Origin of the sequence: Azospirillum brasilense (assembly GCF_008365405.1) — a bacterium.
Taxonomy (GTDB): domain Bacteria; phylum Pseudomonadota; class Alphaproteobacteria; order Azospirillales; family Azospirillaceae; genus Azospirillum; species Azospirillum brasilense_D.
In genome coordinates this window covers 1-55,514 of record NZ_QOKV01000010.1, presented here as the reverse complement: position 1 = coordinate 55,514, position 55,514 = coordinate 1, and the positions used below count along the sequence as shown (strand labels likewise).

Annotated in this window: 54 protein-coding genes and 1 riboswitch (1 of these 55 running past the window's edge); of the genes, 21 read left to right on the top strand and 33 right to left on the bottom strand. The window is 68.5% G+C overall.

Features of this window, described 5'->3' with window-relative positions; all coding sequences use genetic code 11:
• Nucleotides 1-364 carry the 3' portion of a hypothetical protein gene (locus tag DS837_RS16590; RefSeq protein WP_149165783.1) on the top strand. The gene continues 464 nt to the left of window position 1, outside the view, so the window shows 364 of its 828 coding nt (coding positions 465-828); its start codon lies off the left edge, out of view; the stop codon is at nt 362-364.
• A 236-nt stretch (nt 365-600) separates the two neighbouring features.
• The gene (locus DS837_RS16585) at nt 601-825 is read left to right on the top strand and encodes a ChaB family protein (RefSeq protein ID WP_149165782.1); all 225 of its coding nucleotides are present in this window, start codon (nt 601-603) and stop codon (nt 823-825) included.
• Nucleotides 826-877: 52 nt separating this feature from the next.
• Here the strand turns inward: DS837_RS16585 and phoU are convergent, their stop codons facing one another.
• A complete protein-coding gene (gene phoU / locus DS837_RS16580) occupies nt 878-1,588 on the bottom strand; it encodes a phosphate signaling complex protein PhoU (protein ID WP_149165781.1) in 711 nt (236 codons plus the stop codon).
• Nucleotides 1,589-1,770: 182 nt separating this feature from the next.
• Between phoU and DS837_RS16575 the strand changes: the two genes are divergently transcribed.
• On the top strand, nt 1,771-3,081 hold the full coding sequence (locus DS837_RS16575) for a pentapeptide repeat-containing protein (RefSeq protein ID WP_149165780.1): 1,311 nt from the start codon (nt 1,771-1,773) through the stop codon (nt 3,079-3,081).
• Nucleotides 3,082-3,122: 41 nt separating this feature from the next.
• Here DS837_RS16575 and DS837_RS16570 read toward each other — a convergent pair whose 3' ends face one another.
• Nucleotides 3,123-3,566: a MarR family winged helix-turn-helix transcriptional regulator gene (locus DS837_RS16570; RefSeq protein ID WP_247889976.1), complete on the bottom strand. Its 444-nt coding sequence runs from the start codon at nt 3,564-3,566 to the stop codon at nt 3,123-3,125.
• 434 nt (nt 3,567-4,000) lie between these two features.
• Between DS837_RS16570 and aguB the strand changes: the two genes are divergently transcribed.
• Nucleotides 4,001-4,897, top strand: coding sequence for an N-carbamoylputrescine amidase (aguB, locus tag DS837_RS16565; protein ID WP_149165778.1), 897 nt, complete (start codon nt 4,001-4,003; stop codon nt 4,895-4,897).
• Between the two features lie 25 nt (nt 4,898-4,922).
• Here the strand turns inward: aguB and DS837_RS16560 are convergent, their stop codons facing one another.
• Nucleotides 4,923-5,543 (bottom strand): putative metalloprotease CJM1_0395 family protein, encoded by a 621-nt coding sequence (locus DS837_RS16560; protein ID WP_149165777.1) that lies wholly within the window; start codon nt 5,541-5,543, stop codon nt 4,923-4,925.
• Between the two features lie 210 nt (nt 5,544-5,753).
• Here DS837_RS16560 and DS837_RS16555 point away from each other — a divergent pair, with 210 nt between their 5' ends.
• From DS837_RS16555 to DS837_RS16545, 3 genes are all read left to right on the top strand, one after another.
• Nucleotides 5,754-8,807, top strand: coding sequence for an SLBB domain-containing protein (locus tag DS837_RS16555; RefSeq protein ID WP_247889975.1), 3,054 nt, complete (start codon nt 5,754-5,756; stop codon nt 8,805-8,807).
• A 29-nt stretch (nt 8,808-8,836) separates the two neighbouring features.
• Nucleotides 8,837-9,634, top strand: coding sequence for a glycosyltransferase family protein (locus DS837_RS16550; protein WP_247889988.1), 798 nt, complete (start codon nt 8,837-8,839; stop codon nt 9,632-9,634).
• A 120-nt stretch (nt 9,635-9,754) separates the two neighbouring features.
• Nucleotides 9,755-10,222, top strand: a complete 468-nt coding sequence (locus DS837_RS16545) for a helix-turn-helix domain-containing protein (RefSeq protein ID WP_145626568.1) — start codon at nt 9,755-9,757, stop codon at nt 10,220-10,222.
• Between the two features lie 23 nt (nt 10,223-10,245).
• Here DS837_RS16545 and DS837_RS16540 read toward each other — a convergent pair whose 3' ends face one another.
• From DS837_RS16540 to DS837_RS16520, 5 genes are all read right to left on the bottom strand, one after another.
• Nucleotides 10,246-11,073, bottom strand: a complete 828-nt coding sequence (locus DS837_RS16540) for a glycosyltransferase family 2 protein (RefSeq protein WP_247889974.1) — start codon at nt 11,071-11,073, stop codon at nt 10,246-10,248.
• A gap of 20 nt (nt 11,074-11,093) precedes the next feature.
• Nucleotides 11,094-12,065 (bottom strand): hypothetical protein, encoded by a 972-nt coding sequence (locus DS837_RS16535; protein ID WP_247889973.1) that lies wholly within the window; start codon nt 12,063-12,065, stop codon nt 11,094-11,096.
• Entirely contained in the window at nt 12,058-13,236 is a 1,179-nt protein-coding gene (locus DS837_RS16530; protein ID WP_247889972.1) for a glycosyltransferase family 4 protein, read from the bottom strand. The genes DS837_RS16535 and DS837_RS16530 overlap by 8 nt, the downstream gene beginning before the upstream one ends.
• Nucleotides 13,237-13,355: 119 nt before the next feature.
• Complete coding sequence (locus tag DS837_RS16525) at nt 13,356-14,573, bottom strand: hypothetical protein (protein ID WP_149165773.1); 1,218 nt, start codon at nt 14,571-14,573, stop codon at nt 13,356-13,358.
• Nucleotides 14,574-14,660: 87 nt separating this feature from the next.
• Nucleotides 14,661-15,131, bottom strand: a complete 471-nt coding sequence (locus DS837_RS16520; protein WP_149165772.1) for a DUF3299 domain-containing protein — start codon at nt 15,129-15,131, stop codon at nt 14,661-14,663.
• Between the two features lie 304 nt (nt 15,132-15,435).
• Between DS837_RS16520 and DS837_RS16515 the strand changes: the two genes are divergently transcribed.
• Complete coding sequence (locus DS837_RS16515; RefSeq protein WP_014240322.1) at nt 15,436-15,786, top strand: ArsR/SmtB family transcription factor; 351 nt, start codon at nt 15,436-15,438, stop codon at nt 15,784-15,786.
• A 180-nt stretch (nt 15,787-15,966) separates the two neighbouring features.
• Complete coding sequence (hutG, locus tag DS837_RS16510) at nt 15,967-16,788, top strand: N-formylglutamate deformylase (protein ID WP_149165771.1); 822 nt, start codon at nt 15,967-15,969, stop codon at nt 16,786-16,788.
• A 15-nt stretch (nt 16,789-16,803) separates the two neighbouring features.
• On the opposite strand, the gene DS837_RS16505 is transcribed toward hutG, so the two are convergent.
• From DS837_RS16505 to DS837_RS16435, 15 genes are all read right to left on the bottom strand, one after another.
• Entirely contained in the window at nt 16,804-17,214 is a 411-nt protein-coding gene (locus tag DS837_RS16505; protein WP_149165770.1) for a bacteriohemerythrin, read from the bottom strand.
• A 361-nt stretch (nt 17,215-17,575) separates the two neighbouring features.
• The gene (gene fabI / locus DS837_RS16500) at nt 17,576-18,361 is read right to left on the bottom strand and encodes an enoyl-ACP reductase FabI (RefSeq protein ID WP_149165769.1); all 786 of its coding nucleotides are present in this window, start codon (nt 18,359-18,361) and stop codon (nt 17,576-17,578) included.
• A gap of 288 nt (nt 18,362-18,649) precedes the next feature.
• Nucleotides 18,650-19,069, bottom strand: a complete 420-nt coding sequence (locus tag DS837_RS16495) for a YgaP-like transmembrane domain (protein WP_149165768.1) — start codon at nt 19,067-19,069, stop codon at nt 18,650-18,652.
• 43 nt (nt 19,070-19,112) lie between these two features.
• A complete protein-coding gene (locus DS837_RS16490) occupies nt 19,113-19,997 on the bottom strand; it encodes a PRC-barrel domain-containing protein (RefSeq protein ID WP_149165767.1) in 885 nt (294 codons plus the stop codon).
• A gap of 100 nt (nt 19,998-20,097) precedes the next feature.
• The gene (gene ureG, locus DS837_RS16485; protein WP_035673506.1) at nt 20,098-20,736 is read right to left on the bottom strand and encodes an urease accessory protein UreG; all 639 of its coding nucleotides are present in this window, start codon (nt 20,734-20,736) and stop codon (nt 20,098-20,100) included.
• Nucleotides 20,733-21,479: an urease accessory protein UreF gene (locus tag DS837_RS16480; RefSeq protein ID WP_425599255.1), complete on the bottom strand. Its 747-nt coding sequence runs from the start codon at nt 21,477-21,479 to the stop codon at nt 20,733-20,735. Before DS837_RS16480 ends, ureG begins: the two co-directional genes overlap by 4 nt.
• Nucleotides 21,480-21,528: 49 nt before the next feature.
• On the bottom strand, nt 21,529-22,116 hold the full coding sequence (locus DS837_RS16475; protein WP_149165765.1) for an urease accessory protein UreE: 588 nt from the start codon (nt 22,114-22,116) through the stop codon (nt 21,529-21,531).
• Nucleotides 22,113-22,964: a glutamate racemase gene (gene murI / locus DS837_RS16470; RefSeq protein ID WP_149165764.1), complete on the bottom strand. Its 852-nt coding sequence runs from the start codon at nt 22,962-22,964 to the stop codon at nt 22,113-22,115. Before murI ends, DS837_RS16475 begins: the two co-directional genes overlap by 4 nt.
• An 18-nt stretch (nt 22,965-22,982) precedes the next feature.
• Complete coding sequence (ureC, locus tag DS837_RS16465; RefSeq protein ID WP_149165763.1) at nt 22,983-24,692, bottom strand: urease subunit alpha; 1,710 nt, start codon at nt 24,690-24,692, stop codon at nt 22,983-22,985.
• A 26-nt stretch (nt 24,693-24,718) separates the two neighbouring features.
• Nucleotides 24,719-25,024 carry an urease subunit beta gene (locus DS837_RS16460; RefSeq protein ID WP_035673497.1) on the bottom strand — a complete coding sequence of 102 codons (306 nt, stop codon included), beginning with the start codon at nt 25,022-25,024 and terminating at the stop codon, nt 24,719-24,721.
• Nucleotides 25,025-25,035: 11 nt separating this feature from the next.
• Nucleotides 25,036-25,338 (bottom strand): urease subunit gamma, encoded by a 303-nt coding sequence (locus tag DS837_RS16455; protein WP_014240308.1) that lies wholly within the window; start codon nt 25,336-25,338, stop codon nt 25,036-25,038.
• Between the two features lie 100 nt (nt 25,339-25,438).
• Nucleotides 25,439-26,281 (bottom strand): urease accessory protein UreD, encoded by an 843-nt coding sequence (locus DS837_RS16450; RefSeq protein ID WP_247889971.1) that lies wholly within the window; start codon nt 26,279-26,281, stop codon nt 25,439-25,441.
• Entirely contained in the window at nt 26,274-28,628 is a 2,355-nt protein-coding gene (gene xdhB, locus DS837_RS16445; protein ID WP_149165762.1) for a xanthine dehydrogenase molybdopterin binding subunit, read from the bottom strand. Before xdhB ends, DS837_RS16450 begins: the two co-directional genes overlap by 8 nt.
• Nucleotides 28,621-30,087 carry a xanthine dehydrogenase small subunit gene (gene xdhA, locus DS837_RS16440; RefSeq protein WP_149165761.1) on the bottom strand — a complete coding sequence of 489 codons (1,467 nt, stop codon included), beginning with the start codon at nt 30,085-30,087 and terminating at the stop codon, nt 28,621-28,623. The genes xdhB and xdhA overlap by 8 nt, the downstream gene beginning before the upstream one ends.
• 121 nt (nt 30,088-30,208) lie before the next feature.
• Nucleotides 30,209-30,910 carry a LuxR C-terminal-related transcriptional regulator gene (locus DS837_RS16435; protein WP_149165760.1) on the bottom strand — a complete coding sequence of 234 codons (702 nt, stop codon included), beginning with the start codon at nt 30,908-30,910 and terminating at the stop codon, nt 30,209-30,211.
• Between the two features lie 353 nt (nt 30,911-31,263).
• On the opposite strand from DS837_RS16435, the gene DS837_RS16430 reads away from it, so the two are divergent.
• Nucleotides 31,264-31,926 carry a LuxR C-terminal-related transcriptional regulator gene (locus tag DS837_RS16430; RefSeq protein ID WP_149165759.1) on the top strand — a complete coding sequence of 221 codons (663 nt, stop codon included), beginning with the start codon at nt 31,264-31,266 and terminating at the stop codon, nt 31,924-31,926.
• 46 nt (nt 31,927-31,972) lie between these two features.
• Here DS837_RS16430 and DS837_RS16425 read toward each other — a convergent pair whose 3' ends face one another.
• On the bottom strand, nt 31,973-32,545 hold the full coding sequence (locus DS837_RS16425) for a type 1 glutamine amidotransferase domain-containing protein (protein ID WP_149165758.1): 573 nt from the start codon (nt 32,543-32,545) through the stop codon (nt 31,973-31,975).
• A 129-nt stretch (nt 32,546-32,674) separates the two neighbouring features.
• Between DS837_RS16425 and DS837_RS16420 the strand changes: the two genes are divergently transcribed.
• Nucleotides 32,675-33,424, top strand: a complete 750-nt coding sequence (locus tag DS837_RS16420) for a PRC-barrel domain-containing protein (protein WP_149165757.1) — start codon at nt 32,675-32,677, stop codon at nt 33,422-33,424.
• 5 nt (nt 33,425-33,429) lie between these two features.
• Here the strand turns inward: DS837_RS16420 and DS837_RS16415 are convergent, their stop codons facing one another.
• Entirely contained in the window at nt 33,430-34,779 is a 1,350-nt protein-coding gene (locus tag DS837_RS16415) for a D-amino acid dehydrogenase (RefSeq protein WP_345772119.1), read from the bottom strand.
• A gap of 233 nt (nt 34,780-35,012) precedes the next feature.
• Here DS837_RS16415 and DS837_RS16410 point away from each other — a divergent pair, with 233 nt between their 5' ends.
• Nucleotides 35,013-36,554: a sigma 54-interacting transcriptional regulator gene (locus DS837_RS16410; protein ID WP_149165755.1), complete on the top strand. Its 1,542-nt coding sequence runs from the start codon at nt 35,013-35,015 to the stop codon at nt 36,552-36,554.
• A gap of 8 nt (nt 36,555-36,562) precedes the next feature.
• Here the strand turns inward: DS837_RS16410 and DS837_RS16405 are convergent, their stop codons facing one another.
• Complete coding sequence (locus DS837_RS16405; protein WP_149165754.1) at nt 36,563-36,793, bottom strand: FmdB family zinc ribbon protein; 231 nt, start codon at nt 36,791-36,793, stop codon at nt 36,563-36,565.
• Between the two features lie 140 nt (nt 36,794-36,933).
• Between DS837_RS16405 and DS837_RS16400 the strand changes: the two genes are divergently transcribed.
• Nucleotides 36,934-37,470 (top strand): gamma carbonic anhydrase family protein, encoded by a 537-nt coding sequence (locus DS837_RS16400; RefSeq protein WP_247889970.1) that lies wholly within the window; start codon nt 36,934-36,936, stop codon nt 37,468-37,470.
• A 22-nt stretch (nt 37,471-37,492) separates the two neighbouring features.
• On the opposite strand, the gene DS837_RS16395 is transcribed toward DS837_RS16400, so the two are convergent.
• A complete protein-coding gene (locus tag DS837_RS16395; RefSeq protein ID WP_149165752.1) occupies nt 37,493-38,242 on the bottom strand; it encodes a sulfite exporter TauE/SafE family protein in 750 nt (249 codons plus the stop codon).
• 333 nt (nt 38,243-38,575) lie between these two features.
• Here DS837_RS16395 and DS837_RS16390 point away from each other — a divergent pair, with 333 nt between their 5' ends.
• Nucleotides 38,576-39,025 carry a CBS domain-containing protein gene (locus DS837_RS16390; RefSeq protein WP_109068344.1) on the top strand — a complete coding sequence of 150 codons (450 nt, stop codon included), beginning with the start codon at nt 38,576-38,578 and terminating at the stop codon, nt 39,023-39,025.
• Between the two features lie 86 nt (nt 39,026-39,111).
• Here DS837_RS16390 and DS837_RS16385 read toward each other — a convergent pair whose 3' ends face one another.
• Both DS837_RS16385 and DS837_RS16380 read right to left on the bottom strand, forming a co-directional pair.
• Nucleotides 39,112-40,830: a PEP/pyruvate-binding domain-containing protein gene (locus DS837_RS16385; RefSeq protein ID WP_149165751.1), complete on the bottom strand. Its 1,719-nt coding sequence runs from the start codon at nt 40,828-40,830 to the stop codon at nt 39,112-39,114.
• A gap of 235 nt (nt 40,831-41,065) precedes the next feature.
• Nucleotides 41,066-41,818, bottom strand: a complete 753-nt coding sequence (locus tag DS837_RS16380; RefSeq protein WP_149165750.1) for an NUDIX hydrolase — start codon at nt 41,816-41,818, stop codon at nt 41,066-41,068.
• Between the two features lie 193 nt (nt 41,819-42,011).
• Between DS837_RS16380 and pyk the strand changes: the two genes are divergently transcribed.
• Nucleotides 42,012-43,487: a pyruvate kinase gene (gene pyk, locus DS837_RS16375; protein WP_149165749.1), complete on the top strand. Its 1,476-nt coding sequence runs from the start codon at nt 42,012-42,014 to the stop codon at nt 43,485-43,487.
• 44 nt (nt 43,488-43,531) lie between these two features.
• On the opposite strand, the gene DS837_RS16370 is transcribed toward pyk, so the two are convergent.
• Complete coding sequence (locus tag DS837_RS16370; protein WP_149165748.1) at nt 43,532-44,221, bottom strand: GntR family transcriptional regulator; 690 nt, start codon at nt 44,219-44,221, stop codon at nt 43,532-43,534.
• A gap of 170 nt (nt 44,222-44,391) precedes the next feature.
• Nucleotides 44,392-44,988 carry a thiamine phosphate synthase gene (locus tag DS837_RS16365; protein WP_247889969.1) on the bottom strand — a complete coding sequence of 199 codons (597 nt, stop codon included), beginning with the start codon at nt 44,986-44,988 and terminating at the stop codon, nt 44,392-44,394.
• A gap of 222 nt (nt 44,989-45,210) precedes the next feature.
• Here DS837_RS16365 and gcl point away from each other — a divergent pair, with 222 nt between their 5' ends.
• From gcl to oxlT (DS837_RS16340), 5 genes are all read left to right on the top strand, one after another.
• The gene (gene gcl, locus DS837_RS16360) at nt 45,211-46,980 is read left to right on the top strand and encodes a glyoxylate carboligase (RefSeq protein ID WP_149165746.1); all 1,770 of its coding nucleotides are present in this window, start codon (nt 45,211-45,213) and stop codon (nt 46,978-46,980) included.
• Nucleotides 46,981-47,187: 207 nt separating this feature from the next.
• A complete protein-coding gene (gene hyi, locus DS837_RS16355) occupies nt 47,188-47,985 on the top strand; it encodes a hydroxypyruvate isomerase (RefSeq protein ID WP_149165745.1) in 798 nt (265 codons plus the stop codon).
• A gap of 63 nt (nt 47,986-48,048) precedes the next feature.
• Nucleotides 48,049-48,957, top strand: a complete 909-nt coding sequence (glxR, locus tag DS837_RS16350) for a 2-hydroxy-3-oxopropionate reductase (protein ID WP_149165744.1) — start codon at nt 48,049-48,051, stop codon at nt 48,955-48,957.
• 260 nt (nt 48,958-49,217) lie between these two features.
• Nucleotides 49,218-50,480, top strand: a complete 1,263-nt coding sequence (locus tag DS837_RS16345; RefSeq protein ID WP_149165743.1) for a glycerate kinase type-2 family protein — start codon at nt 49,218-49,220, stop codon at nt 50,478-50,480.
• A gap of 254 nt (nt 50,481-50,734) precedes the next feature.
• Entirely contained in the window at nt 50,735-52,033 is a 1,299-nt protein-coding gene (gene oxlT / locus DS837_RS16340) for an oxalate/formate MFS antiporter (protein ID WP_149165742.1), read from the top strand.
• Between the two features lie 81 nt (nt 52,034-52,114).
• Here oxlT (DS837_RS16340) and thiC read toward each other — a convergent pair whose 3' ends face one another.
• The gene (gene thiC, locus DS837_RS16335) at nt 52,115-53,956 is read right to left on the bottom strand and encodes a phosphomethylpyrimidine synthase ThiC (RefSeq protein WP_149165741.1); all 1,842 of its coding nucleotides are present in this window, start codon (nt 53,954-53,956) and stop codon (nt 52,115-52,117) included.
• A gap of 116 nt (nt 53,957-54,072) precedes the next feature.
• Nucleotides 54,073-54,185: riboswitch (TPP riboswitch) on the bottom strand.
• Nucleotides 54,186-54,390: 205 nt separating this feature from the next.
• On the opposite strand from thiC, the gene DS837_RS16330 reads away from it, so the two are divergent.
• On the top strand, nt 54,391-54,579 hold the full coding sequence (locus DS837_RS16330) for a hypothetical protein (RefSeq protein ID WP_038528112.1): 189 nt from the start codon (nt 54,391-54,393) through the stop codon (nt 54,577-54,579).
• 71 nt (nt 54,580-54,650) lie between these two features.
• On the opposite strand, the gene oxlT (DS837_RS16325) is transcribed toward DS837_RS16330, so the two are convergent.
• A partial coding sequence (oxlT, locus tag DS837_RS16325) for an oxalate/formate MFS antiporter (RefSeq protein ID WP_149165740.1) occupies nt 54,651-55,514 on the bottom strand: 864 nt, incomplete at its 5' end.

Genomic DNA, 55,514 nt, shown 5'->3' with positions numbered 1-55,514 from the left:
GCCGCAGCCGGCTCCCCAGCCGGCCCCGGCTCAACCGGCAGCGGGCCAACCGACAGCAACGCCCGCCCAGCCCGCATCCCAGCCCGCCGTCGCGGATGGAAGCCGCCCCGCCGGCACCAACCCTCCGCCGATCGATGCCGTCGAGGCGCGTCTGCGCGACACGGCACGCGGCTGCCTGAACGCATACCGCGGTTGGCGCCAACAGCCGGGCGAAGCGTCGATCCAGACGCTGTCGGAAGCGGTGCACGAGCTGCGCAAGGCCTTGGCCCGCATCGAGATCGACATGTCGGCCAGCCGCCGCGAAGAGCAGGCGCTCCGGCCCATTCCGATCCCGGCGCACCGCACCGCACGCCGCACGCCGTAAGACCGGGCCATCAGAACGGGTCCTTCGCAACGCTGCTTGGGTTACCGAAAAGCCCCTCCCCATCGCCTGGGGAGGGGCTTTTTTCATATCCCCGATCATTCATTACAGGTCGTTCGACCTAGGACGTCCGGAGGGGTCGCCTACCTCCAACGCCACCGGAAAAAGCCCTACGGCCTTCATTGGAATAGCGGCTATAATGGTGGGAACAAGGCAATCATAAGCCGGAGGAACGCCCCATGACCTTCCGCAAGAACACCGAACTGCCCGAATCGGTGAAGCGATGCCTGCCGCCGCCCGCGCAGGATATCTACCGGTCGGCCTTCAATCACACCTGGCAGGGCTGCCGGTCACCGGAGGCTCGCCACGCCATGCAGCGCGAGTTGTTGGCCCATAAGGTCGCCTGGGCCGCGGTGCGGCGGCGTTACGAACCGGACGGCAGCGGGTGGCGCCCCAAACATTGAGGCGTCACGGTTCCGTTTGGGCTCGTCACCCCTGGGCGCGCCGCATGCGCCGTCACTCCTTCTCGACCACGGTGAAGCTGCTGAGGTCGCCCTTGGTCCGTTCCTCGGACGGCAGTCGCCCTTGAACGATGTAACAAATGTTTTCGGCCACGTTCGTGGCGTGGTCCCCGGCCCGCTCGATGGCCTTCGCCACGAACAGCAGGTGGGTGCAGCCGGTGATCTGCGCCGGCGACTCCATCATATAGGTCAGAAACTCGCGGAACAGGCTGGTGTAGGCCGCATCCACCTGCCCATCCCGGTTGCGGACGGCCATCGCGCGCTCGGCATCCTGACCGTCATAGGCCGCAATCACGTCGCGGATCATGCCGAGCACCGTCTCGCCCATCCATGACAGCGACGCGACGGGCGGTTCCACCGGCAGATCCGCCAGGGTGACCGCGCGCTTGGCGACCGAACTCGCGAAATCGCCCATGCGCTCCAGATTCGAGGCGATCTTGAGCGCCGACACGACGTCGCGCAGATCCTTCGCCATCGGCTGACGCAGGGCCAGCAACCGCACGCACAACGCTTCCAGTTCAAGTTCCAGCCGGTCGATCTCGGCGTCGGCCTCGATCACCCGTGCAGCCTTGCCGGCGTCCCGCTCCGCGATGGCCTCAAGCGCGACGGCGAACTGCTCCTCCACCAGCCGTCCCATGGTCACGATGATCTGGTGCAGGCGCGCCAGTTCCGCGTCGAACGCCGCCACCGTATGTCCGCCGGTCATTCCGAACCCCCTCCCTTTGTCGCTTCGCCACACAGCACCGGTCCATCGTTGCATCGCGCCCGGCAGCGGAACAGCATGTTAACAAATAAACCAGATTATCCTATGACACTGCTAACGCGCTGGAGTAACCGCGCCCATCCCCCTGCGCCGTGCCGGGAACGGGCCGATTGTCGGACGGGGTCATGACGCCACATGAGTTGGTCGCCGTGCTGGAAAAGCACGAGCGTTGGCTGAAGAACCGGTCGGGCGGCAATCGCGCCAACCTGACCATGACCAACCTGGAGGGATCGAATCTCGCCGGGGTGGAACTGACGCAGGGCAAACTGTCCGGGGCCAACATGGCCCATTGCGACCTGTCCAACGCGAATCTCAGCCACGCCGACCTGTTCGCCGCCCATCTGACCAAGGCCGACCTGACCGGCTGCAACCTTTACCGGGCGGATCTGCGCGGCGCCCACATGCGCGGCGCCAAGTTGAAGCGGGCGATCCTGAAGGAAGCCGACCTGCGCGGCGGCGCGCTGCTGTATGGCGGGAACGGCGCCAACGGCAGCAAGGGCCTGGACTTCGTTCGCTCGGACCTGTCCGGCAGCGACATGGACGACGCGATGATGTCGAACGCCAACCTGTCCGGCGCCGACCTGACCGACGTGTCGATGAACGGGGCGGATTGCGAAGGCGCGCTGATGGCGGGAGCGACGCTGATGCGCTCCACCATGAAGAACTGCAACCTTGCCCGCGCCGACCTGCGCGGCTGCAACCTGTCCGGCGTCAACCTGCAGGGCGCCATCCTGCGCGACGCCAACCTGAACGGCGCGGTGCTGGCCGGCGCCAACCTGCGCAACGCCGACCTCCAGGGCGCGAAGATGGAGGGGGCGGACCTTGCCGGGGCGGACACCACCGGCGCCAACATGGCGCGCTCCGCCGAGAATTTCTCGATTCAGATCCAGGAAGCGCTTCACAATCACTACACCTGGATCAACACCAACGGCGCCATGGGATCGCGCGCCGACCTCAGCGGAGCGGACCTGTCGCACATCGACCTTCACGGCGTGAATCTGTCCGGCGCGAACCTGCGCGGTGTGCGGCTGGTCGGCGCCAAGATGCGCGATTCGCTGCTCATCATGTGCGACATCTCCGCCGCCGACCTGACCGACAGCGACTTCAGCGGCGCCATCCTCGACGGGGCGACGCTTCGCGGCACCAACCTGTCCGGCGCCCGCTTCGATGGGGCGGGCATTGGCTGGGTCGACATAAAGGGTCCGGACGGCCGACCGACCGGGCGGCTCTGGGCGGCCAATCTGACCGGCAGCAACTTCACCGGAGCGTCCTGCATCCGCACCAACATGCGCGGGGCTAATCTGGCGGGCTGCGACTTCTCCAGCGCCGACCTGACCGGGGCTATACTCAGCGACGCGAACATCCGCGACGCACGCTTCACCGGCGCCAACCTGACCGGGGCCAGCCTGCCGCCCCCTCCCGATCCGGACGACTGACCGGAACGATCGGCGCGGGATTCGTTTGGTTGCCGCGCCCCCTACCCCAGATCGTCGTCCCCGCCGACGGGCGGCAATCCGCCAAGATTGGCGGCCACCCGGCGCAGCACGCTGACGGTCAGTTCCAGTTCGCTCGGCGAGATGTCCTGGGTGGCGGCTTCCTCGATTTCCTCCGCTCCCGGCAGGATGTCGGCCCGCAACGCCTTGCCCTTCGGCGTCAGGTAGATGTTCACCTTGCGGCGATCGTGGGGGTTGCGCACCCGCTGGACGAGATCGCAGCGTTCCAGATTGTTCAGCGCCGTTACCGTGGTGGGTTCCATCATGCCGACGCGCTGGCTCAATTCGCGCTGGGTCAGCCCGTCCTCCTCCCATAGGGCACGAAGAAAATACCATTGCCCCATGCTGACGCCGTGGTCGGCGATGCGGATCTGCAGCGCACGCGCGATGGCGCGATGCACCTCCCGCACGGCGCGCGGCAAGGTCATGACAAACGGGGGGAGCGCGTCGGCATCCTCCCCTTGCGGCTCAGCGACGATGGGTTCCTGTCTCTTGAAACGCCCAACCATGACGACGATCTCTCGGCAGGCGTCCGTCAGGCCGTGGTGCGGTGCAGCGGACGAAATCAACTTGCCCGATCATACCGTCTCTCGGAAAAATCGCAAAGCGTTTGCGGATTAAAATTTCTTGTACCTGAAATAATATATCACATAACCATCCCGAGATCTCTCGGGGAGATTTTCATATTTATGCGTATGACTTTCAAGTTCTGCACCGACATCGGACAAGGGCGGGGAATTGCCCGGCCTGGAAACGTGGACGAATCTGAAACGTTTGTGACAGGGCGGCGATGGGGTTGCGCGCCCAGCCGTCCGCCCATTAACACGGCACAGCACACGCAAGAGCACAGGAGCACCAGCTTATGCGCCCCACCACCGAACGCACCGTCACCGTTGCGGCGACCCAGATGGCCTGCGGTTGGGACCGCGACGCCAATGTGAACGGCGTCGAGCGCCTCGTGCGCGAAGCGGCGGCGCGCGGCGCTCAGATCATCCTGCCGCAGGAACTGTTCGAAACGCCCTATTTCTGCAAGGACCAGAAGCAGGACCTGTTCGCCCTCGCCCACCCGGTCCAGGATCACCCGGTGATCGCTCGGATGAGCGCGCTCGCCCGCGAACTCTCCGTGGTCATTCCCACCAGCTTCTTCGAGCGGGCGCGGAACGCCTATTACAATTCCCTGGCGATGATCGACGCGGACGGCACGGTCCTTGGCGTCTACCGCAAGTCCCACATCCCGGATGGCCCCGGCTACCAGGAAAAATACTATTTCAACCCTGGCGACACCGGCTTTCAGGTCTACGAGACCCGCTACGCCGCCATCGGCTGCGCGATCTGCTGGGACCAGTGGTTCCCGGAATCGGCCCGCGCCATGGCACTGAAGGGGGCGGAGATCCTGTTCTACCCCACTGCCATCGGGTCCGAGCCGCAGGACGGTTCGCTGGACAGCCAAGCCCACTGGACGCGGGTCATGCAGGGCCATGCCGGAGCCAACCTGATGCCGCTGGTCGCCTCCAACCGCATCGGGCGGGAAGAGGGAGACACCTGCGGGATCACCTTCTATGGCTCCTCCTTCATCGCCGGGCCGACCGGAGAATTGGTCGCGCAGGCCGACCGCGACAGCGAGACGGTCCTGACCGCCAGCTTCGACCTCGACCGCATCGCCGCCCAGCGCGCGTCCTGGGGCATTTTCCGCGACCGCCGGCCGGAACTTTACGGCCCGCTGCTGACCCTCGACGGCGAGTCCCCCGTCCGCCGCTGAAGCCCCGGAACCGGACCGTCCGGCATCAGACCATGATGCCGGCGGTGCCGGTCCGCCGGCCGATGCCGAAGGCCGACGCATAAGCCGCCGCGCCGCGCGCCGCGAGCGCCGGCGCGGCGGAATCGCTTGGCGACGCGCCGTCCTCTCCAGCGTCCTTCCCATCGGATGAACCGCCGCTCCGTGCGCCCGGCTCTGAACCCTTCCTCTGCAACTCCTGCTGCGCCTGCATCTTGGCGGCATCGGCCTGCTGGGCGACGCGAAGGTCCTGGGCCGAGGGGTCGGACGGCGCCAAGGCCGCCGCCTTGACCGTGTCCATCTTGCGGACGGTGGCTTCGGGGTCGCTCTCCGCGCCGACGTCCACCTGCACTTCGCCGGCGGTTGCGTAGTTTTTGCCGTCCGGGCCACGGGTGAAGGTGAAGGAAGCTCCACCCGCGTGAGGGCCGCCCGCCGCCTGATGCGCCGCCTCGTGCTGGCGGACACTGGCATCGATGCGTCTGAGTTCCTGAACCTGCCGCTGCTGATCGTCGGTCAGCGTTCCCGGCTGTTCGGCGGCCTGAGCGCTGTCCGGGGCCCGGTCACGCGCCGCCTGGCCGTACCGCCGAAGCGGCACACCATAAACGCCACGGGTCGATACACCGGCAACCATGGCCGCGGCTCCTGCGCGTTCCACGCGATGACCGTCAGTCTACACGCAGCATGGCGGCGCGGCAACGCAGCTTGGCCGTTGCCTTTTCCGGGTTATGCACGCATTAGTATTCATTGCATCAGACTTTGACGGCCAATACGGAACCTGACCACGGTGCCAGCACCATCGATGTGTGACTCCGCGCGCAGAATTCTCGCCCTTTTGGTGCCGATGGCGGCACTGATGGCCTGGGCGCTCGCCGTGTCCGCCGCGGAGCCGGCATCTCCGGTGCTGCACGCGCGCAATACGGCGCCATCCTCCCAGGCGATCCCGCCGCCTCGCGGCGGCACCACCCGTCCCGCTCCCGCCTCGGACTCCCCGTCACCGATCGAGGCCGCCTACAGCGAGCGGGCGGGCTCCGTCCTCCTTCAGTTCGGCTACGACCAGTTCGGCCAGGACCCGCCACGGCGCGACGGATCGGGCGGCGTGCAGGCGGACTATACGCTGGGTCCGGGCGACGAGCTTCTGGTGTCCCTGCGCGGCCAGAAATCCATCAGCAAGCGCCACCTCATCGACGGGGCGGGGCTGCTGACCGTCGACGACGTGCGGCCCGTCGTGGCCCAGGGACTGACCCTGGCGGAACTGCGCGCCCAGTTGGCCGACGCCGTGACGGCCTCCTTTCCGAACACTGAGGTGTATGTCTCAGTGACGGAAATCCGGCGGATCGGCGTCCTGGTGACCGGCGCCGTGGCGCGTCCAGGCCGTCAGGAGATCGGTGCCTTCGCCACGCTGATCGACGCGTTGACCGCCGCCGGCGGTGTCACCCGCGGCGGCTCGCTCCGCCGCATCCGCCTGTTTCATGCGCACGCGGCGGCAAACGCCCCGGCGACCGGGTTGCCCATCGACCTTTACGACCTGTTCATGACCGGGGACGGCGCGAACGCGGGCATTCGGTTGCGCGACGGCGACCGCGTCTTCGTGCCGCCGCTCGGCCCCACGGTGGCGCTGGCCGGGTCGCTGAAACGTCCCGGCGTCTATGAGCTTCCACCCGGCGAGGACCGTCTGCCGATCGCCGTGGCGCGGGAGATGGCCGGGGGTCTTCTGCGGCCCGGTGCGCATCGGGTGCTTCGCTACGCCATCGGTCCGAACGGCGAGGAGCGGGCGGAGGAGCTGTCCGACGCGGACACCGCCCAACTGGGCGACGGCGACCTGCTGCTGCTGGCGCCCCGCCGGGAGGACCGGCGCGGCGATCTGCGGCTGGACGGCCATGTCCTGCGCCCCGGCGCCCGGGCGCTGGAGCGGACCCCGACCATCGGGGCTCTGGTTTCAACGGCCGATCTGGGGGCGGCGCCCTATCTTCCCTTCGCGGTGCTCGCCTCCATTCATCCGGACAACCGCTCACGCATCCTGCAACCGATCGACTTGGGGGCCGTGCTCGCCGGCCGTGACCGCCGCCCCCTTGCCGAAAACGACGTTCTTTACGTGCTGGGCGCCGACGATGTGGACTTCCTGACCTCCGAACCGGTGCTGGAGCTTCTGCGCGGGGCGCGCGAGCCGGCACAGGACGCGTGCCGCGGCCTGATGGTCCTTGCCCGCGCCCTGACGGCCCAGCCGGACGGACCGCTCGCCCACGGCCCCCAGGCACAGGCGGCGGCGCGGCTGACCGGCGGACGCACCCCCTGCCCGCCCCTGTTCGAAGCCGTTCCCGACCTGCTCGTCTTTGCGCTGGAGCATTCCACCCTGCTGATGGGCGGTGTCCCCCGCCCCGGTTTCTACCCCTCCACCGGGCGGGGCAGCGCTGCGGAGCTGGCGCTTGCCGCGGGCGGGCCGGAGTCCGGCGCTCACGCGCCCGCCTTCGGCGGAGCATCGCAACACCGTCCGGCGGCGGCAGGGACCATCGTGGAACCCGACGATCCCGTCTACGAGCTGACCGGCCACGCCCGCCGCCCCGGCGTCCGTCCGCTGGCCGGGGGTTCCACGCTGCGCGACGCGCTGACCGGCGGCGATGCGCTGAAACGGGACGTCTATCCCCTATTGGGCGTGATCGAGCGCTTCGACCGCCGCACCCTCGCCCATCGTCTGATTCCCTTCTCGCCGCAGGAGGTGGCGTCCGGACAGGCCAACCGCGCGCTCTCCGACGGCGATCGGGTGCGCCTGCTCTCCACCGCCGAGGTCCGTTCGCTGGCGAGGTCCCCGGACAAGGAACGCAAGTCTGGGACGCCACCGACCGACACCGGACCGCCGGACGCCGAACCATCCGACACCGAACCGCCGCTCCCCGGCGACATCGCGGAACTGGTGAGGGAACGCGGGGTGCAGGTGCGGGGCGCCGTGCGAACCCCCGGCACCTATCCCGTGGCGGAGATGGCGACCGTCGAGGCCCTTTTGGCAACCGCCGGCGGCCTCGCCGCGACCGCCGATCTCGCCAGCCTGGAGGTCACCACCGCCACCGGCCAGCGCCGCCGCCTGGACCTCAACGACGGCGCGTCGGCCCGGACGGCGTTGCGTCCGGGCGACAGCCTGCGCGTCAACCCCAAACCCCAGGCGTTGGAGGCGCGGGCCGTCACCATTTCCGGCGCGGTGCGCCGTCCCGGCGCTTACGATGTCGCACGCGGCGAGACGCTGTCGTCGCTGATCGACCGGGCTGGCGGCCTGACGGAGGAAGCCTATCCCGCCGGGACCAGCTTCCTGCGCGACAGCGAGCGCAAGCGCGAGCGCGCCTGGTTCGACCAGCAGGCCCGCGACCTGGAGCGCTGGATGGTGCAGGAGGTCGAGAAGGGCGAGGCCGCGCGCTCGGACGTGGTCGGGCTGGCCCGGCAGCTCGCGACCCAGCTGCGCGGCGTGGAACCGCTGGGCCGCATCGTCGTCGAGGCCGATCCCCTGGTTCTGCGCCAGCGACCGGAACTGGACGTGCTGCTGGAGCCGGACGACCGCATCCTGATTCCGAAACGTCCCCTCACCGTGACCGTGACCGGCGAGGTGCTTCATCCGACCGCCGCGCAGTTCGTCAGCGGCAAGACCGCCGAAGCCTATCTCCGGGAGGCGGGCGGTGCGAGCCGCAACGCCGACGACGCCCGCATCTTCCTGGTTCTGCCGGACGGGCGGGCGCAGCCGCTGTCCCTCTCCTCTTGGAACCACACCGTCACGGCGATCCCGCCGGGCTCGTCCATCGTGGTGCCGCGCGACCCGAAGCCGTTCGATCTGATGGAGTTTTCCAAGAACATGGGCACCATCCTCGGCCAACTCGCCATCTCGGCGGCGGCCATCGCGGTGATCTCCGAGTGACGGGTAAAGCGGGACAGGTCCGGTTGGCCGTGGTCACCGTGGTCCGCGACGACCTGCCCGGCCTGCTCGCCACCCGCGCCAGTCTGCGTGCCCAGACCGTGGCGGCCTACGACTGGTTCGTGGCGGATGGTGCTTCCACCGACGGGACAGCCGCATGGTTGGCCCGCCAGGGGGACGAGGCGGCTTGGTGGCGCTCGTCGCCCGACCGCGGCCTGTACGACGCCATGAACGTCGCGCTGGATGCCGTTGCCGAACGGTCATTCTCCTGCGGCCCTCCGTGCAGCCACGTCCTGTTCCTCAACGCCGGCGACCGGCTGGCCGATGACCGGGTTCTGGAGCGGCTTCTTCCCATCCTGGCCGCGCGTCCGGACGCCGGCCTGTTCTACGGGGATGCGCTGGAAGAGCTTCCCGGCGGGCGGCTGATTTTGAAGCCGGCGCGCTCGCACCGCCGCGCCCTGCTGGGCATGTTCACGCATCACCAAGCCATGGTCTACCGGCTGGCGGTCTTGTCCAACGTCCGATTCGATCTGCGCCACGCGCTGGCCGCCGACTATGCGTTCACCTTGACCGTCCTCAAGCAAGGGGACCCGGCCCACCGATTGCCACTTGCGGTATGCATTTTCGCCCCTGGCGGGCGGTCCCAGCAGGACCCGGCGCGCGGCCGGCGGGAGCAGGCGATCATCCGCCGCGAGCTGCTTGGGCTGGGCCGGACGGCCAACGCAACATTATGGGGATTACAATGGCTTGCTCTTACCCTGCGCCAGACAATTCCATGGCTTTATGCGAAATATCGTTTCTCAGCAAATGAACGATCGTTTCTTTCATAAGCTTTGTCGACTGTTCCACGCATCTAGCTATTGATGCGCACGAAAAGTTGCATAGAATTTACTTTCTGACCTAACCAATTTCCCTGGTGGCGCGAACCACCTCCATACTGAGGGTCTATTATGAGTGCCACGAAATCCAAGCTATCACCCGCCCACACGCTGTCACGCCGTGGCGAGGGGCCAAACCCGATCGACATTCATGTCGGCGCCCGGCTGCGCCTGCGCCGGACCCTGCTCGGCCTGAGCCAGGAGAAGCTGGGCGAGGCGGTCGGCATCACCTTCCAGCAGCTCCAGAAGTACGAGCGCGGGTCCAACCGCATCAGCGCCAGCCGCCTCTTCAACCTGTCGCAGGTCCTGGGCGTCCCGGTCAGCTACTTCTTCGAGGACATGCCGTCGCCGGAGCACATCGCCACCCCGTCGCCCGACCTTCCGCCGTCCGAAACGGAGGAGTTCGAGTCGATGGCCCGCCGCGAGACCCTGGAACTGGTTCGCGCCTACTACCGGATCGAAGATTCCTCCGTGCGCAAGCGCACCTTCGACCTCCTCAAGGCGCTGGGCGGCGAGCGCGCTCTGGACGAGGCGGTGTAAGGCACGGCACCATCGACCGACCCTCAGTCATCGGTGGACGCGGGAGGTTTGGCACGCCGCCTCGCGTCCGCGATCTTCACGCCGATCTGCCAGTAGTAGAAGGCCCGCGCCAGAGCGTGTTGGAACCCCGGACCACCGTCCAGGAAGCCCAGGCGCCAAACATACCCATACAGAAAGACCAGGAGCGGACGGGCCGGCACCACGCCGAACCACGTCTTGAGCCATCGGCGCGCTCTGGATTCCCGAGCGATCAGATCCTTCATCCTCCCATCAGACCGCAGTGCCGCCTCCCAGTCGGCGTAACGGGCGTGTCGGTCGAACCACGTCGCGACCGGCTTGTCGTCCGCATGGTCCAGGCTGTGGCGCAGCCGTCCGACGGTGCCGGCGATCATCGGCTGGTAATGGCCTTCGACCTCCCACATGGTGGCAACGTCGAGGTCGGGCACGGTCGGGAAGTGCGCCTTCCTGCGGTCGAACAGGGCGAGTTTCCGGTTGCGCGCGCCGAAGCGCAGGCGCCGGCCCAGAAACACCGGATGACCATCGATGAAATACCCGGCATGCCGCGGCCCCGCGGTCATCAGCGCGGCGATCTCCTCCACCAGCGCGCCGCCGAGTCGCTCGTCCGCATCGACGAACAGAACCCAATCCTGACGAAACGGCAGTCGGTCCAGGCACCATTGCTTCTTCTTCGGGTACCGCCCGTCCCACCGGAAGGGCACGACCCGCGCCCCCGCCGCCTCGGCGATGGCCGGCGTTCCATCGGTGCTGCCGCTGTCCACCACGAAGCGTTCGGCGAAACGCTCCAACGCGGGCAGACAGCGGGGAAGGTTGGCCGCCTCGTTGCGGGTCATCACCACGACCGACACGGGGATCACGGAGCCGCCTCCCCACCCGCCCGCCACAGGCGCCGCAGACTGACGACGAGCGCCCCGGCCACCAGACCAAGCAGCGCCGCCATGGGAACGACCGTCAGAGGATTCGGCCAATCCGGGCGCTGCGCCGCGGCCGGTGGTTCGATGGCGTCCGCCGCCAGCGGCAGATCGACCTCAATCATCATGGCGATCCGCTCCTGCTCCGACAGCAGGTCGGCAAGGGCGCGGCGGTGCTCCGCCACGGTGATCCCGGCCAGACGGGCGCGGGCATGGGCGATCTGCGCGGCGCTGCGCCGGGACGCCTCCGCCCGCAGATGGGCGTCGGTCGCCTGGGCGGCGGCGGAGAGGATCCGCAACGCCATGGCGCGGTCGGGATGGCGCAGCCGCAGCCGCCGCATCGGCCCGCTGCCGACCATGTCGACGGTCAGCCGGTCCCGGAGCGCGCTCGCCACCCGCTCCGCGTCGGGTTCCACCCAATCCGACCGGCCGACGAGCGCGAGGAACAGCCGCTTGGCGGACGCCATGGGTCCGGGCGCAGGGCGCCAGCCCCCCGCCTCGTCATCCCAGCGACCGGGAAACAGGCCGCGCAGCAGCACCGGATCGGCCATCATCCGCTCCGCCACCGGGATGGAGGTGAAGAGCTGGAGGTAGCGCGCGAAATCCGAGAGGATCTCATCCCCCGGACCGGGTTCCGACGCGGCGGCAGCGGCTTCCCGGCCGATCAGAACGGGCAACCGCGCCCCCATCGCCGCCGCCCCGACGCGGGCGGTCGGCCCGATCACCATCACCGCGGTGTATTGTGGAACCACCAGCCGCAAGGCGGTCACGGATCCTGCCACGCCCAATGCCGCACCGATGAACAGGATCGGCCACCCCTCCCGCATCATCCGCAGGAACCGGCGCAACCGCAGGCCCGACTCCGCCGCCTCGGCCTCCAACGGAGAGCGGCGCAGCGGCATTCCATCAGGCATGCGGCAGGCTCCGCCCGGGCAGGACGGATGCGCCGCGCAGCCCCGTCTGGCGCAACGCGCCCGCCAACGCCGCGAATCGACGGGCCGCTGCCGTGGCGTCCCAGGCCGATGCGACGGCCAGCGCCCGCGCCCCGTGCTCCGCGCACAAGGCCGGGTCGAGGGCATAGCGACGGATCGCGCCGGCCAGTCCGGCCGCGTCGTCCGGTGCCAGCCTTTGCCCACAGCCGTCCAACATGGCCGCCGCGTCGCTGCCCGCCGGTCCCAGGAACAGGCAAGGCCGGCCAGCCGCCAACGCGCCGGCCACCTTGCTGGGCACCAGCAGCCCTTCGGCCCGCGGGTCCATGGTCGCGAGATGCAGATCCGCAGCGGACAGGCTCTCGGCCAGCCGGTCCGGCGGCTGGAGCGGCAGCAGCCGGACGTTCGGCAGCCCACGCCGCTCCACCGCCTCCGCCACGGCGGCCCGCCGCCGCCCCTCCCCGATCAGCACAATTTCGACGGTGGAATCGCTGCGGGCCAGCAGCGTCGCCGCGTCGAGCACGGCGTCCATTGGATGGGCCAGCCCCATGTTTCCCGAATAGGCCACGGTGAACCGGTTGCCCAGACCATGCTCCAGCCGGAACGGATTGTCCGCGCGCGGCACGGGCCGGATGCGCGGATCGGGCCAGTTCGGCAGGACGGTGATCCGTTCCGCCGGCACCCCCGCCGCCGCCAGCCGCCCGGCCATGCAGCGCCCGATGGCGACCACCGCGTCATGGCGGCGAAGCGCCCGGGCGCTCGCCACCTCCGTCATCCGCATCAGCGGTTCCGGCAGGCGGATGCCGAGCACCGGCAACAGCGCCGGAAACACATCCTGGCTCCAATGAATGGACGCCGCGCCATGACGGGCGGCGATCAGCGGCCCTGCGCAAGCCAGCAGCGGCGGATCGGTCATGGTGACCACAACGTCGTGCCGCGGCAGGCGCAACGCCCGTTGAATCAGACGCACCGCGGCCGCGAGATAGCCGCGGGCGGTCAACCGCGCGTCTCTGCCTCCCGCCCCCACATCCGGTGGGCGCCCTCCGCCCGTGCGGCGGACGGTGACGCCGGGCGGCGCATCGCTGGGGCCGCACCCGTCCGCGACGACGGTAACCCGCCAGCCGATCGCCGCCATCCGCTCCGCCAGATCGGACACGCAACGCCCGGTCGCCCCCCTTCTCCGGAGGAAACACTCGGTTGACGAACAGGATGGATGGAGAATCCACGAGAGAATGATCACTGCGGTGGTTTGACACGCATAAGTATGCATTTCCCTCAGCGTGTCGGCAACCGCTTCCCGCGCTCCACCGCCAGCGCGGCGAGGGTGAGCAGAAGGCCGGTGTCCAGATACTTGAAACTGGTGTGCACGCCGAGCGCCATCACCAGCGGCGCCGACACCGCCCATCCGAGCGCCGGATCGGACCGCAGGAGCGCCAGCACACGCGGAGCAAGAGCGCCCAGATAGACGATCAGCGCGCACAACCCCACCACACCGGTCTTGGCAAGTGCGTAGGTCACGAGCGTGTGGGTGTAGGACACGCGCCAGCCGCCCACCGCCGGGTTGACGAGGAGCGCCCCCCAGCCCTGCCCGAACAGGAAGGCAGCCGGGGAGGACAGGGCCTGCCCGAGCGCGGCCTCCGCCTCCTCCCACCGGGCGTTCGCCCCGGCCAGCCGGGTTTTCTCGGCCACCTGTCCCAGGGCGCCCAACAGCGCTTCGGGGAAAAGCGTCACAATCAGCAGCGCCGTTCCCGCCGCCCCCAGCACGGCCAGCGGCGCCCGGCGCAGCCACCACAGCGCCAAGGCGGCGAAGGCTGTCGCGGCAAGCCCGAGCGCCATCCGATGCACCGCCCCGGCCAGCGCCACCAGACACAGCAAGCCACTCAAAACAGCGGCCACACCGGCGACGCGCCGCAGCCACCCGCCGCGCCTCAGCATCCCGACACCGAAGGCCGGCAGCGCGATGGCGGCGAACAGGACCGACGGCGCGTTCAGCAGATAGACGCCGCCATCCGCCATCGCCCGGACGCCGACGGCGCCGAAGCCCCAGTCCACCTGCTTCCACCAACGCAACGCGAACCCCACACCGGCCACCGCCAGACCACCGGCCAGCAACCCCACCGCCCAGTCGGGGGCGGCACGCAGCAACGGCACCAGAAGCACGGGAAGGAACAGGTAAAGAAGGGGCACCACGTCGCGCACCATGTCGCCCAGCGCCCAATCCAGCCACACACCGCGCATCAGCGGGCACCACAACAACACCGCCAGAGCCAGCACCGCGGGCGTCTCCCACGGTGGCGAATCGCCTTCCAGCAACGTCTGGCCCGTCGCCACCGACAGGGGGCGCCACAGCCCTATGCCCAGAACCAACAGCGCGCCGATCATCGCCTCCGCCGGACGGACCTCCGCAGGGGCCGGCGCGCTCAGCAGACCATAGAAGACGAGCGCCAGGAACAACCCGGCGGCCCGCCACTGCGCCCCTTCCCCTTCGCCCACGCGCTCTCCGCCATCGGTCCGACTCGAACAGGCGGCAGCATTCCATGACACAGCGAAAAAGGGAACGACCGATCAGATCCGCAACGGTCAGGCGTAACGCAGCTCGGCACGGTCGAGCCGGTAGAACAATCCCTCCAAAGGATTCAGCCGCAACGTGCCGGTTATCAGCATTGGGGCCTGCGATTCACGGACCGGGATCTGGCTGTGGACGTGCAGCATCGTCGAGGGGCTGGGCCGATGACAGGCCGGACAGGAAATGGGATTGGCGGCAAGGATGAAGCGGTTGTGGGCGGGTGCGTCGCTCAGCGGCACCATGAAGCCGCGCACCGTCACCAGTTTTCCCTCCAACGCCTTGATGCGGGTCGGAAAGACCGGGTTGGCAGCCGGCCCTTCCATACGAACCTGCACCAGATCCCGCCACAGCGCCGTCGTGTCGTCCAATGGCAGATGAAACGGCCCGGCGGGGTGCGTGGGCTCGCTGGCGTTGGTGGCCCAGATCGCCCAGCCGGCCACCGGGGCCAGCGCGAGCGGCAGCAGAACCTGTCGGCGCGACGTCATGGCTGTCCTCCCCCTCGATCCTGCCCGTTTCGGTCGTTCATTCGACCGTTCATTCGATCGTTGAAGGCGCCCTTGCGGCCTTATCTCAGACCGTCGTGCTTATGGTCGAATTGTTCCCGAGCCTTCGCCCAAGGTCAACAGGCGAGCGATAGGCCATACGTAAGAGGTCGCTGTGCAGCGACTTCGGGCCTCGCTTCGCCGACCTATGGGATTGACGCGGCTTCCGGCCTATACTTTGTAAGAGCGGCAACCACCGATAAAAACCTCAACCGATAAAAACCTTACAAGCGGGAACCAACGCGGCATGCAAAAAGGGTCAGCACCGAAGGACAAGCCGGCGCATCTCCGCCTGTCCGAAGACCAGACCACCGAACTGGCCGACATGTTCCGCCTGATGAGCGACCCCAGCCGGCTGCGCATCATCCTGGCCTGCCTGGACACCTCGACCTCGGTCGGCGACATGGCGGCGGCGCTGGGCCTGTCGCCGTCCCTGGTCAGCCATCATCTCCGCCTGCTGCGGGCGGGACGGCTGATCCAGGCGGAACGGCGCGGCAACCGCGTCTTCTACCTGATCACCGACGAGCACATCCGGCGCGTCCTGTCGGACATGGTCGACCATGTGGCGGAGGAAAGCGAAGGCGACCTGGAAGCCTGAGGCGGTTCCGGTTGCGGCGGCTTCGGCCGCCACAACCCGTTGAAGCCTTTATAACAAATCCGCAATAGGATTTGACCGCCATGCCGGTTGCGCCGCATAGTTCCGTTTATGCTGCGGCGCATCAAACCGTTGTTGCACGAATGGTCTGTCGAGTGAGGCCAGGAAACCAAGGGTGTTGGCATGGAGACGTTCCGCTTCCAGCCGGGGGAAACCCCCGTCCTGCTCAGCATCCCACATGTCGGCACCGTCGTGCCGCCGGACATTGCGGCGACCATGACCGACGCCGCCCTGGCGGTGCCGGACACCGACTGGCATCTTGACCGCCTGTATCACTTCGCCCCGGCGCTGGGGGTCGGCTTCCTGAGGCCCATCGTTTCGCGCTATGTGATCGACCTGAACCGCGCTCCCGACGACGCCCCCCACTCCGGTGCCAGCAACACCGAACTCTGCCCCCTCACCACGTTCGATCACCAGCCGGTGTACAAGCGGGGGCGGGAGCCGGACGCAGCGGAGGTGCGGCGGCGCATCGACGACTATTGGCGCCCCTATCACGAACAGCTCAATGGCGAGCTTCAGGCGCTGAAGGACCGCTTCGGCGTCGCGGTGCTGTTCGACGCCCATTCCATCCGGTCGCGCGTGCCGCGTTTCTTCGATGGGCAGATCGAGGACTTCAACCTGGGCACGGTGGACGGGGCCAGCGCCTCGCCGGCGTTGGTCGGCCGGGTGATGAACGTGCTCACCGCCACCGGGCGCTTTTCCTCCGTGCAGAATGGGCGCTTCAAGGGCGGCTTCATCACCCGCCGCTACGGCAACCCCGCCGACAACATTCACTCGATCCAGCTCGAGCTGTCGCAGGTCACTTATATGGACGAGGAGGCTCCCTTCGGCTTCCGCGAGGAGGCGGCGCGTCAGGTGCGCCCGACCCTGGAGCGGCTGCTGAGCCTCGTCGTCGAATGGGCGTGGGAGAACGCCGCCGGCCGCCGGCGCAGCGCCTTCCTGTAACGGCCGGTCCGGCCCTCAGACCCAAACGCCCCGCACGTAGGGCGTCAGTTGCGTGTCCTGCATGATGATGTGGTGGACCAGCCAATCCGCCGTAAAGGTGTAGATTCGCTCGGCATTGTGGTGGGTCGGGTCCCGCGTGAAGACCGCGGACAATTCGCTCAAGGTCCGCACCGCCTCGTGATGCTGGCGGACATGCTCCTCGAACTTTGGATAATGCACGGCCTGCATAATCTTCTCTTCGCGGGCGAAGTGCTGCTGGGTGTATTCCAGCAGCTTCATGAGGATCTTTGCGACACGCACCGGCATGAAACCGCGCGCGTTCAGCGCAGCATCCAATTCGTTCAGATACTCGATCAGGTGCTTGTGATCTTCATCGATGGACGGCTGGCCGACGCTGAGCTGCCGCCTCCACGTAATGACACCCATGAACCCTCCGCACCCTGTCTTCCGCGGCCACCGGGCAGTCCCGCCGAAAGCCACCGCATTGAAGGGAAGCGCGCCGTACCTGCGCAACTGAAGATGAAGGTGCGCAATCCGTCAAAAAACCGTAAATACCAGACGCCGCGACCCTTGTTACCGCCGACTCCGCGACCGGCGGCCTTTGCCTGCATTATGGGCGCATTTTCTACAAAACGAACGCATACGATGGTCACATGGCATTTTGCCGCACCAAGACGAAGACGCGGAAAGGCAGGGGAAACTTCATGTTTCCGCCTGCCTTCACACCGGTTTTATGAAGAAGAGGCGATGATCGGCCGCCCCAACTTATCTGTGAACGGCTGCTCGGTCAGCCGACGATCGAATAGCCGCAATCCACATAGGTGGTGCTGCCGGTGATTCCCTTGGCGCCGTCCGTCGCCAGGAAGGCGGTGGTGTAGCCGACCTCTTCGATGGTGACGAGGCGCTGCTCCGGCGCGCGCTCCGCGGCCTTCTCCATCAGCTCGTCGAAATGGGCGATGCCGGAGGCGGCGCGGGTCTTGATCGGACCGGGGGAGATCGCGTGCACGCGGATGCCCTTCGGCCCCAGTTCCGCCGCCAGATAGCGCACGCTGGCTTCCAGGGCGGCCTTCACCGGACCCATGACGCCGTAATTGTCGATCACGCGGTTGGCGCCGAAATAGGACATGGTGAACAGCGAACCGCCGTCCTTCATCAGCGGCTCGGCATAGCGGGCCATGCGGATGAAGGAGTGGCAGGACACGTCCATCGCCATCTGGAAGCCCTCGCGCGAGCAATCGACGACGCGGCCGTGCAGATCGTCCTTCGGGGCGAAGGCGATGGAATGCAACGCGAAGTCCAGCTTGCCCCACTTCTGCTCGATCTTCTCGAAGATGGCCTTCAGCTCACCCTCGCCGGTGACGTCCACCGGCTCGAAGATTTCGGCCTCCAGCTGTTCAGCCAGCGGCTCGACGAAGCGCTTCGCCTTGTCGTTGAGGTAGCTGACCGCGAGATCCGCGCCCAGCGCGCGGAAGGCGCGGGCGCAGCCCCACGCGATCGACTGATCGTTGGCGATGCCGAGCACGAGGCCCTTTTTGCCTTCAAGGGTGGCGGCGGCGGGGATGATCGTGGTCATAGGCTGGCTTTCCCGGATTGCAAGGTGGCCGGATTCAGAGTGCGCCAGATCGGATCACTCGAATTGTGCAACGCACCATAATGCAATCGAAGGTCATAGGCAACTTGTTAAAGTCGCAATATATCCGACATTATCGCTTTGTTTATCCGTAACACAGCCTTCACACAGCGAAGACGCGAAGTCCGCAACGGCACTCCATGCCCCTTTCTTGCGTGTTCATGGAGAAGACCGCAACAAAGACAAAGGCCCCACCTTTCGGAGGGGCCTTTGTCACAGGACCAGAAACGATCAAACGGCGCCGGGCGTGAAGGACGGCGGATCGCTGGCCGGAAAGGACTCCATAGACGCCTCGTCCACCTTCTCTTTCTCGTCGGCATCGTCGTAGATGTCACCGGGATGTCGGGAATACCGATGGACGCCCTGTTCCACATCCTCGGCGGGGGTGCTCGCCCCGTGATGGCCGCCCCGCTCCTCCATCATCGCCTTTGCCGGGCAATAGCCCGTCAGTCCGCGAGCGACCAGAGCGCCGCCGGCCAGCGCCAGCGCCGCCCCGGCAACGGTCGGACGGCGAAGCCCGAGCACGGCGAGAAGCCCGCCCCCGACCAGCGACACCAGACGTTCGGTGTGCCCGACGTTGATCATGCGTTCGAGATCGTCCGGCAGGGCCGCGTTGCGGCTGCCCATGCCCTGTTGGCTCGTCATCGCCATCGCTGCTCTCCTCGATCTTTTTCTATAGTCACTGCTTCGGGGGTCACTGCTGCGGAGCGGGCGGCGTGGACCCGCCCTGGTGTCCGCCCTGGTCCGGCGCCGGCGCGGCGCCGGTCGAACCGGACGAGCCCGGCTGCGCCGTCCCATCGGGCTTGCGGGCCGTATCGGCCAGTGTGCGGGCCTGCGACAGCTCGCGGTTCAGCCGGTCCACCTCCTGCGAGAGACGTTGCACCTCCGACTGGAGCTGCGGCGTCCCCGCTGCACCGCCCTCCGGCATACCAACCGCAGCGAGGGCCGCACCGTCGCGCATCCAATAGGGCTGGACCCCGTAATAGGTGTGCAGCGCCATCGCCCATTGCCGGTCCGACATGTCCGGACGGTTGGAGCGGGTGAACTGGGGCGCCGCGGTCAGCCGGTCCTTGGTCACGTTCAGGACATAACCGTCGCCGGCCTGCGCCGGCTGGACCAATGCCCATGGAACAGGGAAGTTGCGCTCGCCCAGACCGAGGAAGCCGCCGGCCTCGACCACGGCGTAGGCGACGCGCCCGGTGTTCGGATCGACCACCAGTTCGGAAATGGAGCCCATTTCCTCGCCGCTGGCGTTGTGCAGCTTGGCCTTCGACAGGTCGTCGGCGGCGACCACGCGCGGATGCTCGACCGCGCGCAGCAGCGCGTCGGCCTCACCCAGGATGGTCTGGCAGGCCGGCTCGCCGCCCCGCTGCCCGGCGCGCTCGGCGGTCTGGCGCAGGGCGCGGAGTTGGCCGATCTCCTGCGGGCTGATGGAGGCGGGAGTCTGGTTGCCGGCGGCCTCCAGCGCGCCGATGCGCTGGCCCAGCCGGTTCACCCCCTCCGGGCAGGTCTCGGCGAAAGCCGGCCAAGGCCCGAGCGCCCCCGCGATCATGGCGGCGCTGAGGAGCAGGCGTTTCATCGTGGGTGCCTCCGGCTTGGTTTCCGTGCGTGTGCGTCTCACGCGGGGAAAACAGCACGGCCAAGACGGAGGTTCCGCGCCTGCTTCTTCTGCGAAGCGGTCAGCCCGGAAGCGGCAACCCGCCCCGCTGAACGATGAAGGACTGGACGGCGTCCACCCCCTGCCCCGTCTTGATGTTGGTGAAGACGAAGGGCCGGTCGCCGCGCATCTTCCTGGCGTCGCGGTCCATCACCTCCAGGCTGGCGCCGACCAGCGGGGCGAGGTCGATCTTGTTGATGACCAGCAGGTCCGACCGGGTGATGCCCGGCCCGCCCTTGCGCGGGATCTTGTCGCCCGCCGACACGTCGATGACGTAGATGGTCAGGTCGGCCAGTTCCGGCGAGAAGGTGGCCGCCAGATTGTCGCCGCCCGATTCCACGAAGATCAGGTCGAGGTTCGGGAACTTGCGGTTCATCTCGTCGACGGCGGCGAGGTTGATCGAGGCATCCTCGCGGATCGCCGTGTGCGGACAGCCGCCGGTTTCCACCCCCATGATCCGGTCCGGCTTCAGCGCGCCAGAGCGGGTGAGGAATTCGGCGTCCTCCTTGGTGTAGATGTCGTTGGTGATCGCCGCGACCTCCCAATCGTCGCGCATGCGCTTGCACAGCGCGTCGGTCAGCGCCGTCTTGCCGGAGCCGACCGGCCCGCCGATGCCCACGCGCAGGGGGCCACCATGGCTCTTGGAAATCGGGGCGGTCATGAGCGGAACAACCTCGTGTATTGGGTTTCGTGGATCATGGAGGTCCAATCGACGGCCATGGCGCGGCTGCCCAGATCGTCGAGCGGGGTGGCCAGCGCGGCCTCCGCCGCAGAGTGCACCACGGAATCGAGCGCCGCCAGGGCCTTCTGCCCGTCCGTCTGCCCCAGCGGCACCAGCCGCACCCCGGCGGAGACGAGGTTGGCGGCAAAGGCGTGCAGATAGGCCGACAGGGCGGGTCCCTCCGGCACGCCGATCAGCGCGGCCGCCAGTGCCACGGCGACGGCGTAAGCGACCGGGCGGCCGCCGTCGGCGATCACCCGGTCCCAGCGCTCCATCCCTTCCAGCGGCCAAGCAGCCCGCACGGCGATGAGGAAGGCCTGCCCCTGCGCGCGGCTCTCCAGCGCGGTTTCGGAGGAGGCGCGCATGGCGTCGGCGCGCTCGACCGTCCAGGCGAAGCCCGCCTCGTCGTCCGCCAGCATCGCGCGATGGGCGGCAACGAAGAGCATGCCGTCGGTCCGCCCGGCGCCGTGGCGCAGGATGCCGTCCATCCAGCGCGCCAGCGTGTCGCGGTCGCGGACGAGGCCCTGCTCCACCGCCGCCTCGATGCCGTGGCTGTAGGAGAAGCCGCCGACCGGGAAGGACGGCGACAGCCAGGCGAGGAGCTTGGTGAGGTGGGTGGCCGAGACGGGCCCCCACCCCGACCCTCCCCCGCTGCGCGGGAGAGGGTGCCTATCCTTGTCCAAGTCCCCTCCCTCGCGAAGCGGGGGAGGGTTAGGGAGGGGGCAAGCGCCCTCAGTCATGCGAATGCCCGTGGGAATGCCCATGGGAATGGGAGTGCCCATGCGCGTGGGAATGGGAGTGGCTGTGTGAATGCGAATGACCATGATCGTGGTCATGCCCATGATCATGGACGTGCGAGTGGCCGTGCCCCTGCCCCGAGTAGGCCCCGCCCTCCGGCGCGAAGGGCGCGTGGATGGCGGCGACGCTGGCCCCCAGCCCCTTCAGCATGTCCTCGATCACATGGTCGCGGCGCAGGCGGATGGTCTCGCCGACGATCTGCACCGGCAGATGGCGGTTGCCGAGATGCCACGCGATGCGGGCGAAGCCCTCCGTCCCGCCACCGCAGCGCACCTCCATCAGCTCCTCGTCGGCGGCGACCACGCGCAGGAAGGCGCCGTCGCCCAACTCCAGCCCGTCGCCATGGTCGAGCGCGACCGCGCGCGGCAGGTCGAGCAGGAAATCGGACCCTCCGTCGTCCGTCATCACCATGCGCCGCCGGTGGCGGTCGTCGAAGGCGAGGGTCACCGTGCCGGCCTCGCGCTCGGCGGGCCAATGGCCGCGGGCGTGGACTCGGGTGGCGCGGCGGAGCGTGTCGGTCATGGAGAAAGCCGTTCGAAGGGTGTGGGCCGGCCGAAGAAACGTCCCGCGAGGGCGCCGACCGGTTCCGCCGCTCCCGTGGTGAAGAAACGAAGGACGCCCGCCGCCTCGCTCGGCGCGGGGGCGTATTCGGGGTGGCGCTCCAGGTAATTGTCCAGCGAGCGGGCGACCAAGCTGGGCTGGCACAGCACCTCCACCCCCGGCGGCAGCGCCTCCGCGAAGAGATGCGCCACCAGCGGGTAGTGGGTGCAGCCGAGCACCGCCGCGTCGAGCGGGCGTCCATCCAACTGCGCCAGCAGCGCCCGCACATAGCCGCGCACCGCCGGGGCCAGTTCCGCGTCCCCCGCCCCGCGCTCGATCAGCGGGACGAGGTCCGGGCAGGCCTGCTGCACCACCCGGACGTCAGGCGCCCGCTTGCCGATCTCGCGCGGGAAGGAGCCCGACGCGACGGTGGCCGGGGTGGCGAAGACGCCGACCGTCCGCGGCTCCGGACGCCAGTCGGCGGCGGGGCCGTCCTGCATCCAGGGCACGCGGGTGATGGCCTCGACCATCGGCACCAGGACGCCCAGCACGTTGCGGCCCGGATGGGCCACGGGCAGCCACGTCCGCTGCATCCGCCGCAGGGCCACTGCCGCCGCCGTGTTGCAGGCCAGGACGACCAGCCCGCAGCCCTGGGCGAACAGCCGCTCCACCCCCTGGACCGTCAGGCGGTAGATGTCCTCCTCGCTGCGCGGGCCATAGGGAGCGGCGGCATGGTCGCCGAGATACACGAAGGGACGCCCGGGAGCGGCGGCCACCAGCGCGCGCAGCACCGTCAGACCGCCATGCCCGGAATCGAAGACACCAATCACGAACCCGTCACCCCACACTCAGAACAGGAAGTACCGCTGCGCCATGGGCAGCACGTCCGCCGGCTCGCAGGTCAGGAGCTGGCCATCGGCGCGCACCTCGTAGGTTTCCGGATCGACCTCGATGTGGGGTGTGGAATCGTTGTGGATCATCTGCTTCTTGCCGATGGCCCGCACCCCCGTCACCGCGACCAGCTCGCGCCGCAGGCCGAGCGAGCGCAGCGCCTCGTTCTCCAGCGACAGCTTGCTGACGAAGGTCAGGGAGCTGGCCTGCATCGCGCGGCCAAAGGCGCCGAACATCGGGCGGTAATGCACCGGCTGCGGCGTCGGGATGGAGGCGTTGGGGTCGCCCATCAGCGCCGCCGCGATGGTTCCGGCCTTCAGCACCATGTCCGGCTTCACGCCGAAGAAGGCCGGCGACCAGACCACCAGATCGGCCAGCTTGCCGACCTCGATCGAACCGACGACATGGGCGATGCCGTGCGACAGCGCGGGGTTGATCGTGTATTTCGCGATGTAGCGCTTGACGCGGAAGTTGTCGTTCTCGCCCCTCTCCTCGGCCAGACGCCCGCGCTGGACCTTCATCTTATGGGCGGTCTGCCAGGTGCGGATGATCACCTCGCCGACCCGGCCCATGGCCTGGCTGTCCGAACTCAGCATCGAGAAGACGCCGAGGTCGTGCAGGATGTCCTCCGCCGCGATGGTCTCGCGCCGGATGCGGCTCTCGGCGAAGGCCACGTCCTCCGGGATGCGGGGCGACAGGTGGTGGCAGACCATGAGCATGTCGAGATGCTCGTCCACCGTGTTCACCGTGAAGGGCCGCGTCGGGTTGGTGGAGCTGGGCAGCACGTTGGGCAGGCCCGCCACCTTGATGATGTCCGGCGCGTGGCCGCCGCCCGCCCCCTCGGTGTGGAAGGCGTGGATGTTGCGGCCTTTGAAGGCGGCGATGGTGTTCTCCACGAAGCCCGACTCGTTCAGCGTGTCGGTGTGGATCGCCACCTGGATGTCCGTCTCCTCCGCCACCGTCAGGCAGGTGTCGATGGCGGCGGGGGTGGTGCCCCAGTCCTCGTGCAGCTTCATGCCGCAGGCGCCGGCGGCGATCTGCTCCAGCAGCGCGTCGGGACGGCTGGCGTTGCCCTTGCCGAAGAAGCCGAGGTTGATCGGCAGCCCCTCCGCCGCCTGGAGCATCCGGGCCATGTGCCACGGCCCCGGCGTGCAGGTGGTGGCCGACGTGCCGGCCGCCGGGCCGGTGCCGCCGCCCAGCATGGTGGTGACGCCGCTGTTCAGCGCCTCGTCAACCTGCTGCGGGCAGATGAAGTGGATGTGGGCGTCGATGCCGCCGGCGGTGACGATCTTGCCCTCGCCCGCGATGACCTCGGTCCCCGGCCCGACGACGATGGTCACGCCCGGCTGGACGTCCGGGTTGCCGGCCTTGCCGATGCCGGCGATGCGCCCGCCGGTGATGCCGATGTCGGCCTTGACGATGCCCCAGTGGTCGATGATCAGCGCGTTGGTGATGACGGTGTCCACGGCGCCGCCCTGGCGCGAGGTCTGGGCCTGCCCCATGCCGTCGCGGATCACCTTGCCGCCGCCGAACTTGACCTCCTCGCCATAGACGGTGTGGTCCTTCTCGACCTCCACGATCAGGTCGGTGTCGGCCAGCCGGACACGGTCGCCCACGGTGGGGCCGTAGAGAGCCGCGTATTCGGCCCGGTCGATGCGATGCGCCATTGTCTGATGCCCTCCGCTGGCGCCCTTTACAGGCTGCCGTTGACCTTGCCGTTGAAGCCGATGACCACGCGGTTGCCGGCGTAGGCGACCAGCCGCACGCGCCGCGTCTGCCCCGGCTCGAAGCGCACCGCCGTCCCGGCCGGGATGTCCAGACGGAAGCCGCGCGCCTTTTCACGGTCGAAGGTCAGCGCCCCGTTCGTCTCGGCGAAGTGATAGTGCGAGCCGACCTGGATCGGGCGGTCACCGGCGTTGGCGACGTCCAGCTCCACCGTGTCGCGGCCGGCGTTGAGTTCGATCTCGCCCGCGGCGGGGATGATTTCACCGGGTTTCATCGGGGCTCCCCTTAGCGAATCGGCTGGTGGACGGTGACGAGCTTGGTGCCGTCGGGAAAGGTGGCCTCGACCTGGATTTCGTGGATCATCTCCGGGATGCCGTCCATCACCTGATCGCGGGTGATCACCGTCGCGCCGTCGCGCATCAGCTCGGCCACGGTGCGCCCGTCACGGGCACCTTCCACCACATAGTCGGTGATGAGGGCCACCGCCTCGGGATGGTTCAGCTTCACGCCACGCTCCAGCCGGCGGCGCGCCACCATGGCGGCCATGGCCACGAGAAGCTTGTCCTTCTCGCGCGGTGTCAGGTTCATGGGGCTGTCTCTCCGCCTACCCGATGGTTTGGCGGGATTATGCCACGTTGCTGCGATGCGCCAATCCCGTTTCGACAGGCGCTGTACGCTTTCGATTGGGTCAGACTTCCCACAGTCTTGGCAACCGCACCGGCAGCCCAGCCGCCGCCGAGCGCAGATGCGACCACAGCGCCGCGTAGGCGCCGCGCACCGACCGCGCCTCGCCGCCCAGGATGCGGACGACCAGCAGCCCGTCGAAGGCGGTGGCGCCGACCCGCACGCCCTCCAGCCCCTCCGCCGCCGCGCGCAGCGCCTCCAGCCGGCTCGCGGCGTCGGGAGCGGCGAACAGCAGCGTGGCACAGGCCCCGGCTCCGCCGAAGCCAGCCGGGTGGGCCAGCGTCTCGGCGAGGTCGCCGTCCATGTGCAGGGCGTCAGCCCAGGCGAGGCGGCCGTCGCGCACCACCTCCCAGGCGTCGCGGACGAGGCCGCGGGTGACCGTCTCGCCGAAAGCGGCGCGCCCGAAGACCAGCATCTCCCCGGCGATCAGGCGGGCGTCGCTCTCCAGTTCCAGCCGGGTCAGGCGGCGCAGGCGGGAGCCCTCGAAGACGATGGCCTCCTGCGGCATCCATTCCAGCCAAGCGCCGGCCTCCACCGTCACGCGGGTGTCGATGCGGCAGTCCGCCCCGGCGGAGCGGTAGACCTTCTCCGCCGCCTGGGTCGTCACCAGCGCCGCCGCCCCCGGCCCCGCCGACAGGGCGACGTCCAGCCGGTCGCCGCCAACCAGCCCGCCGGAGGTGGTGACCAGAACCGCGATGGGCAGGTCACCCGCCCGCGGGTCGGGCAGCAGCACCCGCAGCGGGTCGTGGTGGTAGAGCGTGGCGAGCCGCGTGGCCCCATGGCGATGCTCGAACCGCACCGTCGCCGCGCCGTGGACGGCGACCTTCTTCATCAACGCATCAGCCACCAGCGGAACCCATCCCTGCTTTCAACTTCTGGGCCTTTACATCCTCGACGGCCAACAGCACGCGTTCCGGCGTCGCGGGCGCGTCGAGGCGCACGGGCAGCCGGTGGCCGCCCACCGCCGCGACGGCGTCCTTCAGCGCCAGCCATGCCGAGATGCCGAGCATCAGCGGCGGCTCCCCGATCGCCTTGGAGCGGAACACCGTGTCCTCCCGGTTGGGGCGGTCGGTGTAGAGCGCGACCCGGAAATCCTCCGGCAGCGAGCGCGAGGTCGGGATCTTGTAAGTGCTGGGCGCGTGGGTGCGCAAGCGTCCCTCGCCGTCCCACCACAGCTCTTCCGACGTGACCCAGCCGAGCCCCTGGACGAAGGCGCCCTCCACCTGCCCGAGGTCGATGGCCGGGTTGATGCTGCCGGAGCAGTCGTGCAGCACATCGGCGCGGGGGAAGCTATACTCGCCGGTCAGCGTGTCGATCAGCGCCTCGGTCACCGCGACGCCGCAGGAGAAGTAGAAGAAGGGCCGCCCCTCGCATTTCTCGCGGTCCCACCAGATCTTCGGCGTGGCGTAATGGCCGGTGGAGGACAGCGATACCCGGTTCAGATAGGCGAGCTTCGCGACCTCCGAGAAGGTCATGGCGTGGTTGCCGGCGAAGACGGCGTTGTCGCGGAACTCCACCTTGTCCGGCGTGGTGTGGCAATGCTGGGCGAGGAATGCCACCAGCCGGTCGCGGATGGTCCCCACGGCGATGCGCACCGCCATGCCGTTCAGGTCGGTGCCGGCCGACGCGGCGGTGGGCGGGGCGTTCGGCACCTTGTCGGTGGCGCTGGCGGTGACGCGCACCCGCTCGACGTCGATCTGGAACTCCTGGGCGGCGATCTGGGCCATCTTGGTGTGGATGCCCTGCCCCATCTCGGTCCCGCCGTGGTTCACCTGGATGGAGCCGTCGGTGTAGACATGCACCAGCGCCGCCGCCTGGTTCAGGTGCTTGACGGTGAAGGAGATGCCGAACTTCACGGGGGTCACCGCCAGCCCCTTCTTCAGCACCGGGCTGCGGGCGTTGAAGGCGTGGATCTCCTCCCGTCGACGACGGTAGTCGCCGTCGCGTTCGATCCGGTCCATCAGCTCGGCCAGGATCTCCGGCTCCTCCACCGGCATCCCGTAATGGGTGGTGTCGCGGCCCGGTCCGCCATAGAGGTTGGCGCGGCGCACGTCGAGCGGGTCCTTGCCGAGGGAGCGGGCAATCTCGTCCACCACATGCTCGATGGCGATGACGCCCTGCGGCCCGCCGAAACCGCGGAAGGCGGTGTTGGACACCGTGTTCGTCTTGCAGCGGTGCCCGGTTATCCGCGCCGCCGGCAGGTAATAGGCGTTGTCGGCGTGGAACATGGCGCGGTCGACCACGCCGTTGGACAGGTCCAGCGATACGCCGCAGCGCCCGGCGAGGTCCATCTCCAGACCCTGGATGCGCCCCTCCGCGTCGAAGCCGACGTCGTAGCGCACGAAGAAGTCGTGGCGCTTGCCGGTCATCAGCATGTCGTCGTCGCGGTCCAGGCGGAACTTCACGGGCCGCTTCGTCGCGTTCGCCAGGAGGCCGGCGATGGCGGCGATTTGCGCCGGCTGGCTCTCCTTGCCGCCGAAGCCGCCGCCCATGCGCCGGCATTCCACGGCGATGCCGTGCATCGGACGCCCCAGCACCTGGGCGACGGCGTGCTGGACCTCCGCCGGGTGCTGGGTCGAGGAATGGACCAGCAGGTCGCCGTCCTCCTTCGGGATGGCGTAGGCGATGTGGCCTTCCAGATAGAAATGATCCTGCCCGCCGACCTCCAGCGTGCCGGTCAGCCGGTGCGGTGCCCCGGCAACCTCCGCCGCCGCGTCGCCACGCCGGAAGGTCAGCGGCGGGGAGACGAAGCTGCCCTTTTCCAGCGCCGCCTCGGCGGTCAGCACCGCCGGCAGGTCCTCGTAATAGATCTCCACCAGCCGGGCCGCCGCGCGGGCCTGCAACAGCGTCTCCGCCGCCACGGCGACCACCGCCTGCCCGGCGTAGGTTACCAACTCGTCGGCCAGGATGGGATCGCCGCGCTGGATGGTGCCGATGTCGCCGTCCCCCGGAACGTCGGCGTAGGTCAGGACAGCGTACACCCCCGGCGCCTGCTTCGCCCGCGACAGGTCAATGCCCAGAATGCGCGCGTGCGCCCGCTCGGACAGCCGCACCGCGACATGCAGCGTGCCGGGGAGTTCCGGTATGTCGTCGGTATAGGCCGCGGCGCCCATCACATGCTTGCGGGCGCTTTCATGCTCGATGCCCCGGTGGACACCGCCGCGGATCGGTTGGATGGTGCCGCCGTCAGCCATGCACGGCCTCCAGGGAGGGCAACTCGGCCCCGGTCGTGTGAAGAAGAAAGCGCATCAGCAGGTTCTTCGCCACCAGCGCCCGGTAGCGGTCGCTGGCCCGCATGTCGGTCATGGGTCGGAAGTCGCGGTCGAGCGCCGGCAGGGCCGCCGCCACGGCGTCCGCCGTCCAGGGCTGACCGGCCATCACCGCCTCCAGCGCCGGGGCGCGGGCCGGGGTCGCCGCCATGCCGCCGTAGCCGGCGCGCAGCTCCTCCACCCGCCCCTCCCCGTCCAGCGTCAGCAGGAAGGCGGCGCAGACGGCGGAAATGTCCTGGTCCCGCCGCTTGGACACCTTCCAGGTGGCGAAGCGCTGGCCGTCGTGCGGCAGGGGGATTCGGATGCGTTCGACGAACTCGCCCGGCTTCAGGTCGTTCTTGCGGTAGCCGTGGTAGAAGCGGTCCAGCGGCAGCTCCCGCCGCACGCCGCCCCGGTTCAGCACCAGCGCGGCGCCCAGCGCCAGCAGGGCCGGCATGCTGTCGCCGATGGGCGAACCGTTGGCAACGTTGCCGCCCAGCGTTCCCGAGTTGCGCACCTGCGCCGCGCCGATGCGGGTGACCAGGGCGGCCAGTTCGGGCAGGCGGCGCTCCAGGACCGGCAGCAGGTCGGTGTAGGTCACCGCCGCGCCGATCGCCAGCGCATCAGCCCCCTCTTCGATGCGGTGAAGCTCCCGCACCTGGGCGAGGTGGATCAGCGTGGGCAGGCTGCGCCCCTGCTTGGTTACCCACAGCCCGACATCGGTCGCCCCGGCGACCAGCGTGGCGTTCGGGTGCGCGGCAAACAGGGCGGCCAGCTCATCGACGCTCCGCGGCGCGTGGAAGCAGGCGGCGCCGTGGGTCAGGGTCAGGGACCCGTCGCGCTGGATGGAGCGCAGCAGGGTGGCGATGCCCTCCTCCGCCCGGTCGAAGCGGTCGTCGGTCCGCTCCGCCGCCATGGTCCGGGCGGCGTCGAGGATCGGGCGGTAGCCGGTGCACCGGCACAGATTGCCGGCCAGCGCGTCGTGGATCGCCCCATCGCTCAGACGCCCATCGGCAGCGCACCGATCGTGATGAAGCGCGAAGAGCGCCATCACGAACCCCGGGGTGCAGAAGCCGCATTGCGAGGCGTGCTTGTCCACCATCGCCGCCTGGACAGGGTGCAGGTCTCCGTCTTCACCCGCCAGATCCTCGACGGTCAGCAGCAGCTTGCCGTCGATCATCGGCAGGAAGAGGATGCAGGCGTTGACGGCGCGGTAACGCACGCGCCCGTCCGCGGCAAGGTCACCCAGCACCACCGTGCAGGCGCCGCAATCCCCTTCGGCGCAGCCTTCCTTGGAACCGGGTCGCCCGTTGGCGCGCAGCCAGTTCAGCACCGTGGTGGTGGGATCGGCGTCCCGCACCTCCACCACCCGTCCGCCGAGCACGAAACGCACAGAGCCCGTCATTGTCCCTCCTGTCGGGCGTTTCCGTCATAGTGCCGGAAAGTCTCCGCAGGCCGCAATGGCGGGCCGGCCGTCTAGCCATAAAGGCATGGTTCGGATGGATAAACGGCTTCTTCGGAAGGCGTCAGGTGTCCTCGGGGAAGCAGCCGCTGCGGGCGGCCACGACGGCGACCTGGGTGCGGTTGCGCACGCCCAGCTTCTGCATGATGGCCCGCACATGAACCTTCACGGTGCCTTCCAGCACGCCCAGTTCCCGCGCGATCTCCTTGTTCGAATGGCCGGCCAGCAGAAGCTGGAAAACGTCGCGTTGCCGGTCGGTCAGCCGGTCGAGGATCTGGCCCGAAGGACGCGCGACCTCCGCCGCGACGTTGCCGGACAGGACGGCGCGCGGCAACGGCAGGAAGGTCTCCCCGGTCAGCGCCAAGGAGATCGCGTGTTCCAGCACCGCGGTGGAGCTGGTCTTCAGGATGTAACCCCTAGCCCCCAGCCGCACGCTGTCCACGATGTCCGCCACCTCGTCAGACCCGGAGATGACCAGCAGCGGACGGCGTCCCAGGACCTCGACCATGCGGCGCACCCCGTCGCGCCCGCTGCGGTCGCCCAGATTGAGGTCGAACAGGACCAGCGTCAGATCCGGCGTACGGTCGGCGATGGCCATCGCCTCGTCCAGCGAGCCAGCCTCCAGCACCTGCGCGTCCGGGTGGATCTCCCCCACCGAAAGGGCGAAGCCGTGCCGCACCAGGGGGTGGTCATCCACCACTAGAAACGTTTGCGCTCTGCCGGCCACCGACCGCTCCTTGCCGCGCGTCTGCAGCTGAACTTCCATTGCTTTGCTACCCCATCAAGCCGCCGGAAACCGGATTAGAAAACAAAGATGCCCTAAACCGGCCCGGCTTTCTGTCCAGCGGAAAAGTATAAAGGTACCTCTTTTGGACTTTGCAGAAGCAGCGCCATGCTAATTTCTATCGTTTCGAAGCCATTTATGATTCATTCGTATCGAGCTTCTTCCAAGCATCTTGCGCCGCTCCCTGACCATCCGTATAAATCATCGGGACAACCAGCGTAAAGCACGCTTTTTCGATACAATAAAGACGGTTTTTTTCCCTTTTCCCAGGCGAAAACGGACAACGATTGGCGTTGTGCGCTGCTCGTCACGGGTGGCGTCACGGAGGAGTCTCGATGAAAACCTGGAACGTCATGCTCGTGGACCATGATCGGCTGTTTTCGGCGGCGCTGGGAACGCTCATCAGCGGCGGCCCCTTCCGCGTCTGCCACCACGCCGCGACGGTGGAGGATGCCGAGGCGGCCATCGCCCAGGGTGTGCAGCCCGACCTGATCGTGGTGGCCCTGGGGGAAGCGACGAACGATGAAGCCGGCGGGGTGAAGCGCCTGCGCGCCGCCACCAGCGCCCGCATCGCGGTGCTGGCCGACGCCATCGCCGACCGCACGCTGTCGCTGTCGCTGAAGGCGGGCGCCGACGCCTATCTGAACAAGTCGATGTCGAGCGAGTCCCTGCTGCGCGCCCTGCAGCTGGTCATGCTGGGCGAGGTGGTCTATCCGACCCATGTCGCCAGTCTGCTGATCGCCAACGCCAACAGCGAGCGCCCGCAGCCGGAGCGCGCCCAGCCCGCCAGCAACGAACTGTCGAAGCGCGAGGTTCAGATCCTGCGCTGCCTTCTCGCCGGGCAGTCGAACAAAGCCATCGCGCGCAACCTGCACATCACGGAATCGACCGTGAAGATGCATTTCAAGAACGTGATGCGGAAGATCAACGCCCAGAACCGCACGCAAGCCGCGGTGTGGGCGATCCAGAACGGCCTGTCGCCGCTGGCGTCCGTTTAGAGAGTTTGTCCCCTCTCCCAGCGCAGGGGGAGGGGACGGTGCATTTTCACTCCGCCGCGCTGCGGTGGGAGCCGTGGCGGCCTTCGGCGAACTCCTCCACCATCTTGCGGCAGAAGGCCGGCAGATCGTCCGGCTTGCGCGAGGTCACCAGACCCTGGTCGGTGACGACCTCGCTGTCTTCCCAGTTCGCCCCGGCGTTGCCGAGATCGGCCTTCAACGATGGCCATGAGGTCATGCGCTTGCCCTTGGCGCCGCCCGCGTCGATCAGCGTCCAGGGGCCGTGACAAATCGCGGCGATGGGCTTACCCGATTGGACGAAGCTGCGCACGAAATCGATGGCCTTGGGCTCCAGCCGCAGCGCGTCGGGGTTGATGACGCCGCCCGGCAGCACCAGAGCGTCGAAGGTGCCGGGGTCCGCCTGATCGAGCGTGACGTCCACGTCCACCCGGTCGGCCTTGTCGTGGTGGTTCCAGCCCTGAATCTGGCCGCCCTGGGGCGCCACGATCCGCACCTCGGCGCCTTCGTTGCGCAGCGCCTTCACCGGCTCGGTCAGTTCGACCTGTTCGAAGCCGTCGGTCGCCAGAACGGCGACGGTCTTCTTCTCCAGTTTTCCTGCCATGGGATCACCTCCTCGGTTGGCCTGTCCGGTCAGCAACCGGCGTACCTCTGGGGAGTTCCCTCCGGAACCGCCGCGCCCCCCCCATGTTCCCTTTGACGGACCGCGCGTCACAATCGGGAGCACAGACCCATGCGTTACAGCGGCACTTCGGCGGGCATCCTCGCCGCGTTCGCCATCGCCACATCCCTGACTCTGGGCGTTCCTCAACCTGTCCAGGCACAACCTTCCCAGTCCGCCGAAACGGTGCGGACCGCGGAGGCATCCTATCCCCGGCTCTACCAGGGCTGGCGGGCCGGCGTGATCGTCGGGACGGACGTCGAGGGGCTGCTCGGCGAGGAGCTTGGGCAGGTGGTGGATCTCGTCGTCGGCCCGGACGGGCGGCTGGAAAGCGCGGTGATCGAGGCGAGCGGCATGCTCGACGTCGGCGAGGCGCGCTTCACCGTGCCCTGGCACCAGCTCATGCCCGGATCGGTGGACGGAGTCCTGGCCTATCCGGTCACCGGCCCCGACACGCTGGACCTGATCCGCCGCCAGCAGCAGGCGGCCAGCCGGCCCGGCGACTGGCGCGTCTCCGCCCTGCTCGGCCAACCGGCCAACACGGAGGGCGGGGCGACGGAAGCCGGCTTCTTCGGCACGGTGGAGGATCTGGTGTTCGACCGCAACGGCGCGCTCAAGGCCGTCGTGGTGACGCCCGAACCGGAGGGCGAAGGCCCCTACGCCATCGCCTGGAAAGCGGCGGCGCTGGAGCCGGGCCTGACCTCCGTCACATTGCAGGCGACGCCGGATCAGGTGAAGGCGCTCGGCTCGTTCGACGCGGCACGCATGAAGGAATTCAACACCGCGCGCCTGAACCAGGGGGCCCAGGCGCGTCGGGAATAGGCCCGTCAGGCCGTAGGGCGGGCCACGCCGCCGACCGTCGGGCGGCTGGCCGCAGCAGCAGAACGGCCGTAGCGGGCCACCGTCAGCCCGTCCATGTCGATCTCCGTCCGACGCCCGCCGACCACGTCGGCGACCACCCGGCCCGAGCCGGCGGCCATCGTCCAGCCGAGCGTGCCGTGGCCGGTGTTGAGGAACAGGTTGCGCACAGGGGTCGGACCGACAATGGGCGTGCCGTCCGGCGTGTTCGGGCGCAGTCCGGTCCAGAACTCCGCCTTCGACAGGTCACCGCCCGTCGGGAAGAGGTCGCCGACCACATGGTCGAGCGGACCGCGGCGGCCCGGACGCAGCGTCAGGTCGAAGCCGGTCAGCTCCGCCGTGCCGCCGACGCGGATGCGGTCGCCGAGGCGGGTCACCGCGATCTTGTGCGTTTCGTCCATCACCGTGGATTCCGGGGCGCCCGCCGGATCGACGATGGGCAGGGTCAGCGAATAGCCCTTCACCGGATAGACCGGTAGGTCCAGACCGAACGGCTTCACCAGCGTCGGGGAGTAGCTGCCCATGGCGACGACGTAAGCATCGGCGGTCAGCGTGCCGGCGTCGGTGACCACGCCGGTGACGCGGCGCCCGTCGCTCTCCAGCTTGCGGATGCCGGTGTTGTAGCGGAACTCCACCCCAAGCTCCGTCGCCAGCGCGGCCAGCGCGTTGGTGAAGCGGAAGCAGTCGCCCGTCTCGTCGCCGGGCAGCAGCAGGCCACCGACGATCTTCTCCTTGACCAGCCGCAGCGCCGGCTCGACGGCCGCGCAGCCCTCGACGTCCAGCAGGCTGTAGGGGACCTTGAAGCGATCGAGGACGGCCATGTCGGTGGCGGCGGCGTCCACCTGCTTTTGGGTACGGAAGAGCTGGAGCGTGCCCTTGGCGCGCTCGTCGTAGCGGATGCCGGTCTCGTCGCGCAGAACGCGCAGGCAGTCGCGGCTGTATTCGGCCAGCCGGACCATGCGGCCCTTGTTGATCTCGTAGGAACGCTCGTTGGCGTTGGCCAGCAGCTTCAGGCACCAGGACCACATCGCCGGGTCGAGCTTCGGCCGGATCACCAGCGGGGAGTGCTTCATCAGCATCCACTTCACCGCCTTCGCCATCAGGCCCGGCGCCGCCCAGGGCGCGGAGTAGCCCGGCGACACCTCGCCCGCGTTGGCGTAGCTGGTCTCCAGCGCCGGACCGGGCTGCCGATCCACCACCGTGACCTCGTGCCCGGCCTTCGCCAGGAAATAGGCGGTGGAAACGCCGATGACGCCGCTGCCGAGGACGATGACGCGCATGTGAAGACTCCCGAGATCACGGATTTGTTCGCATCCCATTCGCAAACGCGATGCCAAGTGCCGGAAGCCGCGGAAACGCTGGAGCGGACGGTCGGGTGCCGGACAACGCTGTACATGAATCGTTACACTGCGGTCGGAAAGCGCTTCCTGCTCCCCTGATAAATTGATGTAAAACAGCAGTTTGCCATCACCGTACAAAAAACGTTACGGTGTATACAGATGTTTACGGACGCGCCCATCGTGGTACAATTCCTCCTCCACCGGGGAAAGCCATGCGCATCGACGTCCTGTTCGCCGACCGGGTCGGCATCGCCCATGAGATCCTCGCCGTGCTCGCCAAGCGGCGCCTGAACGTCGTGGCGGTGGAGGTGGACCCGCCGCACATCCACATCGACGCGCCGGAATTGGACGTGCCGGGCTTCGGCGCGCTCGATTCCGCGCTGCGCGCCGTGCTGGGGGTGCAGTCCGTCACCCCCATCGACATCCTTCCGGGCACCCGGCGGCGGCTGCATCTGGACGCGCTGCTGGCTGCCCTGCCCGATCCGGTTCTGGCGGTGGACCGCGCGGGCCGCATCGTGGTGGCGAACGCCGCCGCGGCGACGGTCGCCGGACGCAGCGAGGCCGCCCTGACCGGCGCCGATTTCGGACGGCTGTTCGGCGATGCCGAGCTGTCCGACCTGCTGGTGGACAGTGGTTTCCGCCTCGCCGCCGGGCAGGAGGTCACGTTGAACGGCCAGCCCTTCCTGCTCGACGCCACCCCCATCGTGGAGGACGGGCGTTCCGCCGGCGGCGTGGTCACCCTCTTCGCGCCGAGCCGGCTGGGGGAAAGGCTGAACGCGCTGCAAAATTTCGATGAGGGCGGCTTCGACCGCATCCTCGGCGAGTCCGCCCCGGTCCGCGCGCTGAAGGCGCGGGCAGCGCGGGTCGCGGCGGTGGACGCGCCGCTGCTGATCCTGGGCGAGACGGGCACCGGCAAGGAACTGATCGCCCACGCCTGCCACCGCGCCAGCCCGCGCCGCGACAAGCCCTTCCTGGCGCTGAATTGCGCCGCCGTGCCGGAGAATCTGGCGGAGAGCGAGCTGTTCGGCTACGCCCCCGGCTCTTTCACCGGGGCGCAGCGCGGCGGCAAGCCCGGCCTGCTGGAGCTTGCCCACGGCGGCACCGTCTTCCTCGACGAGATCGGGGAGATGTCGCCCTATCTCCAGGCCAAGCTGTTGCGCTTCCTCAACGACGGGCGCTTCCGCCGCGTCGGCGGCGACCGCGAGCAGACGGTGGATGTGCGGGTGGTCAGCGCCACTCACCGCGACCTCGACGCCATGGTCGCCGAGCACAGCTTCCGCGAGGACCTGTTCTACAGGCTGAACGTGCTGTCGCTCCAGGTCCCGGCGCTGCGCGAGCGCGGCGACGACATCCTTCTGCTCGCCCGGCACTTCATCGCCCGCGCCTGCGCCCAGGCCCGCCGCCCGCCCTGCCGGCTGACCGTGGCGGCCAGCGCCGCCCTGCTCGCCAACCCCTGGCCGGGCAACGTCCGCCAGTTGGAAAACGTCATCTTCCGCGCCGTGACGATGAGCGACGGCGCCTATCTCGACGCCGCCGACCTGGAACTGGCCGGCGCGCGCATGGACGCCGAAACCGGCGGCGAGACCGCCGAGCCGTCGAGCTGGAACGAGGCCGCGGCGGCGTTCGAGCGCGGCCTGCTCCGCCGCCTCTACCCGCGCTACCCGTCCAGCCGCAAGCTGGCCGCCCGCCTCCACACCTCGCACACGATGATCGCGAACAAGCTGCGGAAGTACGGGATACCGGACGGGACGTGAACGCCGCTCTAAAGGCGCGAGCGTTCCGCCTTGCTGTAGTTGCTGAAATGGCCCTCCGCGGCGGCGGCGCCGCGGGCGGTCTTGAGGAATTTGTCGGCCTTGGTGTCCGGCGCGATGCGCGCCACCTTCCGCTCCAGCGCCGCCGACCCGCAGGAGGCGCAGACGGGGGTGTCCGACGAGCGCACCAGCGCTTCGAAGTCGTGGTCGCAGGCGGTGCAGTGGTAGGAGTAGAGCGGCATGGGAGTCCTCACACGGGTCGGGAACCAGGCGCACCCATCATATCACGCAATTTTCTTATGGGTATAGCGCAGTGCAGCATTCTCACGCCGCCGATCCGTTCCGCGCTAGGATGCCGATACGAAGAATGAAGGAGGAACGGGTGATTTACGCCTTCAACGACAAGGTCCCGCAACTGTCGCCCAACTGCTGGGTGGCCCCCAGCGCCACCGTGGTCGGCGACATCCTGCTGGAGGAGGACGTGTCCGTCTGGTGGGGCGCGGTCATGCGCGCCGAGGAGGAGCGCATCCACATCGGCGCCGGCAGCAACGTCCAGGACAACGCCGTCCTCCACGTCGATCCGGGATTCCCGCTGCTCATCGGGAAGAACGTGACCATCGGCCATCTGGCGATGGTGCATGGCTGCACCGTCGGCGACGGCAGCCTGATCGGCATCGGCGCCACCGTCCTCAACGGCGCCCGCATCGGCCGCGACTGCCTGATCGGCGCCCACGCCTTCATCGCCGAGGGCAAGGAGATCCCCGACCGCTCGCTGGTGCTTGGCGCGCCGGGCAAGGTGGTGCGCACGCTGTCGGACGAGGATGTGGAGCGCATGCGCGCCCCCGCCGCGGTCTACCAGGAGCGATGGAAGAGCTACGCCAAGGGCCTGCGCCCGATCACCGTTCCCGGCCAGTCCTGATGCGCCACGGCGTGGGGTGCCCTCAGGCTCCGGCCCCCTTGATGAAGAAGTACAGGGTCAGCCCCACGCCGATCGACACCACCACCCACTTCATCACGTCGCGGCTGACCCGCTTCGCCGCGTGGGCACCGACGTAGCCGCCGACGATGGCCGACACCGCCATGACGGCAGTTTCCGGCCAGGACACCGCGTCGGACAGGCAGAAGGCCGCCACCGCCGCGCCGTTCATCAACGCGGCCAGCAGGATGCGCAGCCCGTTCATGGCGTGGATGTCGCGCAGGCCGAACAGGGTCAGCGCCGCCAACATGAGGAAGCCGATCCCGCCGCCGAAATAGCCGCCATAGATGGCGATGACGAACTGGACGACCAGAACGGAGCGCCCTCCGAGCCGCAGCCGGGCGGCCAGCGCCGGCATGAAGCTGCCCACCGCGAAGACCGCCGTCGCGAACAGCAGCAGCCAGGGCACCAGCCCGGCAAAGGCGCGGTCCGGCGTGGTCAGCAGCAGGACGGCCCCGACCACCCCGCCGACGAGGCTGACCACGGAGAAGGCGGTGACGCTGACCTCCGTCACACCGCGGATCTCGTTGCGGTAGGCCCAGGCGCTGGCCATCTGGCCGGGGAACAGGGCGACGGTGCTCGACACGTTGGCGCTGACCGGCGGCACCCCGGCGAACAGCAGCGCCGGGAACGTGATGAAGGCCCCGCCCCCGGCGACGGCGTTGAGAACGCCCGAAGCGAACGCCGCGACCATCAGCAGCACCATGGCAAGCATCGCACCCCCACCGTCAGCTTCTCTATGTATTTGGCATGCCAGCTATCGTTGTGGGCACCCTGACAAACGCCATAGGAATAGGGTGACCCATGGGAACGAGGGCAAAGCACTGTCGTAAAAATGCGATTTCACTGATTGTTTGCTATATTAGCCATTGACGAGCCTTGGCATCTGGTATACCAAATATCCATCGCCTGCCACTGCCCGATGCCCAGGTGCCGCCGACGGCCTTCGACCGGCCCAATGCGGCTCCACCGGTCAAGCTCCGGTCCCCCGCGGGGGTCTCCGTGCAGGGCGCGCTTACGCAACCCGCTGTCTGGTGGAGGGCTCGCCATGAAAGTCGCCGACATTCTTCGGACCAAGGAATCCCGCGTCGTCACCGTCCGTTCCGGCGAAACCATCGAGGAGGCGATCCGGCTGATGCGGTCGGAGAACATCAGCGCCCTGGTGGTCAAGGACGTCTGCCGGACGGAGGGCAACGCCGTTGCCGGCATGCTGTCGGAACGCGACGTCGTCTACGCGCTGCTGGAGCGCGGCGCCTCCGTCCTGAAGACGCCGGTCTTCATGCTGATGTCGCGCGCGCCGCAGACCTGCTCACCCGACGACAGCCTCGTCCACGCGCTGGAATTGATGGACCGTCACCACATCCGCCATCTGCCGGTGCTCGACGGCTCCACGCTGGTCGGCGTCGTCAGCGCCCGTGACTTCACCAAGCTCCAACTCACCGAAATGGTCGCCCATACCCAGCCGCCGGCGCAGGAAACCCCGGTCTACGCCCACTGACCGCGGCCCAGCGGAAGCGAAAAGGCCCCAGCCGAAAGGCCCGTCGTCTCCTTTGACGGCGGGCCTTTCTCATGGCCTCTCAACCATCAGTCACCGGCGCTCTCGGCCCAGCGCAGCAGCAGCGCCACGGCTTCCGGCGGCTCGGGGCGGATCATCGGCACGCTGCCCAGAATCACATGGCCCGCCCCGCCGTCCACAGTGATGATCTCGCCCGCCCGGACGGTCAGGTCGCCCATGGTCATCACGCCGGCCGCCGGATCGACACGCAGCATGCGCGCTCCGGTGACGCAGGGCAGCCCCATGGCGCGGGCGACGGTGGCGGCGTGGCTGGTCGCGCCGCCGCGGGCGGTCACCACCGCGCAGGCCACCTGCATGCCGTGCACGTCGTGGGGAGAGGTTTCCGGACGGCACAGCACCACCGCCACGCCCTCCGCCGCCAGCCGGACCGCCTCGTCCGACGTGAAGACCGCCGCACCCGTGGCTGCGCCGGAGGAGGCCGGAAGGCCGCGGGCGATCACCTCGCGGGGGGCGTCCGGATCGGGGATGGGACGCAGGCTGTCCGCCAGCGCCGGCAGATCGGCGCGCCGCACCGCCTCGGCCCGCGTGATGATGCCGGCTTGCGCCATCTCCGTGGCGATGCGCACCCCGGCCTCCGGCGTCCGCTTGCCGGCGCGCGACTGGAGGATGAACAGGCGCCCCTGCTGGACGGTGAACTCGATCTCCTGCATGTCGCCGAAATGGCGCTCCAGCCGGTCGGCGATGCGGCCCAACTCGGCAAAGGCCTCGGGGGCGACCGCCTCCAGAGAGGCCTTGGCGCCGGCCAGCGGCCCCGGCGTGCGCAGGCCTGAGACGATGTCCTCGCCCTGGGCGTCGGCCAGGAACTCGCCGCACAGCACGGCCTCGCCGGTGGACGGGTCGCGGCTGTGGGCGACGCCGGTGCCGGACGCGCCGCCGCGGTTGCCGAACACCATCGCCTGCACGGTCGCCGCGGTGCCCCAATCGTCGGGAATGCCGTGAACCGCCCGGAAGGCCACCGCGCGGGCGTTGCTCCAGGAACGGAAGATGGCCGCAATGGCGGCGAAGAGCTGGGTCCGAGCGTCCTGGGGGAAGGGCTCTCCCGCCTCGCGCTCGATCACCGCGCGGTAGGCGGCCGCCACGGCGCGCCAATCGGCGGCGCCCAGGTCGGCGTCGCGGGTCAGCCCGCGCCCTTCCTTGTAGGCCTCCAGCGCCGCGTCGAAGAGGTGGGCGCCCACCCCCTGCACCACCGTGCCGTAGGTCTGGATCAGCCGGCGATAGCAGTCGTAGGCGAAGCGGGTGTCGCCGCTGCGCGCCGCCAGCCCCTTCACCGTCGCGTCTGTCAGACCGAGATTCAGGATCGTGTCCATCATGCCGGGCATCGACGCCCGCGCGCCCGACCGCACGGACACCAGCAGCGGGTTCTCCGACCCGCCGAAGCGCGCGCCCGCAACACTTTCCAGCCGGTTCAGCGCCTCCTCCACCTGGGCCGTCAACCCGGCGGGAAAGCCGCCCTGCCCGGCGCGGTGCCGGCGGCTGGCCTCCGCCACGATGGTGAAGCCCGGCGGCACCGGCACGCCCAGCCGCGCCATCTCGGCCAGCCCGGCGCCCTTGCCGCCCAGCTCCGCCAGCATGCCGCCGTGCCCTTCCGCACCGCCGCCGCCGAAAGCGTAGACCCACCGCTGTCCACCGGCCGGCGGCAGCGCCGCGTGCCCGGCGACCACGGCGGCACCAACGGCGATGGCGCCGCTGGTGTCGGTGGCGCCTTGGATGATGGACTGGTGGAGCATGGACCTATCCTCGCGTCGGCGTGGTGTTCAGGCGCCCTGCGGACATGAACGGAAATTTTCTCCGATCAAACCGATATCTTATTTCCTCATAATGCCACTTTGCGCACTGAGTGCAATGCACAAATAGTCGCATTTGCGACGATAACGCTTCGGCGGCGCAAAAAGGCACGGAAAATTCCGCATGGCGGAATTTTAGGCGAGTTGGTGACCAGAAATTCGGAATAGCCCGACGCGCTTAACCCAACCGTGCCTGCTCCAGCGGAACTTGGGTCAGGGGATAGCCCAGCCCGTCCGGGATGCTCAGCACCGGACCCTCCGGGGTGTCGGCGGGACGGGGCAGGATGGGGGTGAGGGGGTGGAAGCGCGCGGCCTCCTCCATCGCGTGACGGACCGTGCGGCAACCGGCCAGACGCAGCAGGGTCATGCGGGTGGCGAAGACCAGAGACAGCCGTTCCGCCTCCGCCTCGGCCAGGATGGCCCGCGGTGTGCCCCAGAATCCGGCGACCGCCTCCACCCCGTCGACCACGGCGGTCTGGCGCGGCGGCGCCTTGGCGAGGAAGAACAGGGTGTCGTAGCGCCGCCACACGCTCTCCGGCGTGACCCAGCGGGCGAAGGGCACCAGCGCCGCCACGTCCGGCTCCAGCCCCGCCGCCAGCAGCCGGTCCAGGAAGGTCCCACCCGACGCGCTGCGCAGCCCGTCGAGAAGGGCGACATCCACGGTGCCGCCGGCCAGCAACAGCCCGCATTCCTCGAAGGCCTCGCGGATCGCGGCCATCCGTTGCGGCATGTCGTCGGTCAGCGGCAGGGACAGCTCCCGCCAGGGCAGTTCCCTGTCCTCCGCGTCCAGCCGCCCGCCGGGAAACACCGTGGCGCCGGGCGCAAAGCGAAGGTCGCGGTGGCGCTGGATCATGAAAACCTCCAGCCCGTCCACGCTGTCGCGCAGAAGGATCAGGCTGGCGGCGGAAAGCGGTTCGACAGGCGTGTTCATGGCATCGTCCTGGCTGATCGCGGGCGTGCAGTGTCCGCCCGCGGGTCGCCCGCGGTCAAACCAACCGTGTGACTTCCCGCTATGTGGAAAAGCCATAGCGGCGGTTTGACCCCCACCCCACCCCGGTCGCAGCATCGCCCCACCACCACACAGTCACCGCCTAAAGTCATCGCCCTCTCAGGAGGCCCGCGCCATGCAGCGCAACCGCAGCACCAAGATCGTCGCCACTCTGGGGCCGGCCAGTTCGACCTACAGCCAGATTTTCGCCCTCGCCGAGGCCGGCGTGGATGTCTTCCGCCTGAACGCCAGTCATGGCACGCAGCGCGACCACGCCGAACGCTACCGCCAGATCCGCGCGGTCGAGGAGACGGTCGGGCGCCCCATCGGTGTGCTTCTCGATCTTCAGGGTCCGAAGCTGCGCGTCGGCACCTTCAAGGAGGTGGCGGTGATCCTGGCCGGCGGCGATCGCTTCCGCCTCGACCTCGACCCGACCCCCGGCGACCGCAGCCGCGTCTGCGTTCCCCATCCGGAGATCTTCGCCAGCCTGGAGCCGGGCCACGAGCTTCTGCTGAACGACGGGCGCATGCGCCTGCGCGTGCTGAGCTGCGGCCCGGACCACGCCGAGACCGAGGTCATGGTCGGCGGCACCCTGTCCGACCGCAAGGGCATGAACGTCCCCGGCACCACGCTGGCCCTCAGCGCCCTGTCGGAGAAGGACCGCAGCGACCTGCAGTTCGGCCTGACGCTGGGCGTGGACTGGATCGGCCTCAGCTTCGTGCAGCGGCCCGAGGACATCCTGGAGGCGCGCGCCCTGATCGGCGACCGCGCCCACATCATGACCAAGGTGGAGAAGCCCGCCGCCCTGCCCCGGCTGGAGGAGATCATCGCCCTGTCGGACGCGGTGATGGTGGCCCGCGGCGACCTCGGCGTAGAACTGCCGCCTGAGGATGTGCCCGGCCTGCAGAAGCGGATGATCCGGATGAGCCGCGCCGCCGGCAAGCCGGTGATCGTCGCCACGCAGATGCTGGAATCCATGATCACCGAGCCGACGCCGACGCGCGCCGAGGCGTCGGACGTGGCGACCGCCGTCTATGACGGGTCGGACGCCGTGATGCTTTCGGCGGAATCCGCGTCGGGCAAGCACCCGGTCGAGGCCGTGGCGATGATGGACCGCATCATCCGCCGGGTGGAGCGCGATCCGCTCTACCGCCGCATCATGGACTCCGAGCACCCGAGCCCGGAGGCGACCACCCCGGACGCGCTGTCCGCCGCGGCGCGCCAGATCGCCGAGACCATTTCGGCCGCCGGCATCGCCACCTTCACCAGCACCGGCTCCACCGCGCGGCGCGCCTCGCGCGAACGGCCGACCGTGCCGATCCTCGGCCTCAGCGCCGAACGCGGAACCGCCCGCCTGCTGTCGCTGGCCTGGGGCGTGCACCCGGTCTGGACCGCCGACGTGCAGAACTTCGCGGAAATGGTCGAGCGGGCGAGCCTCGTCGCCGCCCAGGAGGGCATCGGCGTGCCCGGCCAGTCGCTGATCGTGACGGCGGGGGTCCCCTTCGGAACGCCCGGCACCACCAACAGCCTGCGCGTGGTCACGATCACCGCGAACGGGCTGAACAGCGCGGCCGAAACCGCCGCCGCGATCAAGACCCACGCGCCGGCCTGACACCGTATCGGTGCCCTTCCCTCCTCACCGGGGGCGGGGCACCTTCACTCCAGGAAGTCGCAATGCTTCTCGACGTGCGCCGCCAGACCCAGCGTGTGATCACGGATCAGGTGTTCGGCCTGATCGACGTCGCGGCGTTCCAGGGCCTTGATGATTTCCTTGTGGTCATGGATCGACCGCTCCGCCCGGTTGTCCTGGCCGATGGTCAGCTTGCGGATCGCGCGGATGTGGATGAACAGGTTGTCGGTCATCTCCTGGATCAGCTTGGACCCGCTGAGCCGGATGATGCTCTTGTGGAAGGCGATGTTGGCGTCGGAGTATTCGTTGACATGCTCCTTGGGGTTCCGCATCTCGAAGTTGCGGAACAGGTCCCACAGGGTCCGGATGTCCTCGTCGGTGGCCTGCGTCGCGACCATCCGCCCGGCCATGCTCTCCAGCGCCGCCCAGACCTGGATCATCTCGACGATCTCGGCCTTGGTCTTGCGGATGACGAAGATGCCCCGGCGCGGCTGGAGGCGGATGAACCCCTCCTGCTCCAGCAGGGTCAGCGCCTCGCGGATCGGCGTCCGGCTGACGCCCAGCAGCTCGCTGAGCTGCCGCTCCTCAAGCCGGATCTCGTCGTTATGGTCGTAGATGTCCATTTGCGAGATGGCTTGCTTCAACGCATGATACGCCTGAGCGCGGAAGGTCGATCCGGTGTCGAGCGGCTGGACGTTGATCGGCGGAGGGTTCATGGTCGGCACCGTTCCTCAATGCTGGCCGTCCGGAAGCACCCCACTGTGCGCCGGCCCGGTCGTGCGAAAGGCATCGCATCGTTTTCGTATATGAGATACCAGATGCACATTTCGGGCTGAAAAGTCCAGGACCACGATAAGGAAAGAGCGTTTCCGTTCGCTTCTCTTCCCTACGGTTGTCCGCCTTTCAAGGACTTGAGCAGGTCGGGCAGGCGGTCCGGCGTCCGCATCACCACTCCCATGACCGCCACTCCGGCGGCCCCTGCGGCCAGACACTCTCCGATATTGCCCGACTCCACGCCGCCGAGCGCGATGATGGGAAGGGAACTGTCCGCGGCCAAGCGTCTCAGCTCCTCCGTCCCGACCGGCGGGCCGTAGCCCGGCTTGCTCGGCGACGGAAAGACGGGCGACAGCGTGACGTAGTCCGCCCCGCCCGCCGCGGCCCGGCGAATCCCCTCCGCGTCGTGGGCGGACAGCCCGACCAGAGCGCCGGGGCCGAGCCGCTGCCGCGCCGCCGCCACATCAGCCCCCTCCGGCAGATGCACCCCGTCCGTTCCGGCGGCCAGCGCCAGATCCGGATCGCCGTGCAGCGTAACCAACGCCCCCCAGGGCCGCGCCCGCTGCACCAGGGCATGGGCCAGAGCGACCTGCCGGGACTCGTCCAGGTCCTTCTCGCGCAGCGACAGCCAGCGCAGGCCCCCGGCGAACAGTCGCGCCGCCAGGTCCGGCAAGGGCTGCGCCGCCTGCCGCCGGTCCGTGATCGCCAACAGGCGGGGACTCGGGATTGCCATCATCCGATCACGATGACAGCGCCATCGGGACTGTGCAAGTGCAGCATAATTGTCCGGCGCGCCGTGAAGGACTGCCCCGTTCGGCGCGATTTCCATCACGCGGAAAGGATTCGCCAACACTTTGCCAATAGCCGCTCCACTGATGAAAGCTCAATCCAACGCAACAGCGACCCGTTACGCGAGGGAGGAGACCAAGCCATGGCTAGGATGATGGCGATTGAAGCGGCGGTGCATGTCCTGGAAAAAGAAGGCGTGTCCGTTTGCTTTGGCGTCCCCGGAGCGGCCATCAATCCGTTCTACGCGGCGCTGCAACGCAACGGCCGCATCGGCCACGTTCTTGCGCGCCATGTCGAAGGCGCGTCGCACATGGCCGAAGGCTACACGCGCGCCAAGGCCGGCAACATCGGCGTCTGCATCGGCACCTCCGGCCCCGCCGGCACCGACATGATCACGGGCCTCTATTCGGCCTCCGCCGACTCCATTCCGATCCTGTGCATCACCGGCCAGGCGCCGCGCGCCCGCCTGCACAAGGAGGATTTCCAGGCCGTGGACATCCCGTCCATCGCCAAGCCGGTCGCCAAGTGGGCGGTCACCGTGCTCGAGCCGGGACAGGTCCCCTACGCCTTCCAGCAGGCCTTCCACCTGATGCGCTCCGGCCGGCCCGGCCCGGTGCTGCTCGACCTGCCGATCGACGTGCAGATGGCCGAGATCGAGTTCGATCCCGACACCTACCAGCCGCTGCCCACCTACAAGCCGGCGGCGACCCGCGCCCAGGTCGAGAAGGCGCTGGAGATGCTGAACGCGGCGGAGCGTCCGCTGCTGGTGGCCGGCGGCGGCATCATCAACGCCGACGCCAGCGACCGTCTGGTGGAGTTCGCCGAGATCGCCGGCCTGCCGGTCATCCCGACCTTGATGGCCTGGGGCGCCATTCCGGACGATCACCCGTTGATGGCCGGCATGGTCGGTCTGCAGACCGCCCACCGCTACGGCAACGCCGCCATGCTGGCGTCCGACGTCGTGCTGGGCATCGGCAACCGCTGGGCCAACCGCCACACCGGCTCGGTCGACGTCTACACCAAGGGCCGCAAGTTCGTGCATGTGGACATCGAGCCGACCCAGATCGGCCGCGTCTTCGCGCCGGACCTGGGCATCGTGTCCGACGCCGGGGCGGCGCTCGACCTCTTCATCGAGGTGGCGAAGGAGTGGAAGGCCGCCGGCAAGCTGCGCGACTGGTCGGAGTGGGTGAAGACCTGCCAGGTCCGCAAGCGCTCCATGCTGCGCCGGTCCGACTTCGCCAACGTGCCGATCAAGCCGCAGCGCGTCTATCAGGAGATGAACAGCGCCTTTGGCGAGGACGTCTGCTACGTCTCGACCATCGGCCTGTCGCAGATCGCCGGCGCGCAGTTCCTGCACGTCTACAAGCCGCGCCATTGGATCAACTGCGGTCAGGCCGGCCCGCTCGGCTGGACCCTGCCGGCGGCCCTTGGTGTCCGAGTGGCCGATCCGAAGCGCAAGATCGTCGCGCTGTCCGGCGACTACGACTTCCAGTTCCTGATCGAGGAGCTGGCGGTGGGCGCCCAGTTCAAGCTGCCCTACATCCATGTTCTGGTGAACAACAGCTATCTCGGGCTGATCCGGCAGGCGCAGCGCGCCTTCCAGATGGACTTCCAGGTCCAGCTCTCCTTCGAGAACATCAACGCCCCGGAAATCGGCGTCTACGGCGTTGACCACGTCGCGGTGGCCGAAGGCCTCGGCTGCAAGGCCATCCGCGTCACCGACCCGGACAACCTGCAATCCGCCTTCGCGCAGGCGCAGCAGTGGATGGACGAGTTCCAGGTCCCGGTGGTCGTCGAGGTCATCCTGGAGCGCGTCACCAACATCGCCATGGGCACGGAGATCAACAACATCACCGAGTTCGAGGACGTGTTGGACGTGCCCGCGGACGAGCCGGAGCTGGTGCGGGTCTGATCGGCGCGACGCCTGCCCCAATCCCCTCCCCCGCCCAGCGGGGGAGGGTCAGGGTGGGGGCAAGCGGCCCGACCTGATCCACAGTTCCGCAGGGTGAAAAAAGGCGGTCACCGCGTTGACGCTCCGCCTTCACCCTTCGATCCTGACCGCCAACCGGCCAAGCCTGTAACGAACATCCGGCCCGAAACGAACCTCCGGGAGAGAGACATGCCCAAGTTCGCCGCCAACCTGACGATGCTCTACAACGAGCTGCCCTTCCTCGACCGCTTCGCCGCGGCGGCGAAGGACGGCTTCACCGGCGTCGAGTATCTGTTCCCCTATGCCTTCGAGAAGGACGCACTGGTCGAGCGGCTGGCCGCCAACCGGCTGACCCAGGTCCTGCACAACCTGCCGGCGGGCGACTGGGACGCGGGCGAGCGCGGCATCGCCGTCCTGCCGGACCGCGTGGGCGAGTTCCAGGACGGGGTGGGCCGCGCCATCGAATACGCCACGGCGCTCGGCTGCAAGCAGATCAACTGCCTCGCCGGCAAGGCCCCGGCGGGCGTGGCGGCGGACGCGCTGGAGCGCACCTTCGTCGACAATCTGTCCTTCGCCGCCAAGGCGCTGAAGCAGGCCGGCATCCGCTTCCTGGTCGAGCCGATCAACACCCGCGACATTCCGGGCTTCTATCTGACCAACACCGCCCAGGCGGAACGGATTCTGGAGGCCGTCGGCTCCGACAACCTCTTCATCCAGTACGACGTCTATCACATGCAGATCATGGAGGGCGATCTCGTCCCGACCATCCAGCGCCTGCTGCCGAAGATCGCGCATGTCCAGATCGCCGACAATCCGGGGCGCAACGAGCCGGGCACCGGCGAGATCAACTACCCCTTCGTCTTCGCGGCGCTCGACCGGCTCGGCTACAACGGCTGGGTCGGCTGCGAGTACAAGCCGGCCAAGGGGACCAGTGAAGGGCTGGGCTGGATGCGCGCCGCCACCCCCGGCGAGACCGTCGCCGCCTGATGGCCGCCGCCTGATCGCCATCCCTTTCGACCGCCCGAACACAGAAGAATTGAGGACACAGCCATGAACATTGGATTCATCGGTCTCGGCATCATGGGCCGCCCCATGGCCGGTCATCTGGCCGACGCCGGCCACACCCTGTTCGTCTACGACATAAACCCGGCCCCGGAAGACCTGTTGGCCAAGGGCGCCACGGCCTGCGGCTCCAGCCGTGAGGTGGCGCAGAAGGCCGACATTATCTTCACGATGGTCCCCGACACTCCCCACGTGCAGGCCGCCCTGTTCGGCCCGAACGGCGTCGCCGAGGGGCTGTCCGCCGGCAAGATCGTCGTGGACATGTCCTCGATCTCCCCGATCGAGACCAAGGCCTTCGCCCAGCGCATCAACGAGCTGGGCTGCGAGTACCTCGACGCCCCGGTGTCCGGCGGTGAGGTCGGCGCCAAGGCCGCCTCGCTGACCATCATGGTCGGCGGTCCGGACAAGGCCTTCGAGACGGTGAAGCCGCTGTTCGAGAAAATGGGCAAGAACATCACGCTGGTCGGCGGCAACGGCGACGGCCAGACGACGAAGGTCGCCAACCAGATCGTCGTCGCCCTGACCATCGAGGCGGTGGGCGAGGCCCTGCTCTTCGCGTCGAAGGCCGGCGCCGACCCGGCGAAGGTCCGTCAGGCCCTGATGGGCGGTTTCGCCTCCTCGCGCATCCTGGAGGTGCATGGCGAGCGCATGGTGAAGCGCACCTTCGATCCGGGCTTCCGCATCGAGCTGCACCAGAAGGACCTGAACCTCGCTTTGTCCGGCGCCCGCGCGCTCGGCGTGTCGCTGCCCAACACGGCGACCTGCCAGGAGCTGTTCAACGCCTGCGCCGCCCAGGGCGGCAAGGCTTGGGACCACTCCGGCATGGTCCGCGCGCTGGAGCTGCTCGCCAACCACGAGATCGGCCAAAACCACCGCGTGACCGAACCCGCGGAGTGAGGTCGCTCGATACTCCCTCTCCCGACCCGGGAGAGGGAGGGGCCCATGCGCAGCATGGGAGGGTGAGGGTACCGCCAAGGATCAGCGATCGATCCTCGCACGACCCTCACCCGCCCCTTCGGGCCACCCTCTCCCGGGACGGAGAGGGCTAAGGAGGCTCTCCTCCCCATTGCCCACCGCGCCAAATCCGTTAGCATTCCCAGCACATGAGGACCGGCGCCGGTGAACGGCGCGGCTCAGGGAAGGGACAGAACCGAACCATGACGACCACCGATCCCCGCGCGCTTCTGACCGACATGTTCCGCGCCGCCGTCGCCTCGGCGCAGCCGGCGCTGTGCGTGCCGCCGCATCTTCCGGAGCCGCCGAAGGGCCGCACGGTCGTCGTCGGCGCCGGCAAGGCCGCGGCCTCCATGGCGAAGGCGGTGGAGGATCACTGGAGGGGTCCGCTGTCCGGTCTGGTCGTCACCCGCTACGGCCACAACGTGCCCTGCGAGCGGATCGAGGTGGTCGAGGCGTCACACCCCGTTCCCGACGAGGCCGGCCAGCAGGCGGCAAAGCGCATCCTCGACATCGCCGCCTCGCTCGGCCCCGACGATCTGATGCTCTGCCTGATCTCCGGCGGCGGTTCCGCCCTGCTCGCCCTGCCCGCCCCCGGCATCTCGATGGCCGACAAGCAGGCGGTATCCAAGGCGCTGCTCCGCTCGGGCGCGAACATCACCGAGATGAACTGCGTCCGCAAGCACCTGTCGGCGATCAAGGGCGGGCGGCTGGCCGCGGCGACCAAGGCGCGGGTGGTCTCGCTGGTCATCTCCGACGTGCCGGGCGACGACCTGTCGGTGATCGCCTCCGGCCCCACCGTACCCGACCCGACCAGCTACGCCGACGCGCTGGCCGTGCTGGAGAAGTACGGCATCACCCCGCCGCAGCCGGTCATGGACCATCTGCTGGCCGGGCGCGACGAGAGCCCGAAGCCCGGCGACCCGCGGCTGGAGCGCGTCAGCACGGTCCTCGTCGCCACCCCGCAGATGGCGCTGGAACGCGCGGCGGAGGTCGCCCGCAAGGCCGGCGTCACCCCCGTCATCCTCGGCAACGCGCTGGAGGGCGAGTCGCGCGAGGTCGCGCTCGTCCACGCCGGCATCGCCCGCCAGATCGTCGAGCACGACCAGCCGGCGGCCAAGCCCTGCGTCCTGCTGTCCGGCGGCGAGACCACGGTGACAGTCCGCGGCAAGGGCCGCGGCGGGCGCAACGCCGAGTTCCTGCTGGCGCTGACCGTGGCGCTGGACGGGATGACGGGCGTGCATGCGCTGGCCGCCGACACCGACGGCATCGACGGGACGGAGGACAACGCCGGCGCCCTGCTCGCCCCCGACACGCTGGCCCGCGCCGCCGAGGCCGGCGTCAACGCCAAGGAGCGGCTGGCCGACAACGACGGCTACAGCTTCTTCAGCGCGCTCGGCGACCTGCTGGTGACCGGGCCGACCCTGACCAACGTCAACGACTTCCGCGCCGTCCTGGTCCTGTGACGGGCGGGGCGCCGCCGGCCGATTTAATATATCACTTATGGCCAGGGCGGCGCCCGCTCACGAAAATTTGTTGCTGACTCCACGGATTATCCGCCACACTCACCGTCAAGGCATCGCGAATATGGCGTCTGGCATGCCAATGGCACGCAACCGGATTGCCCCGTTCGAAGGATAAAGCGAAGCGGTCGGGCACCGAACGCACCCCGCGCGCGCCAGGACAAGAACGAGATCGCGGACCATCCGGGAGGAACCATATGCGCCAAACCGGTGCGCAAAGCGCCCTGCCTGTCGGCGGGCGTTGGATGCAGTTGCTTGCCGGCGTCATCTGCATGTCGATGATCGCCAATCTCCAGTACGGGTGGACCCTCTTCGTCGAACCCATCGACGACAAGCACGGTTGGGGCCGTGCGGCCATCCAGGTGGCCTTCACCATCTTCATCGTCACCGAAACATGGCTGGTGCCCGTCGAGGGCTGGTTCGTGGACCGCTTCGGCCCGCGGATCGTCGTGCTGTTCGGCTCGGTGCTCTGCGCCGCCTCCTGGGCGTTGAACGCGGTGGCGGATTCGCTGCTGCTGCTCTACGTCGCGGCAGCCATCGGCGGCATCGGGGCGGGCGCCGTCTACGGCACCTGCGTGGGCAACGCGCTGAAATGGTTCCCCGACCGGCGCGGTCTGGCCGCCGGCATCACCGCGGCGGGCTTCGGAGCCGGCTCCGCCCTGACGGTGGTGCCCATCGCCACGATGATCGAGACCTCGGGCTACGAGGCGACCTTCATGGCCTTCGGGCTGGGTCAGGGGCTGGTGGTCTTCGCTCTCGCCTGGCTGCTGGTCGCCCCGCCCTCCGCTCCGCTCGCCCGCAGCGGCTTCGCCGCCCCGCCCGCGCAGCGGCAGTACACGCCGAGCCAGATGGTCCGCACGCCGGTCTTCTGGGTCATGTACGCCATGTTCGTCATGGTGGCCGGCGGCGGGCTGATGGCGACGGCCCAACTCGGCCCGATCGCCCAGGATTTCGGGCTGGCCCACGCGCCGGTCAGCGTCCTCGGCCTAACCCTGCCCGCCCTGACCTTCGCCCTGTCCATCGACCGGGTGCTGAACGGGCTGACGCGTCCCTTCTTTGGCTGGGTGTCCGACCACATCGGGCGCGAGAACACCATGTTCATCGCCTTCGCGATCGAGGCGGTGGGCATCGTCGCGCTCAGCCTCTACGGCCGCGACCCGGTGGCCTTCGTGCTGCTGACCGGCTTGGTCTTCTTCGCCTGGGGCGAGATCTACAGCCTGTTCCCGGCCTGCTGCGCCGACACCTTCGGGTCGAAGTTCGCGGCGAGCAACGCCGGACTGCTCTACACCGCCAAGGGCACGGCGGCGCTGCTGATCCCCTTCGCCAACATCATCGCCGACGCGACGGGAAGCTGGCACGCGGTCTTCCTTCTGGCCGCCGCGGTCAACGCGCTGGCCGCCGTGCTGGCGCTGTTCGTCCTGCGCCCGATGCGGAAGCGCATGGCGGCGGAGTCGCTGGGAACGCGCGCCGGCCGGAGCGTGACGGCAACACCCTGACGCTCTCTTCCCTCCCCCCGCCTGGGGAAGGAGCCGAAGCGAGGGGGCGCCCGCAAGGGCGTCCCCTTTTCGATTCGGGCGTTACTCCGCCGCCTGTCCCTCCTCCAGATAGATCTCCCCGCCCTTGGCGCGGAAGCTCTCCGACATCTCGGCCATGCCGGAGTTGGCGTACTCCCGCACCTCCTGCGTGATCTTCATCGAGCAGAATTTCGGCCCGCACATCGAACAGAAATGCGCGACCTTCGCCCCCTCCGCCGGCAGGGTCTGGTCGTGGAAGCGCTCCGCCGTCTCCGGATCGAGCGACAGGTGGAACTGGTCGCGCCAGCGGAACTCGAAGCGGGCGCGCGACAGGGCGTCGTCGCGTTCCTGGGCGCCGGGATGGCCCTTGGCGAGGTCGGCGGCGTGGGCGGCGATCTTGTAGGTGACGACCCCCACCTTCACGTCGTCGCGGTCCGGCAGCCCGAGATGCTCCTTCGGCGTGACGTAGCAGAGCATCGCCGTGCCGAACCAGCCGATCATGGCGGCGCCGATGGCGCTGGTGATGTGGTCGTAGCCCGGCGCGATGTCCGTGGTCAGCGGCCCGAGCGTGTAGAAGGGCGCCTCGCCGCACAGGGCGAGCTGCTTGTCGACGTTGGCCTTGATCTTGTGCATGGGCACATGGCCCGGCCCCTCGATCATCACCTGCACGTCGTGCTTCCAGGCGATCTTGGTCAGCTCGCCCAGAGTCTCCAGCTCGGCGAACTGGGCGGCGTCGTTGGCGTCGGCGATGGAGCCGGGACGCAGCCCGTCGCCCAGCGAGAAGGCGACGTCGTACGCCTTCATGATCTCGCAGATCTCCTCGAACCGCTCGTAGAGGAAGCTCTCGCGGTGGTGGGACAGGCACCATTTCGCCATGATCGAGCCGCCGCGCGACACGATGCCGGTGGTGCGCTTGGCGGTCAGCGGGATGTGCGCCAGCCGGATGCCGGCGTGGATGGTGAAATAGTCCACCCCCTGCTCCGCCTGCTCGATCAGCGTGTCGCGGAAGATTTCCCAGGTCAGGTCCTCGGCCTTGCCACCGACCTTCTCCAGCGCCTGGTAGATCGGCACGGTGCCGATGGGGACCGGGCTGTTGCGCAGGATCCATTCGCGGGTGGTGTGGATGTTGCGGCCGGTGGACAGGTCCATCACGGTGTCCGCACCCCAGCGGATCGACCAGACCATCTTGTCGACCTCCTCGCCCACCGAGGACGCGACGGCGGAGTTGCCGATGTTCGCGTTGATCTTGGTGAGGAAGTTGCGGCCGATGATCATCGGCTCCGATTCGGGGTGGTTGATGTTGGACGGGATGATCGCCCGCCCACGCGCCACCTCGTCGCGGACGAACTCCGGCGTCACATGGTCGGGGATCGAGGCGCCGAAATCGTCGCCGTCCCGCGCTGCCGCCTCGGCCAGCCGCTGGCGGCCCAGATTCTCGCGGACGGCGATGTACTCCATCTCCGGCGTGACGATGCCGGCGCGGGCGTAGGCCATCTGCGTCACCGCCCGGCCCGGCTTGCCGCGCAGCGGACGGCGCCCGGCGCGGTCGAAGACGGGCACGGCGCGCGTCTCGCCGACGCGCAGCCCGTCGTCCTCCGGACGGACCTCGCGGCCCTCATAGGCTTCGACGTCGCCGCGCCCCTCGATCCAGGAGCGGCGCAGCTCCGCCAGACCGCGGCGGATGTCGGTCTGCACGGCGGGATCGCTGTAGGGGCCGGAGGTATCGTAGACGCGCACCGGCGGCTCGCCACCGCCGACATGGATGTCGCGCATCGCCACCCGCAGGTGGGGGAAGCGTTCTCCGGCCACATGGACCTTGCTGGAGGACGGCAGCGGGCCGGTCGTAACCGAGAAATGGTCCGACGGCGCGGTGTCTTTCGAAGCGGGGGGAAGAGAGTCGGGCATCTGCTGTGGATCTCCATCGCACATAGGATCGTTGGAGACCCGGGTGTGACGGAGTGGCAGAACGGACGACCGGAGCGGTTCCCATGGAGGGGTGCGCGATGGGGGTGCGCGTGACCGTGGCCCGTTTGTTCCTGTCCCTACGCCGGTACGACCCGGATCAGGTTCAAAGGGTTCGGCGCCTTACGGCATCATCTCAGCCCCGTGCTATGGGGCTCCCCTTGGAACGTCGCCATGCTGAACGATCCGCCCCACCGACGTCAATGCGATTCATGGCGCGATTCACGGCGAACCCAGCCCGATCAATGCAATTGTCGCGATTCTGGTATCCATTATCTGGTATACAAAATCCTATTGCGTAGCCTGAGCCGGGCCGCTATGCTGCATCACAACAACAAGAAGCAACGTCCCCCTCCCGAGTGCCCGGAGCCCGTCCCATGCTCGAATCCCAGATGATCGCCTTCGTCGCCCTGGCCGGCCTGATGGGCCACGGCCTGACCCTGCTGATGCGGGAGGATGACGAGTGGACTTCCGATCCGCAGGACGAGCAGCCGGACGGTCTCTGGTCTTCGGACCGCTTCAACCAGTCCGGCGAGGGCCACAACCGTCCCTTCTTCCTGGAATGAAGAAAGGCCGCCGCGCGGGGTGCGCGCGGCGGCCTTCATCGGAGGACTGTAACCGGAAGTGTGCGGGCCGATCAGTGGCCGGGCTGCACCGCCAGCCCACCCGCACCCTGCCGGGCGGCGAGTTCGGCGTTTCGGGCATGGTGCCGGCGCAGCATTGGCCGCAGGACCGCGATGGCGCAGAAGGCCGCGATGAGGTCCATGGTGGCGCAGATGTAGAGCACGGTCGCCCAGGTGCCGGTGGCTTCCATCAGCAGGTTGCCCAGCGGGACCAGGAGGGCCGCGACGCCCTTGGCGCAGTACAGCACGCCGTAGATCTTCGCCGCGTGCTTGGTGCCGAAGGTGTCCGCCGAGGTCGCGCTGAACAGGCTGTACACTTCGCCCCAGGCCAGGAACACCATGCCCGACAGGATCAGGAACATGATCGGGTCGTGGCCGAAGCGGCTGAGCATCAGGATGCCGATGCCTTCGAAGGTGAAGGCGATGAACATCGTCGCTTCACGGCCGATGTGGTCGGAGATGAAGCCGAACAGCGGACGGGAGATGCCGTTCATCACGCGGTCGAGCATCAGCGCGAAGGGCAGTGCCGCCATGGTGATGCCGAACAGGCTGATCGGGGCTTCCTTGACGCCCAGATCGTGGGCGATCACGCCGAGCTGGGCCACCGCCATCAGACCGCCCGAGACGGTGCAGATGAACATGACCATCATGACCCAGAAGACCGGCGTCTGCAGCGCTTCCTTCAGCGTATAGTCGCGGCGCGACTGCAGGACCTTGGTCGAGGCCTTGACCTGTTCCTTCTGCGGAGCGCGCAGGAAGAAGGCGGCGGCGATGATGATCGCACCCTGCAGCAGGCCGAACCAGAAGAAGGTCGCCTGATAGCCCGACGAGTGGATCATGTTGGCGATCGGCAGGATGGTCAGGGCCGAGCCGGCGCC

What these genes read in the sequence shown, in the direction of transcription:
- DS837_RS16585 (WP_149165782.1), top strand. Translation starts at nt 601, where the DNA reads ATGACCTTCCGCAAGAACACCGAACTGCCCGAATCGGTGAAGCGATGC.
- phoU (WP_149165781.1), bottom strand. Translation starts at nt 1,588, where the DNA reads ATGACCGGCGGACATACGGTGGCGGCGTTCGACGCGGAACTGGCGCGC.
- DS837_RS16575 (WP_149165780.1), top strand. Translation starts at nt 1,771, where the DNA reads ATGACGCCACATGAGTTGGTCGCCGTGCTGGAAAAGCACGAGCGTTGG.
- DS837_RS16570 (WP_247889976.1), bottom strand. Translation starts at nt 3,566, where the DNA reads ATGACCTTGCCGCGCGCCGTGCGGGAGGTGCATCGCGCCATCGCGCGT.
- aguB (WP_149165778.1), top strand. Translation starts at nt 4,001, where the DNA reads ATGCGCCCCACCACCGAACGCACCGTCACCGTTGCGGCGACCCAGATG.
- DS837_RS16560 (WP_149165777.1), bottom strand. Translation starts at nt 5,543, where the DNA reads ATGGTTGCCGGTGTATCGACCCGTGGCGTTTATGGTGTGCCGCTTCGG.
- DS837_RS16555 (WP_247889975.1), top strand. Translation starts at nt 5,754, where the DNA reads ATGGCGGCACTGATGGCCTGGGCGCTCGCCGTGTCCGCCGCGGAGCCG.
- DS837_RS16545 (WP_145626568.1), top strand. Translation starts at nt 9,755, where the DNA reads ATGAGTGCCACGAAATCCAAGCTATCACCCGCCCACACGCTGTCACGC.
- DS837_RS16540 (WP_247889974.1), bottom strand. Translation starts at nt 11,073, where the DNA reads ATGACCCGCAACGAGGCGGCCAACCTTCCCCGCTGTCTGCCCGCGTTG.
- DS837_RS16535 (WP_247889973.1), bottom strand. Translation starts at nt 12,065, where the DNA reads ATGCCTGATGGAATGCCGCTGCGCCGCTCTCCGTTGGAGGCCGAGGCG.
- DS837_RS16520 (WP_149165772.1), bottom strand. Translation starts at nt 15,131, where the DNA reads ATGACGTCGCGCCGACAGGTTCTGCTGCCGCTCGCGCTGGCCCCGGTG.
- DS837_RS16515 (WP_014240322.1), top strand. Translation starts at nt 15,436, where the DNA reads ATGCAAAAAGGGTCAGCACCGAAGGACAAGCCGGCGCATCTCCGCCTG.
- hutG (WP_149165771.1), top strand. Translation starts at nt 15,967, where the DNA reads ATGGAGACGTTCCGCTTCCAGCCGGGGGAAACCCCCGTCCTGCTCAGC.
- DS837_RS16505 (WP_149165770.1), bottom strand. Translation starts at nt 17,214, where the DNA reads ATGGGTGTCATTACGTGGAGGCGGCAGCTCAGCGTCGGCCAGCCGTCC.
- fabI (WP_149165769.1), bottom strand. Translation starts at nt 18,361, where the DNA reads ATGACCACGATCATCCCCGCCGCCGCCACCCTTGAAGGCAAAAAGGGC.
- DS837_RS16495 (WP_149165768.1), bottom strand. Translation starts at nt 19,069, where the DNA reads ATGGCGATGACGAGCCAACAGGGCATGGGCAGCCGCAACGCGGCCCTG.
- DS837_RS16490 (WP_149165767.1), bottom strand. Translation starts at nt 19,997, where the DNA reads ATGAAACGCCTGCTCCTCAGCGCCGCCATGATCGCGGGGGCGCTCGGG.
- ureG (WP_035673506.1), bottom strand. Translation starts at nt 20,736, where the DNA reads ATGACCGCCCCGATTTCCAAGAGCCATGGTGGCCCCCTGCGCGTGGGC.
- DS837_RS16475 (WP_149165765.1), bottom strand. Translation starts at nt 22,116, where the DNA reads ATGACCGACACGCTCCGCCGCGCCACCCGAGTCCACGCCCGCGGCCAT.
- ureC (WP_149165763.1), bottom strand. Translation starts at nt 24,692, where the DNA reads ATGGCGCATCGCATCGACCGGGCCGAATACGCGGCTCTCTACGGCCCC.
- DS837_RS16460 (WP_035673497.1), bottom strand. Translation starts at nt 25,024, where the DNA reads ATGAAACCCGGTGAAATCATCCCCGCCGCGGGCGAGATCGAACTCAAC.
- DS837_RS16455 (WP_014240308.1), bottom strand. Translation starts at nt 25,338, where the DNA reads ATGAACCTGACACCGCGCGAGAAGGACAAGCTTCTCGTGGCCATGGCC.
- xdhB (WP_149165762.1), bottom strand. Translation starts at nt 28,628, where the DNA reads ATGGCTGACGGCGGCACCATCCAACCGATCCGCGGCGGTGTCCACCGG.
- xdhA (WP_149165761.1), bottom strand. Translation starts at nt 30,087, where the DNA reads ATGACGGGCTCTGTGCGTTTCGTGCTCGGCGGACGGGTGGTGGAGGTG.
- DS837_RS16435 (WP_149165760.1), bottom strand. Translation starts at nt 30,910, where the DNA reads ATGGAAGTTCAGCTGCAGACGCGCGGCAAGGAGCGGTCGGTGGCCGGC.
- DS837_RS16430 (WP_149165759.1), top strand. Translation starts at nt 31,264, where the DNA reads ATGAAAACCTGGAACGTCATGCTCGTGGACCATGATCGGCTGTTTTCG.
- DS837_RS16425 (WP_149165758.1), bottom strand. Translation starts at nt 32,545, where the DNA reads ATGGCAGGAAAACTGGAGAAGAAGACCGTCGCCGTTCTGGCGACCGAC.
- DS837_RS16420 (WP_149165757.1), top strand. Translation starts at nt 32,675, where the DNA reads ATGCGTTACAGCGGCACTTCGGCGGGCATCCTCGCCGCGTTCGCCATC.
- DS837_RS16415 (WP_345772119.1), bottom strand. Translation starts at nt 34,779, where the DNA reads ATGGGATGCGAACAAATCCGTGATCTCGGGAGTCTTCACATGCGCGTC.
- DS837_RS16410 (WP_149165755.1), top strand. Translation starts at nt 35,013, where the DNA reads ATGCGCATCGACGTCCTGTTCGCCGACCGGGTCGGCATCGCCCATGAG.
- DS837_RS16405 (WP_149165754.1), bottom strand. Translation starts at nt 36,793, where the DNA reads ATGCCGCTCTACTCCTACCACTGCACCGCCTGCGACCACGACTTCGAA.
- DS837_RS16395 (WP_149165752.1), bottom strand. Translation starts at nt 38,242, where the DNA reads ATGCTTGCCATGGTGCTGCTGATGGTCGCGGCGTTCGCTTCGGGCGTT.
- DS837_RS16390 (WP_109068344.1), top strand. Translation starts at nt 38,576, where the DNA reads ATGAAAGTCGCCGACATTCTTCGGACCAAGGAATCCCGCGTCGTCACC.
- DS837_RS16385 (WP_149165751.1), bottom strand. Translation starts at nt 40,830, where the DNA reads ATGCTCCACCAGTCCATCATCCAAGGCGCCACCGACACCAGCGGCGCC.
- DS837_RS16380 (WP_149165750.1), bottom strand. Translation starts at nt 41,818, where the DNA reads ATGAACACGCCTGTCGAACCGCTTTCCGCCGCCAGCCTGATCCTTCTG.
- pyk (WP_149165749.1), top strand. Translation starts at nt 42,012, where the DNA reads ATGCAGCGCAACCGCAGCACCAAGATCGTCGCCACTCTGGGGCCGGCC.
- DS837_RS16370 (WP_149165748.1), bottom strand. Translation starts at nt 44,221, where the DNA reads ATGAACCCTCCGCCGATCAACGTCCAGCCGCTCGACACCGGATCGACC.
- gcl (WP_149165746.1), top strand. Translation starts at nt 45,211, where the DNA reads ATGGCTAGGATGATGGCGATTGAAGCGGCGGTGCATGTCCTGGAAAAA.
- hyi (WP_149165745.1), top strand. Translation starts at nt 47,188, where the DNA reads ATGCCCAAGTTCGCCGCCAACCTGACGATGCTCTACAACGAGCTGCCC.
- glxR (WP_149165744.1), top strand. Translation starts at nt 48,049, where the DNA reads ATGAACATTGGATTCATCGGTCTCGGCATCATGGGCCGCCCCATGGCC.
- DS837_RS16345 (WP_149165743.1), top strand. Translation starts at nt 49,218, where the DNA reads ATGACGACCACCGATCCCCGCGCGCTTCTGACCGACATGTTCCGCGCC.
- oxlT (WP_149165742.1), top strand. Translation starts at nt 50,735, where the DNA reads ATGCGCCAAACCGGTGCGCAAAGCGCCCTGCCTGTCGGCGGGCGTTGG.
- thiC (WP_149165741.1), bottom strand. Translation starts at nt 53,956, where the DNA reads ATGCCCGACTCTCTTCCCCCCGCTTCGAAAGACACCGCGCCGTCGGAC.
- DS837_RS16330 (WP_038528112.1), top strand. Translation starts at nt 54,391, where the DNA reads ATGCTCGAATCCCAGATGATCGCCTTCGTCGCCCTGGCCGGCCTGATG.